At 61.8% G+C, this 57,671-nt stretch carries 49 protein-coding genes, 2 tRNA genes and 1 pseudogene (2 of these 52 cut by a window edge); 37 read left to right on the top strand and 15 right to left on the bottom strand.

The genetic code is table 11. The features are described from left to right. Positions 1-273, top strand: the final stretch of a protein-coding gene (locus JMN22_RS06655; RefSeq protein WP_170866829.1) for a trimeric intracellular cation channel family protein. It extends 342 nt beyond the left edge of the window; the window shows 273 of its 615 coding nt (coding positions 343-615); its start codon lies off the left edge, out of view; the stop codon is at positions 271-273. On the opposite strand, the gene queG is transcribed toward JMN22_RS06655, so the two are convergent. Then, positions 255-1,334 (bottom strand): tRNA epoxyqueuosine(34) reductase QueG, encoded by a 1,080-nt coding sequence (gene queG / locus JMN22_RS06660; protein ID WP_198797219.1) that lies wholly within the window; start codon positions 1,332-1,334, stop codon positions 255-257. The genes JMN22_RS06655 and queG overlap by 19 nt on opposite strands. A gap of 63 nt (positions 1,335-1,397) precedes the next feature. Between queG and JMN22_RS06665 the strand changes: the two genes are divergently transcribed. The 13 genes and pseudogenes from JMN22_RS06665 to JMN22_RS26800 all read left to right on the top strand — a co-directional run bounded on the left by JMN22_RS06665 (position 1,398) and on the right by JMN22_RS26800 (position 16,405). After that, positions 1,398-2,897, top strand: coding sequence for an NAD(P)H-hydrate dehydratase (locus tag JMN22_RS06665; RefSeq protein WP_198797218.1), 1,500 nt, complete (start codon positions 1,398-1,400; stop codon positions 2,895-2,897). Further along, the gene (gene tsaE, locus JMN22_RS06670; RefSeq protein WP_198797217.1) at positions 2,885-3,352 is read left to right on the top strand and encodes a tRNA (adenosine(37)-N6)-threonylcarbamoyltransferase complex ATPase subunit type 1 TsaE; all 468 of its coding nucleotides are present in this window, start codon (positions 2,885-2,887) and stop codon (positions 3,350-3,352) included. The genes JMN22_RS06665 and tsaE overlap by 13 nt, the downstream gene beginning before the upstream one ends. Before the next feature lie 4 nt (positions 3,353-3,356). Then, positions 3,357-4,787, top strand: a complete 1,431-nt coding sequence (locus tag JMN22_RS06675) for an N-acetylmuramoyl-L-alanine amidase (protein WP_030140165.1) — start codon at positions 3,357-3,359, stop codon at positions 4,785-4,787. After that, positions 4,784-6,697, top strand: a complete 1,914-nt coding sequence (gene mutL / locus JMN22_RS06680; protein ID WP_198797216.1) for a DNA mismatch repair endonuclease MutL — start codon at positions 4,784-4,786, stop codon at positions 6,695-6,697. Before JMN22_RS06675 ends, mutL begins: the two co-directional genes overlap by 4 nt. Continuing rightward, positions 6,697-7,668, top strand: a complete 972-nt coding sequence (gene miaA, locus JMN22_RS06685; protein ID WP_198797215.1) for a tRNA (adenosine(37)-N6)-dimethylallyltransferase MiaA — start codon at positions 6,697-6,699, stop codon at positions 7,666-7,668. Before mutL ends, miaA begins: the two co-directional genes overlap by 1 nt. 91 nt (positions 7,669-7,759) lie before the next feature. Further along, on the top strand, positions 7,760-8,020 hold the full coding sequence (gene hfq, locus JMN22_RS06690; RefSeq protein ID WP_003186419.1) for an RNA chaperone Hfq: 261 nt from the start codon (positions 7,760-7,762) through the stop codon (positions 8,018-8,020). A gap of 12 nt (positions 8,021-8,032) precedes the next feature. Beyond that, positions 8,033-9,334 carry a ribosome rescue GTPase HflX gene (gene hflX, locus JMN22_RS06695; protein ID WP_030140162.1) on the top strand — a complete coding sequence of 434 codons (1,302 nt, stop codon included), beginning with the start codon at positions 8,033-8,035 and terminating at the stop codon, positions 9,332-9,334. An 85-nt stretch (positions 9,335-9,419) separates the two neighbouring features. Beyond that, entirely contained in the window at positions 9,420-10,592 is a 1,173-nt protein-coding gene (gene hflK / locus JMN22_RS06700) for an FtsH protease activity modulator HflK (RefSeq protein ID WP_030140161.1), read from the top strand. Next, positions 10,592-11,461, top strand: coding sequence for a protease modulator HflC (hflC, locus tag JMN22_RS06705; RefSeq protein ID WP_030140160.1), 870 nt, complete (start codon positions 10,592-10,594; stop codon positions 11,459-11,461). The genes hflK and hflC overlap by 1 nt, the downstream gene beginning before the upstream one ends. Positions 11,462-11,784: 323 nt before the next feature. Then, a complete protein-coding gene (locus JMN22_RS06710; protein ID WP_198797214.1) occupies positions 11,785-12,972 on the top strand; it encodes an ATP phosphoribosyltransferase regulatory subunit in 1,188 nt (395 codons plus the stop codon). A gap of 55 nt (positions 12,973-13,027) precedes the next feature. Then, positions 13,028-14,320, top strand: a complete 1,293-nt coding sequence (locus JMN22_RS06715; RefSeq protein WP_030140158.1) for an adenylosuccinate synthase — start codon at positions 13,028-13,030, stop codon at positions 14,318-14,320. Positions 14,321-15,445: 1,125 nt separating this feature from the next. Continuing rightward, a pseudogene (locus JMN22_RS26795) lies at positions 15,446-15,499 on the top strand (hypothetical protein); the annotation flags it as partial. 201 nt (positions 15,500-15,700) lie between these two features. Next, positions 15,701-16,405, top strand: a complete 705-nt coding sequence (locus JMN22_RS26800) for a methyl-accepting chemotaxis protein (RefSeq protein WP_411829961.1) — start codon at positions 15,701-15,703, stop codon at positions 16,403-16,405. A 49-nt stretch (positions 16,406-16,454) separates the two neighbouring features. On the opposite strand, the gene JMN22_RS06725 is transcribed toward JMN22_RS26800, so the two are convergent. The 4 genes from JMN22_RS06725 to JMN22_RS06740 all read right to left on the bottom strand — a co-directional run bounded on the left by JMN22_RS06725 (position 16,455) and on the right by JMN22_RS06740 (position 19,621). Further along, on the bottom strand, positions 16,455-18,020 hold the full coding sequence (locus JMN22_RS06725; protein ID WP_030140156.1) for an ABC transporter permease: 1,566 nt from the start codon (positions 18,018-18,020) through the stop codon (positions 16,455-16,457). Next, the gene (locus JMN22_RS06730; RefSeq protein ID WP_198797212.1) at positions 18,020-19,030 is read right to left on the bottom strand and encodes an extracellular solute-binding protein; all 1,011 of its coding nucleotides are present in this window, start codon (positions 19,028-19,030) and stop codon (positions 18,020-18,022) included. Before JMN22_RS06730 ends, JMN22_RS06725 begins: the two co-directional genes overlap by 1 nt. A 241-nt stretch (positions 19,031-19,271) precedes the next feature. Continuing rightward, a tRNA-Leu gene (locus tag JMN22_RS06735) sits at positions 19,272-19,358 on the bottom strand. A 176-nt stretch (positions 19,359-19,534) separates the two neighbouring features. Continuing rightward, positions 19,535-19,621: transfer RNA gene (locus JMN22_RS06740), tRNA-Leu, on the bottom strand. Between the two features lie 226 nt (positions 19,622-19,847). Between JMN22_RS06740 and rnr the strand changes: the two genes are divergently transcribed. The 14 genes from rnr (at position 19,848) to JMN22_RS06810 (ending at position 38,898) form a co-directional block, all read left to right on the top strand. Next, positions 19,848-22,466: a ribonuclease R gene (gene rnr, locus JMN22_RS06745; protein WP_198797211.1), complete on the top strand. Its 2,619-nt coding sequence runs from the start codon at positions 19,848-19,850 to the stop codon at positions 22,464-22,466. Further along, positions 22,463-23,224 carry a 23S rRNA (guanosine(2251)-2'-O)-methyltransferase RlmB gene (gene rlmB, locus JMN22_RS06750; RefSeq protein ID WP_030140153.1) on the top strand — a complete coding sequence of 254 codons (762 nt, stop codon included), beginning with the start codon at positions 22,463-22,465 and terminating at the stop codon, positions 23,222-23,224. The genes rnr and rlmB overlap by 4 nt, the downstream gene beginning before the upstream one ends. A gap of 304 nt (positions 23,225-23,528) precedes the next feature. Beyond that, positions 23,529-23,957: a 30S ribosomal protein S6 gene (rpsF, locus tag JMN22_RS06755; protein WP_003186395.1), complete on the top strand. Its 429-nt coding sequence runs from the start codon at positions 23,529-23,531 to the stop codon at positions 23,955-23,957. 28 nt (positions 23,958-23,985) lie between these two features. Then, positions 23,986-24,216, top strand: a complete 231-nt coding sequence (gene rpsR, locus JMN22_RS06760) for a 30S ribosomal protein S18 (RefSeq protein WP_002551829.1) — start codon at positions 23,986-23,988, stop codon at positions 24,214-24,216. A gap of 36 nt (positions 24,217-24,252) precedes the next feature. Beyond that, positions 24,253-25,146, top strand: coding sequence for a hypothetical protein (locus JMN22_RS06765; protein WP_198797210.1), 894 nt, complete (start codon positions 24,253-24,255; stop codon positions 25,144-25,146). 18 nt (positions 25,147-25,164) lie between these two features. Then, a complete protein-coding gene (gene rplI / locus JMN22_RS06770) occupies positions 25,165-25,611 on the top strand; it encodes a 50S ribosomal protein L9 (RefSeq protein WP_003186385.1) in 447 nt (148 codons plus the stop codon). Between the two features lie 117 nt (positions 25,612-25,728). After that, positions 25,729-27,126, top strand: a complete 1,398-nt coding sequence (gene dnaB, locus JMN22_RS06775) for a replicative DNA helicase (RefSeq protein ID WP_027911801.1) — start codon at positions 25,729-25,731, stop codon at positions 27,124-27,126. A 249-nt stretch (positions 27,127-27,375) separates the two neighbouring features. Then, on the top strand, positions 27,376-29,688 hold the full coding sequence (locus JMN22_RS06780) for a YgiQ family radical SAM protein (protein WP_030140151.1): 2,313 nt from the start codon (positions 27,376-27,378) through the stop codon (positions 29,686-29,688). Positions 29,689-29,989: 301 nt separating this feature from the next. Then, positions 29,990-30,916: a hypothetical protein gene (locus JMN22_RS06785; protein WP_030140150.1), complete on the top strand. Its 927-nt coding sequence runs from the start codon at positions 29,990-29,992 to the stop codon at positions 30,914-30,916. Then, positions 30,913-31,374, top strand: coding sequence for a hypothetical protein (locus tag JMN22_RS06790; protein WP_030140149.1), 462 nt, complete (start codon positions 30,913-30,915; stop codon positions 31,372-31,374). The genes JMN22_RS06785 and JMN22_RS06790 overlap by 4 nt, the downstream gene beginning before the upstream one ends. 176 nt (positions 31,375-31,550) lie before the next feature. Beyond that, complete coding sequence (locus JMN22_RS06795; protein ID WP_198797209.1) at positions 31,551-34,844, top strand: transglutaminase family protein; 3,294 nt, start codon at positions 31,551-31,553, stop codon at positions 34,842-34,844. Between the two features lie 224 nt (positions 34,845-35,068). Then, the gene (locus JMN22_RS06800) at positions 35,069-37,555 is read left to right on the top strand and encodes a circularly permuted type 2 ATP-grasp protein (protein WP_030140147.1); all 2,487 of its coding nucleotides are present in this window, start codon (positions 35,069-35,071) and stop codon (positions 37,553-37,555) included. Beyond that, a complete protein-coding gene (locus JMN22_RS06805; RefSeq protein ID WP_030140146.1) occupies positions 37,555-38,448 on the top strand; it encodes a transglutaminase family protein in 894 nt (297 codons plus the stop codon). Before JMN22_RS06800 ends, JMN22_RS06805 begins: the two co-directional genes overlap by 1 nt. Before the next feature lie 72 nt (positions 38,449-38,520). Then, entirely contained in the window at positions 38,521-38,898 is a 378-nt protein-coding gene (locus JMN22_RS06810) for an NUDIX hydrolase (protein WP_030140145.1), read from the top strand. Between the two features lie 84 nt (positions 38,899-38,982). Here JMN22_RS06810 and JMN22_RS06815 read toward each other — a convergent pair whose 3' ends face one another. Both JMN22_RS06815 and JMN22_RS06820 read right to left on the bottom strand, forming a co-directional pair. Then, positions 38,983-39,168, bottom strand: coding sequence for a hypothetical protein (locus tag JMN22_RS06815; RefSeq protein ID WP_198797208.1), 186 nt, complete (start codon positions 39,166-39,168; stop codon positions 38,983-38,985). Positions 39,169-39,237: 69 nt separating this feature from the next. Further along, positions 39,238-39,825 (bottom strand): TIGR00730 family Rossman fold protein, encoded by a 588-nt coding sequence (locus JMN22_RS06820; RefSeq protein WP_198797207.1) that lies wholly within the window; start codon positions 39,823-39,825, stop codon positions 39,238-39,240. 341 nt (positions 39,826-40,166) lie between these two features. Here JMN22_RS06820 and azu point away from each other — a divergent pair, with 341 nt between their 5' ends. Further along, positions 40,167-40,613: an azurin gene (azu, locus tag JMN22_RS06825; RefSeq protein WP_030140142.1), complete on the top strand. Its 447-nt coding sequence runs from the start codon at positions 40,167-40,169 to the stop codon at positions 40,611-40,613. 184 nt (positions 40,614-40,797) lie between these two features. Here the strand turns inward: azu and nadE are convergent, their stop codons facing one another. The 3 genes from nadE to JMN22_RS06840 form a co-directional block, all read right to left on the bottom strand. Then, the gene (gene nadE / locus JMN22_RS06830; RefSeq protein ID WP_030140141.1) at positions 40,798-41,625 is read right to left on the bottom strand and encodes an ammonia-dependent NAD(+) synthetase; all 828 of its coding nucleotides are present in this window, start codon (positions 41,623-41,625) and stop codon (positions 40,798-40,800) included. Positions 41,626-41,629: 4 nt separating this feature from the next. Beyond that, positions 41,630-42,856, bottom strand: coding sequence for a nicotinate phosphoribosyltransferase (gene pncB / locus JMN22_RS06835; protein WP_030140140.1), 1,227 nt, complete (start codon positions 42,854-42,856; stop codon positions 41,630-41,632). A 115-nt stretch (positions 42,857-42,971) separates the two neighbouring features. Beyond that, positions 42,972-43,880 carry a LysR family transcriptional regulator gene (locus JMN22_RS06840; RefSeq protein ID WP_198797206.1) on the bottom strand — a complete coding sequence of 303 codons (909 nt, stop codon included), beginning with the start codon at positions 43,878-43,880 and terminating at the stop codon, positions 42,972-42,974. A gap of 180 nt (positions 43,881-44,060) precedes the next feature. Between JMN22_RS06840 and amaB the strand changes: the two genes are divergently transcribed. From amaB to JMN22_RS06880, 8 genes are all read left to right on the top strand, one after another. After that, on the top strand, positions 44,061-45,551 hold the full coding sequence (amaB, locus tag JMN22_RS06845) for an L-piperidine-6-carboxylate dehydrogenase (protein ID WP_030140138.1): 1,491 nt from the start codon (positions 44,061-44,063) through the stop codon (positions 45,549-45,551). Between the two features lie 156 nt (positions 45,552-45,707). Beyond that, positions 45,708-46,991, top strand: a complete 1,284-nt coding sequence (gene amaA / locus JMN22_RS06850; protein WP_030140137.1) for an L-pipecolate oxidase — start codon at positions 45,708-45,710, stop codon at positions 46,989-46,991. A gap of 370 nt (positions 46,992-47,361) precedes the next feature. Beyond that, entirely contained in the window at positions 47,362-48,498 is a 1,137-nt protein-coding gene (locus JMN22_RS06855) for an ABC transporter substrate-binding protein (protein WP_198797205.1), read from the top strand. 163 nt (positions 48,499-48,661) lie between these two features. Further along, positions 48,662-49,576, top strand: a complete 915-nt coding sequence (locus JMN22_RS06860; protein ID WP_042732182.1) for an ABC transporter permease subunit — start codon at positions 48,662-48,664, stop codon at positions 49,574-49,576. Positions 49,577-49,578: 2 nt separating this feature from the next. Further along, the gene (gene livM / locus JMN22_RS06865) at positions 49,579-50,859 is read left to right on the top strand and encodes a high-affinity branched-chain amino acid ABC transporter permease LivM (protein WP_030140134.1); all 1,281 of its coding nucleotides are present in this window, start codon (positions 49,579-49,581) and stop codon (positions 50,857-50,859) included. Further along, positions 50,856-51,728: an ABC transporter ATP-binding protein gene (locus tag JMN22_RS06870; RefSeq protein WP_030140133.1), complete on the top strand. Its 873-nt coding sequence runs from the start codon at positions 50,856-50,858 to the stop codon at positions 51,726-51,728. Before livM ends, JMN22_RS06870 begins: the two co-directional genes overlap by 4 nt. Then, complete coding sequence (locus tag JMN22_RS06875; protein ID WP_030140132.1) at positions 51,725-52,441, top strand: ABC transporter ATP-binding protein; 717 nt, start codon at positions 51,725-51,727, stop codon at positions 52,439-52,441. Before JMN22_RS06870 ends, JMN22_RS06875 begins: the two co-directional genes overlap by 4 nt. An 851-nt stretch (positions 52,442-53,292) precedes the next feature. Then, positions 53,293-54,057 carry an SDR family oxidoreductase gene (locus tag JMN22_RS06880; RefSeq protein WP_030140131.1) on the top strand — a complete coding sequence of 255 codons (765 nt, stop codon included), beginning with the start codon at positions 53,293-53,295 and terminating at the stop codon, positions 54,055-54,057. Between the two features lie 137 nt (positions 54,058-54,194). Here JMN22_RS06880 and JMN22_RS06885 read toward each other — a convergent pair whose 3' ends face one another. The 5 genes from JMN22_RS06885 to ureE form a co-directional block, all read right to left on the bottom strand. Next, entirely contained in the window at positions 54,195-55,328 is a 1,134-nt protein-coding gene (locus JMN22_RS06885; protein ID WP_198797204.1) for an AGE family epimerase/isomerase, read from the bottom strand. Positions 55,329-55,509: 181 nt separating this feature from the next. Beyond that, complete coding sequence (locus JMN22_RS06890) at positions 55,510-56,082, bottom strand: HupE/UreJ family protein (protein ID WP_198797203.1); 573 nt, start codon at positions 56,080-56,082, stop codon at positions 55,510-55,512. 32 nt (positions 56,083-56,114) lie between these two features. Then, on the bottom strand, positions 56,115-56,729 hold the full coding sequence (gene ureG, locus JMN22_RS06895; RefSeq protein WP_003197309.1) for an urease accessory protein UreG: 615 nt from the start codon (positions 56,727-56,729) through the stop codon (positions 56,115-56,117). Positions 56,730-56,738: 9 nt separating this feature from the next. Then, positions 56,739-57,413 (bottom strand): urease accessory protein UreF, encoded by a 675-nt coding sequence (locus JMN22_RS06900; RefSeq protein ID WP_030140128.1) that lies wholly within the window; start codon positions 57,411-57,413, stop codon positions 56,739-56,741. Beyond that, on the bottom strand, positions 57,410-57,671 hold the 3' portion of the coding sequence (gene ureE, locus JMN22_RS06905) for an urease accessory protein UreE (RefSeq protein ID WP_198797202.1). Its footprint extends 239 nt past the window's final position; only the last 262 of its 501 coding nucleotides appear in the window; its start codon lies off the right edge, out of view; its stop codon occupies positions 57,410-57,412. Before ureE ends, JMN22_RS06900 begins: the two co-directional genes overlap by 4 nt.

Here is a 57,671-nt window from a genome sequence, read left to right on the forward strand (position 1 = left end):
ATGTTGGTGGCCTCGGTCAGTGGAGTGATTACCGGTGTGTTTGGCGGCATCCTGCGGGATATCTTCTGCAACGACATTCCCTTGATCTTCCGCCGCGAACTCTACGCCAGCGTCTCGTTCGCCGCGGCGTGGTGTTATCTATTGTGTGTCTTCCTGCAACTGCCGAACGAACAGGCGATCCTCATCACCTTGTTCGGCGGTTTCCTGCTGCGGCTCCTGGCAATCCGCTTCCACTGGGAAATGCCAAAGTTCGTCTACAACGACGAAGTCTGACGCTCGGCGTGCTGGCGCAACGCCCATTCCACATGCTCGCGCACCAGTTCCGATGGATAGTCGCGCCGCGCCTCCAGTGCTTGCAGCACGGGAATCGTTGACGGCGCATTGCCCAGGCCCACCGCGAGGTTGCGCAACCAGCGTTCGTAACCGGCGCGACGCAAGGGCGAGCCTTCGGTGCTGCTGAGGAATTTTTCCTCGTCCCACAGGAACAACTCGGCGAGTCCGGCATTGTCCAGGTTATGGCGCGGCTTGAAGTCGCTCTCACCGGACGGCCGGGCGAAGCGGTTCCAGGGGCAGACGATCTGGCAGTCATCGCAGCCGAACACCCGGTTGCCGATCAACGGCCGCAGCTCTTCCGGGATGGCATTCTTCAATTCGATGGTGAGGTAGGAAATGCACCGCCGGGCGTCCAATACGTAAGGGCCGACGAAAGCATTGGTAGGGCAGATGTCCAGGCAGGCGGTGCATTTTCCGCAATGCTCGGTGCCGTGGGGCGGATCCACCGGCAGCGGCAGGTCGACAAACAGCTCGCTCAAGAAAAAATAACTGCCGGCCTTGCGGTTCAACACCAGGGTGTTTTTGCCGATCCAGCCCAGGCCGGCCTGCTCGGCAATGGCTTTTTCCAGTACCGGCGCACTGTCGACGAAGGCGCGGTAGCCGAAAGGGCCGATGACCGCCTGGATTTTTTCCGCCAGTTGTTGCACGCGTTTACGGATCAATTTGTGGTAATCGCGGCCCAACGCATAACGCGAGACGTAGGCTTTTTCCGGTTCGGCGAGCAGTTGGGCCATTTGTGTGTCGCCCGGCAGGTAATCCATGCGCAGGGACACCACGCGCAATGTGCCGGGCACCAGTTCCTCAGGGTGCGACCGCTTGCTGCCGTGGGCGCCCATGTAATCCATTTCGCCGTGGTAGCCGGCCTCGAGCCAGCGTTGCAGATGTTGCTCGTGCTCGGCGAGGTCCAGGCCGCTGATGCCGACCTGCTGGAAACCCAGTTCGCGGCCCCAGTCCTTGATGGATTGGGCGAGGGTGGCAAGGTCTGTGGGAATGGCAGGCATGAGGCGAGAGAAACCGGAGCTGAGATGCGTATAATTCTGCCAGACATCGGAGCCCGAAGACGCATGCCGCACACTAAAGATGATTTTCCCGACGCGCTGTACAGCGCCGCGCAGGTCCGGGCCCTCGATGCACAACTGATCGCGGCAGGTACCAGCGGCTTTGAATTGATGCAGCGTGCCGCTCGCGCCACCTGGCGAGCGATCGTCCGGCGCTGGCCCGAAGCGACCGAACTGACCGTGTTGGCCGGCCACGGCAACAATGCCGGTGATGGTTATCTGGTGGCCGCCTTGGCCCGCCGCGCCGGCTGGTCGGTGCGGGTGCTGGCGGTGGGCGAGCCCCGGCGCTTGCTGGGAGACGCCGCCAATGCCCATGCCGAGGCGGTGGCGGTCGGTGTGCCGGTGGAGCCCTGGGCGGACGATTCCGAATTGCGTGGTGTGTTGCTCGACGCGTTGCTTGGCACCGGGACGACTGGCGAAGTGCGCGAACCGTATGTCCGCGCGATCGATACGATCAATGTCAGCGGTTTGCCGGTGGCGGCGGTGGATATCCCCTCTGGCTTGTGTGCCGACACCGGTCGCGTGCTGGGAACTGCGGTAGCGGCTGACCTGACCGTGACGTTCATTGGCCTCAAGCTTGGCCTGTTCACCGGGGATGCAGCGGATCGAGTGGGTGAGTGGGTGTTCAACGACCTGCACGCGGACCCTGACCTCGTCGAGTCGGCGCCTGCCAGTGCTCGATTGCTCTTGCCGCATAATCTGCCGCGGCTGGCGCCTCGAGTCCCCACATCCCACAAAGGCAAGTTCGGTCATGTGCTGTTGATTGGCGGCGACCGAGGTTTCGGCGGCGCGATCCAGATGAGCGCTGAAAGCGCCCTGCGCTGTGGCGCGGGCATGGTTTCGATGGCAACGCGCAGCGAGCACGTCGCCTCGGCGCTGGTGCGTCTGCCGGAAGTGATGGTGCAAGGCACCCATTCGGCGAACCAATTGATGGGCTTGCTCAAGCAGGCCAGCGTGTTGGTGGTCGGCCCGGGCCTGGGTCAGGCCGCTTGGGGGCGTAGCCTGTTGTCGGCGGCGGCCAATGTGTCGCTGCCCCAGGTGTGGGATGCCGACGCGCTGAACTTGCTGAGCGGCGGCGCGGTCAGCCTGCCCGAGCAATGCGTCATCACCCCGCATCCGGGCGAAGCCGCGCGGTTGCTGGGAATATCCACCGCCCAAGTGCAGGCCGATCGCCCGGCGGCGGCCCATGCATTGAGCAAAAAATACGCAGCCACCGTGATCCTCAAGGGCGCCGGCAGCCTCATCGCCAGCCCGGACGGCCGCCTGGCGGTCTGCGGCGAGGGCCATCCGGCCATGGCCACTGCCGGCCTGGGGGATGTGCTCGCCGGGGTGGTCGGCGCCTTGCTGGCCCAGGGAATGGAAGGATTCGAGGCCGCCTGCCTGGCGGTCTGGCTGCATGCCAATGCCGGCGTCCAGGTCGGTCGCGCGGGCCGAGGATTGGCGGCGACCGATCTGATCCCGGCCATTCGTCAGTTGTTGGAGGAGCAATCACCGTGTCTGAAGTAATCCTGTACGTGGCGGACGAACAAGCCATGACACAATTTGGCGCCCGCATCGCGCAGATCACCGCAGGCCATGGCCTGATCTTCCTCGAAGGCGACCTGGGCGCGGGGAAGACCACCCTGTCCCGCGGTGTCATTCGCGGCCTCGGACACGTCGGTTCGGTCAAGAGTCCTACGTTCACCTTGGTCGAGCCCTACGAGATTGGCGACGTCCGGGCCTTCCATTTCGACCTGTACCGACTGGTGGATCCCGAAGAGCTGGAGTTCCTCGGCATCCGCGACTATTTCGAGGACGACGCCTTGTGCCTGATCGAATGGCCCCAGAAGGGTGCAGGCTTTTTGCCAAAGCCCGACCTGACCATTACCATTGGCGCGCAGAACGGCGGGCGTTCATTGAAACTGACCCCGCAAGGCTCGCGTGGCGAGTCGTGGTGTGCCGCCTTGGCTTTGGAAAACTAATTAGATGATGGGGTTTGGTATGCGCTTTCGCGCGGTGGTTGCTGTCGTAGGACTGTTGCTTACGGCACTGGCCGTCGATGCTGTGGCTGAGACAAAGGTCAACAGCGTTCGCCTGTGGCGGGCGCCGGACAATACCCGGCTGGTGTTCGACCTGACAGGCCCGGTTCAGCACAGCGTATTCACCCTGAGCGCCCCGGATCGCCTGGTGATCGACATCAACGGTGCGTCCCTGGGCGCACCGCTGAACGTGCCCACCGCCAACACGCCGATTACCGCGATGCGCTCGGCCCAGCGTACGCCGACCGACCTGCGGGTGGTCATCGACCTGAAAAAAGCCGTGACGCCCAAAAGCTTCACCCTGGCCCCGAACGCCCAGTACGGCAACCGGCTGGTGGTCGATCTGTTCGACAACCCGGCCGACGCCGCACCGCCGCCACCGCCGCCGACCAATGTCGCCACGGTGCCTGCGGTTCCGGTGACGCCGACCGAACCTGCGATCAAGCTGCCACCGGCTCCGGCCGGCAAGCGCGACATCATTGTCGTGATCGACGCCGGCCACGGTGGCGAAGACCCGGGCGCCTCGGGCTCGCGTGGGCAGCGCGAAAAAGACGTGGTGCTGTCCATCGCCCGTGAGTTGCAGCGCCAGGTCAACGGCATGAAAGGCTTCCGCGCCGAATTGACCCGCACGGGGGACTATTTCATCCCGTTGCGCGGCCGTACCGAAATCGCCCGCAAGAAAGGCGCCGACCTGTTCGTTTCCATTCACGCCGACGCCGCGCCTTCCGCCGCCGCGTTCGGCGCCTCGGTGTTTGCCCTGTCCGACCGTGGCGCGACTTCCGAGACTGCCCGTTGGCTGGCCGACAGCGAAAACCGTTCCGACCTGATCGGCGGTGCCGGCAACGTCAGCCTCGACGACAAGGACCGGATGCTCGCCGGTGTCCTGCTCGACCTGTCGATGACGGCCTCGTTGACGTCCAGCCTGAACGTCGGCCAGAAAGTACTGAGCAACATCGGCCGCGTCACACCGTTGCACAAGCAACGCGTGGAGCAGGCCGGGTTCATGGTACTGAAGTCGCCGGACATCCCATCGATCCTGGTGGAAACCGGGTTCATCTCCAACGCCAACGAAGCCTCGAAGCTGTCCTCTTCGAGCCACCAACAGGCCTTGGCCCGCTCCATCAGCAGCGGCGTGCGGCAGTTCTTCCAGCAGAATCCACCGCCGGGCACCTACATTGCCTGGCTGCGCGATTCCGGCAAGATCGCCCAGGGGCCGCGGGACCACCGGGTCAGTCCGGGCGAAACCCTGGCGATGATCGCCGTGCGCTACCAGGTGTCGCCCGCCACCTTGCGCAGCGCCAACAATCTCAAGAGCGATGAGCTCAAGATTGGCCAGACCCTGACCATTCCGGGCAATGAAGTGGCGGTCAAGCAATGAGCGACGAAGCGAACGGCAGCAACGCCCGTATCGAGCTGCTCAGCCCCCGGCTGGCAAACCAGATCGCCGCCGGCGAGGTGGTCGAACGTCCGGCGTCGGTGATCAAGGAGTTGCTGGAAAACAGCCTCGACTCCGGGGCCAAGCGCATCGACGTGGATGTCGAGCAGGGCGGGGTCAAGCTGTTGCGGGTGCGCGACGACGGTCGCGGCATTCCGGCTGACGACCTGCCCTTGGCCCTGGCGCGTCACGCCACCAGCAAGATCCGTGACTTGGAAGACCTCGAACGGGTCATGAGCCTGGGGTTTCGTGGCGAGGCGCTGGCGTCGATCAGCTCGGTGTCGCGCCTGACACTCACGTCCCGCACCCGCGACGCCGACCAGGCCTGGCAGGTCGAGACCGAAGGCCGCGACATGGCCTCGCACGTACAGCCCGCCGCCCATCCGGTGGGCACTTCGGTGGAAGTGCGCGACCTGTTCTTCAACACTCCGGCCCGGCGTAAATTTCTCAAGGCCGAGAAAACCGAATTCGATCACCTGCAAGAAGTCATCAAACGCCTGGCCCTGGCGCGTTTTGATGTGGCCTTCCATCTGCGCCACAACGGCAAGACCATCCTCAGCCTGCACGAAGCCCGCGACGATGCGGCCCGCGCCCGGCGCGTGGGGGCGGTGTGCGGCGCGGGGTTCCTGGAGCAGGCGTTGCCCATCGAGGTGGAGCGCAATGGCCTGCACCTGTGGGGTTGGGTCGGTTTGCCGACGTTCTCCCGCAGCCAGGCGGACTTGCAGTATTTCTACGTGAATGGCCGGGCGGTGCGCGACAAACTGGTGGCCCACGCGGTGCGCCAGGCTTATCGCGATGTGCTGTTCAACGGTCGGCACCCGACTTTCGTGCTGTTTTTCGAGGTCGATCCTTCGGTGGTGGACGTCAACGTGCACCCGACCAAGCATGAAGTACGTTTCCGTGATGGGCGCATGGTCCACGATTTCCTCTATGGCACCTTGCACCGAGCCTTGGGCGATGTGCGCCCCGAAGACCAGTTGGCGGCCCCGGCGGCGGTGGCCGGCATGGTCCGGCCAACCGGGCTGGAGGCTGGCGAATTCGGTCCCCAGGGTGAAATGCGCCTGGCCGCCCATGCACTGCTGGAGCAACCTCAGCCCCAACCGAGCTTCAATACGGCCGGAAGCGGCGCCGGCAGCGGTTATCAATATCAATACGCCCCCCGTCCCCAGTCGAATGTGCCGGCGGCCGAGGCCCAGGCGGCGTATCGCGAATTCTTCAAGCCTTTGCCTGAAATCGCGGCGACGGCGTTGCCCGACGGCCAGGGCGATATCCCGCCGCTGGGTTATGCCCTGGCGCAGCTCAAGGGCATCTACATCCTTTCCGAGAACGCCCAAGGCCTGGTCCTGGTGGACATGCACGCCGCCCACGAGCGGATCATGTACGAGCGATTGAAGATCGCCATGGCCAGCGAAGGATTGAGCGGCCAGCCGCTGCTCGTCCCCGAATCCCTGGCCGTCAGCCAGCGTGAAGCCGATTGCGCCGAAGAACACGTGAGCTGGTTCCAGCGCCTGGGCTTTGAATTGCAGCGCTTGGGCCCGGAAACCCTGGCGATCCGGCAGATCCCGGCCTTGTTGAAGCAGGCCGAGGCCAATCGCCTGGTCAGCGACGTGCTGGCGGACCTGATGGAGTACGGCACCAGCGACCGGATCCAGGCGCACTTGAATGAATTGCTCGGCACCATGGCCTGCCACGGCGCGATCCGCGCGAATCGGCGCTTGGCCTTGCCGGAAATGAACGGCCTGCTGCGGGATATGGAAAACACCGAGCGCAGCGGTCAATGCAACCATGGCCGGCCGACCTGGACCCAATTGGGCCTGGACGACCTGGACAAACTGTTCCTGCGCGGTCGTTGATGAACCCGTTGCCACCCGCGATTTTCCTGATGGGCCCGACCGCCGCCGGCAAGACCGACCTGGCCATCGAGTTGACCAAGGTCCTGCCTTGCGAGTTGATCAGCGTCGATTCGGCGCTGGTCTACCGGGGCATGGACATCGGCACCGCCAAACCATCGAAAGAACTGCTGGCTGAGTTCCCTCATCGGCTGATCGATATCCTCGACCCGGCCGAAGCCTATTCGGCGGCTGATTTTCGGCGTGACGCGCTCCAGGCCATGGCCGAGATCACCGCGCGGGGCAAGATTCCGCTGCTGGTGGGCGGCACGATGCTGTATTACAAGGCACTGGTCGATGGATTGGCGGACATGCCGGCGGCCGATCCCGAGGTGCGCGCGCAGATCGAAGAAGAGGCCGCGCGCCTTGGCTGGCAAGCGCTTCACGAGCAATTGGCGGCCATCGACCCCGAGTCCGCAGCGCGCATTCACCCCAACGACCCGCAACGACTCAGCCGGGCCCTGGAGGTTTATCGGGTCAGCGGCCAGAGCATGACCGCCCTGCGCCAGCGACAATCTGCGCAAAGTACTGAAGCAGCCGCTTCGGGACTGCAACAATTGCCCTATACTGTCGCGAATCTGGCCATCGCTCCGGCGAACCGGCAAGTGCTGCATCGGCGAATTGAACAAAGATTCACATTAATGTTGGAACAGGGGTTCATAGACGAGGTCGTAGCCCTGCGTGAGCGAAGTGACCTGCATGCCGGGTTGCCGTCTATACGTGCGGTGGGTTATCGACAAGTCTGGGACTACCTGGACGGCAAGCTGACGTCAGCCGAGATGCGCGAGCGGGGGATTATCGCCACGCGTCAATTGGCGAAGCGCCAGTTCACCTGGCTGCGCAGCTGGACTGACCTGCATTGGCTCGACAGTCTTGATTGCGACAATCTGCCACGCGCCTTGAAATACCTCGGGACCATCTCCATATTGAGCTGAGTCCTTGCAATTGCCGTCTATCCTTGGGGGTGTGACGGCCCAAGCCATCTGATTCCGAATTTTATAATTGATCCTTAAAGGAGTGCGGCACATGTCAAAAGGGCATTCGCTACAAGACCCTTACTTGAACACTTTACGTAAAGAGAAAGTTGGGGTGTCCATCTATCTGGTCAACGGGATCAAACTGCAAGGCACGATCGAGTCTTTCGACCAATTCGTCATCCTGCTGAAAAATACCGTCAGCCAAATGGTCTACAAGCACGCTATCTCGACAGTGGTGCCGGTTCGTCCGATTCGTCTGCCTAGCGCAACCGAATCCGAAGGCGGTGACGCTGAACCGGGTAACGCCTGATAGGAGCCTCCTTTGTTCTTTGAGCGCCACAGTGGTGGTGAGCGGACTATTCTCGTTCACTTGGAAGGACAGGACCCTGAGGCGCGCGAAGATCCGCAGGAGTTTCAGGAATTGGCAATTTCGGCCGGCGCCGAGACCGTCGCGTTTTTCAACGTGCCGCGTCATCGGCCAACCGCCAAATTCCTGATCGGCAGCGGCAAGGTCGAGGAGTTGCGCGACCTGGTCAAGGCCGAGCATATCGATCTGGTGATCTTCAACCACATCCTTACGCCCAGCCAGGAACGTAACCTCGAGCGCGTCTTCGAGTGTCGCGTGATCGACCGCACCGGGCTGATTCTCGATATCTTCGCCCAACGTGCCCGTACCCATGAAGGCAAGCTACAGGTCGAATTGGCCCAGCTTGAACACATGAGCACGCGGCTGGTTCGCGGCTGGACTCACCTTGAGCGGCAGAAGGGCGGTATCGGCCTGCGCGGCCCGGGTGAAACCCAGCTGGAAACCGACCGGCGTCTGCTGCGGGTTCGCCTGCGCCAGATCAAGGGGCGCTTGGAGAAGGTCCGCAGCCAGCGCGAGCAGTCGCGACGCGGCCGCAAGCGCGCCGACATCCCGACGGTTTCACTGGTGGGTTATACCAACGCCGGCAAATCGACCCTGTTCAACAACGTCACCCAATCCGACGTGTACGCCGCCGACCAATTGTTCGCCACCCTCGACCCGACCCTGCGCCGGCTCGAGCTGAACGACCTCGGGCCGATCGTGCTGGCCGATACCGTGGGTTTCATCCGGCATTTGCCACACAAGCTGGTCGAGGCTTTCCGAGCTACGCTCGAAGAGTCGAGCAACTCCGACCTGCTGTTGCATGTGATCGATGCCGCCGAACCGGATCGGATGCTGCAGATCGAGCAGGTCATGGTGGTGCTGGGCGAGATCGGGGCCCAGGACTTGCCGATCCTCGAGGTATACAACAAACTCGATTTGCTCGAAGGGGTCGAGCCGCAGATCCAGCGCGATGCCGATGGCAAGCCGCAACGGGTCTGGCTCTCGGCCCGCGATGGCAGCGGCCTGGACCTGCTCAAGCAGGCCGTGGCGGAGCTGCTGGGCGATGATCTGTTTGTCGGCACCCTGAAGCTGCCGCAGCGTTTTGCCCGGCTGCGTGCGCAGTTTTTCGAGCTGGGTGCGGTACAGAAAGAAGAACACGACGAAGAAGGCGCTTGCCTGCTGGCCGTTCGCCTGCCACGGTCGGAACTGAACCGACTGGTCAGTCGTGAAGGGCTGCAACCGATGGAATTCATCGAGCAACACACTTTGCAATAAAAGCCTGAGAAAGCTGTGTCAGGCATTCTGTAGCATTGGCCGGCGCGCCGTGGGTGCGTCTTTGCTTTATCAGATGGAGAGCGCTATGGCTTGGAATGAGCCGGGTGGCAACTCGAATAACCAGGATCCCTGGGGCGGCAAGCGTCGTAACAACGGCGACCGCAAGGGACCACCGGATCTCGACGAGGCCTTCCGCAAGCTGCAGGAAAGCCTGAACGGTTTGTTCGGTGGTGGTAAGAAACGCGGTGACGATGGCGGCAGCCGTCCGGGCAAGGGCGGCGGTTTCGGCCTGCTCGGCATCGGTCTTGTCGTGCTCGCGGCTGTCTGGCTGTACAGTGCGGTTTATGTCGTGGACGAGCAGGAGCAGGCCGTTGTGCTGCGCTTCGGCAAATACTACGAAACCGTCGGCCCGGGCCTGAACATCTATTTCCCGCCGATCGACCAGAAGTACATGGAGAACGTCACGCGTGAGCGTGCCTACACCAAGCAGGGCCAGATGCTGACCGAAGACGAGAACATCGTCGAAGTGCCGCTGACCGTGCAGTACAAGATCACCAACCTGCAGGACTTCGTGTTGAACGTCGACCAGCCGGAAATCAGCCTGCAACACGCGACTGAAAGTGCCTTGCGCCATGTGGTGGGCTCCACTGCCATGGACCAGGTGCTGACCGAAGGCCGTGAGCTGATGGCCAGCGAAATCAAGGAACGCCTGCAGCGCTTCCTCGATACCTATCGCACCGGTATCACCGTCACCCAGGTCAACGTCCAGAGCGCAGCGGCACCGCGCGAAGTACAGGAAGCCTTCGACGACGTGATCCGCGCCCGTGAAGACGAACAGCGTTCGCGCAACCAGGCCGAAACCTATGCCAACGGCGTCGTGCCGGAAGCCCGTGGCCAGGCCCAGCGCATCATCGAGGATGCCAACGGTTATCGCGACGAAGTGGTTTCCCGTGCGAAGGGTGAGGCTGATCGCTTCACCAAGCTGGTGGCCGAGTATCGCAAGGCCCCTGAAGTGACCCGTCAGCGTCTGTACCTGGACACCATGCAGGAAGTCTTCAGCAACACCAGCAAGGTCCTCGTGACCGGCAACAAGAACGGCCAGAGCAATCTGCTGTACCTGCCGCTGGACAAGATGGTCGAGGGCAGCCGCAATACCGGTACGCCACCCACCAGCGCGGCAGCCGCGAGCAATGAAGCCAATGCCCGTGCGGCGGCGGATCTGCAGCAACAGCAAGCACGTACCAGGGAGAGTCGCTGATGAGCAATAAATCGCTGATCGCCCTTATTGTCGGTGTCGTCGTGGCGATCGCTGCCTGGAACTGCTTCTACATCGTGGCTCAGACCGAGCGTGCGGTGTTGCTGCAATTCGGTCGCGTGGTCCAGGCTGATGTCCAGCCAGGGCTGCATGTGAAGGTGCCGTACGTCAACAAGGTGCGCAAGTTCGACGGCCGCCTGATGACCCTCGATGCACCGACGCAACGCTTCCTGACGCTGGAAAAGAAAGCCGTGATGGTCGATGCCTACGCCAAGTGGCGCGTGAAGGATGCCGAGCGCTTCTACACCGCGACTTCCGGCCTCAAGCAGATCGCCGACGAACGCCTGTCCCGTCGCCTGGAGTCGGGCCTGCGTGACCAGTTCGGTAAGCGTACCTTGCATGAAGTGGTGTCCGGCGAGCGTGATGCGCTCATGGCCGACATCACCCGTTCGCTGAACGCAATGGCGGAAAAGGAGCTGGGTATCGAAGTGGTCGATGTCCGGGTCAAGGCCATCGACCTGCCGAAGGAAGTGAACCGCAGCGTGTTCGAACGCATGAGCACCGAGCGTGAGCGTGAAGCTCGTGAGCACCGCGCCAAGGGTAACGAGCTGGCCGAAGGCATCCGTGCCGACGCCGACCGTCAACGCCGCGTGCTGCTGGCCGAAGCCTACCGTGAATCGGAAGAGGTCCGCGGTGATGGTGATGCCCAGGCCGCTGCGATCTACGCCAAGGCGTACGGCCAGGATCAGGAGTTCTACGGGTTCTACCGTAGCCTGCGCGCCTACCGTGAAAGCTTTGCGAACAAATCCGACGTCATGGTCCTGGACCCAAGCAGCGACTTTTTCCACTACCTGGAAAAGGCCAAGCCTTGATACGACGTTGACCTGAAGCACTCCGCCCGGCGGCTAAAACGTCGGGCGGGGTGATCCTTTGGGAAAACGTGTGTATGATGCGGCAGCCGGGAAATTCCCGGCTTTTTTGCGTCTGCGCGTTCGATTGTGGTTTATGCGGTGCAGGCGTCGGGTTGAACGACCCGACAGGTTTTTCGAGGAAAGTGCTTGGCGAGGCCGATCCAGGGCCATTCGTCACGTCGCCCTTGCGCGTTGTTTGCGGTTTTTCGCATGACGCGGGCATTTTCTGCTTCACTCAAGGCCAGCCCGAAAGCTGGCCGCCCGGACCATAGGGGAATGGCGTAATGGCAACGGTAGACCGCTGGCTGCTGCCAGATGGCATCGAAGAAGTACTGCCACCGGAAGCCGCGCGTATCGAAGTAGCGCGTCGGCAGGTGTTGGATCTGTTCCAGAGCTGGGGTTACGAGTTCGTCGTGACCCCGCATATCGAGTACCTGGAATCCCTGCTGACCGGTGCGGGCCAGGACCTGGATCTGCGCACCTTCAAGGTCATCGACCCGCAATCGGGGCGGCAGATGGGCTTTCGGGCTGACATCACGCCTCAAGTGGCGCGCATCGACGCCCACACCCTGCGTCGCGAAGGCCCGAGCCGCCTGTGCTACGCCGGCAGCGTCCTGCATGCCCAGCCGCGCGCCTTGTCATCCTCGCGCAGCCCGATTCAGCTGGGTGCCGAACTGTACGGCGATGCCAGCCCAAGCAGCGACGTTGAAGTCATCAGCCTGATGCTGGCCATGCTGCAACTGGCTGATGTGCCGGATGTCCACATGGACCTTGGCCATGTCGGTATCTACCGTGGCCTCGCCCGTGCGGCCGGTTTGTCCGGTGAAGTGGAGCAACGGTTGTTCGACGCCTTGCAGCGCAAGGCCATCGATGAAGTCATCAGCCTGACCGAAGGCCTGCCGAGCGATCTGTCTGGCATGTTGCGGGCGTTGGTGGATCTCTGTGGTGGCCGTGAAGTGCTGGACGCTGCCCGCGAGCGCCTGGCCGGCGCGCCGGCCCCGGTGTTGGCGGCGCTGGACGATCTGTTGGCGATTGCCGAGCGCCTGTCGGTGCGTTTCCCGGAATTGCCGCTGTATTTCGACCTGGGCGAGCTGCGCGGTTATCACTACCACACCGGCGTGGTGTTCGCGGTGTTCGTCCCGGGTGTTGGCCAGTCCATCGCCCAGGGCGGTCGCTACGACGACATCGGCGCTGACTTCGGTCGCGCTCGTCCGGCGACCGGTTTTTCCACCGATTTGAAAACCCTGGTGACCCTGGGGCGTGCTGAAGTCGAGCTACCGTCTGGCGGTATCTGGATGCCTGACAGTACGGATGCGGCACTCTGGCAGGCGGTCTGCCAGTTGCGCAGTGAGGGTCAGCGTGTCGTCCAGGCCTTGCCTGGACAACCTTTGGCCGCCGCCCGTGAAGCGGACTGCGACCGGCAATTGATTCAGCAGAACGGGCTTTGGCAAGTATTGCCGCTGGCTTCTTGAGTTTTCCTGCCGGCCTGGAGCCGGCACCAAGTTTGCGCGAATGAGGACAAGTGTTATGGGTAAGAATGTCGTAGTCCTGGGCACCCAATGGGGTGATGAGGGCAAAGGCAAGATCGTCGATCTGCTGACCGAACATGCTGCCGCCGTAGTGCGCTACCAAGGTGGCCACAACGCCGGTCACACCCTGGTGATCGACGGTGAAAAAACCGTCCTGCACCTGATTCCATCTGGCGTGCTGCGCGAAGGCGTGCAATGCCTGATCGGCAACGGTGTGGTGGTGGCGCCCGACGCCCTGCTGCGGGAAATCATCAAGCTGGAAGAGAAAGGCGTACCGGTGCGCGAGCGCCTGCGTATCAGCCCGTCCTGCCCGCTGATCCTGTCCTATCACGTGGCGCTGGACCAGGCCCGTGAAAAGGCCCGTGGCGAGCTGAAGATCGGCACCACCGGTCGCGGCATCGGCCCGGCCTACGAAGACAAGGTGGCTCGTCGCGGCCTGCGTATCGGTGACCTGTTCCACCGTGAGCGTTTCGCCGCCAAGCTGGGCGAGTTGCTGGACTACCACAACTTTGTCCTGGTCAATTACTACAAAGAGCCGGCCATCGACTTCCAGAAGACCCTGGATGAGTGCATGGAATACGCCGAGCTGCTCAAGCCGATGATGCTCGACGTCACTGCCGAGCTGCACGAGCTGCGCCGCGCCGGCAAGGACATCATGTTCGAAGGCGCCCAGGGTTCGCTGCTGGACATCGACCACGGCACCTACCCGTACGTCACCAGCTCCAACACCACTGCGGGCGGTATCGCCACCGGTTCGGGCTTTGGCCCGATGTACCTGGACTACATCCTGGGTATCACCAAGGCCTACACCACCCGCGTCGGCTCGGGTCCGTTCCCGACTGAGCTGTTCGACGACGTCGGTGCCTTCCTCGCCAAGCGCGGCCACGAGTTCGGTGCTACCACCGGTCGTGCTCGTCGTTGCGGCTGGTTCGATGCCGTGATCCTGCGTCGCGCCATCGACGTCAACAGCATCTCGGGCCTGTGCCTGACCAAGCTGGACGTGCTGGACGGCCTGGAAACCATCAATATCTGCGTGGGCTACAAGAACCAGGACGGCGCCGTCATCGACGCACCGACCGACGCCGACAGCTACATCGGCCTGGAGCCGGTGTACGAGCAGATGCCAGGCTGGACCGAGTCGACCGTGGGCGCCAAGACCCTGGAAGAGCTGCCGTTGGCCGCGCGCAACTACATCAAGCGCGTCGAAGAGCTGGTCGGTGCGCCGATCGACATTATTTCGACGGGTCCGGACCGCAACGAAACCATCGTCCTGCGTCATCCGTTTGGCTGATAAGTCGTTGATGTAAAAAACAAAGGGCTCCTTAGGGAGCCCTTTGTCGTTTCTGTCTGGCCGACGGCACGACACTTGCTATGCCTCACCATTAAGGCACCGCTTTCACGAGTGCCATCAAATTAATGGCGTTTGGTAGAGGGATTTCAAGTGTCGGCCGTTCTCTCACTGTTACAAAGCCGTTTGTTGCGGCCTGTGTTCGTTACGCTCGGTATCGCCCTTTTGGTGCAAGTACTGGTTGCGGTTGCGCTGACCCGAAGCACGGTCACGGCGTTGGAGTCCGATCTGGGCGCGCGCCTGGGCGCCGACAGCCAGAAGCTGGCCGGTGAATTGGAGCAGGCTGGGCGCGAAGTCACGTCGAGCCTGGACAGTTTGTCCGCCAGCACCCGCCAGCGATTGACCGCCGGTTTGTCCTCGCGTCTGAAGGAAGAGCAGGCCCAACTGCGGGCGACCCTGGAAAAAGACTTGCGTGATTCCGCCAATGATATGGCGCAGCTTCTGGCCTCGGTCGCGCCTCGCGCCATGTGGGACAGTGACGTGCCGACCTTGTCCGAATTCGCCCGTCGGGCCCAGCGTAATCCCAATGTGCTGTTTGTCATCTACGACGACGCCGCTGGGGAACACCTGACCCGTTATCTGAACCGGGAAAATCCGATCAACAAGGCCCTGTTGGAAAAGGGCAAGGGCGAACGGGCACTGGACAAAGTGCTGGACGCGGCGAAGAACGATCCATCGGTTTTTTACCTCGAAGCCTCGATCAACCCCAATGGGGTGGAAATCGGCAAGGTGCTGATGGGCGTTTCCACCGCTTCAGTGGAGACCGACCTGAAGGCGCTTGACCAGCGTTTCTCCGCATTGATCGCCAGCAGCGATCAACTGGTGGGCGACAGCCTCAAGGGCGCGGCTGCCGACAGTGCCGCCGCGATGCGCGGCCGGCTGGACTCGGCGCAGGCCACCGCCACCGAAATGCAGACCAATACCGCTGCGACCGTGCAGGAGGCTGCGGGGACGTTGCGCTGGCGCATCGGCCTGGGCCTGGCGCTGGTGGGGTTGGGCGTGTTGGTGTTGCTGGCCGTGGTGCTGGGGCGTCGGGTGGTCAATCGCTTGAAGCTGTTGATCGCTGCGATGAACGACCTGGCGGCGGGCGAGGGCGATTTGACCAAGCGCGTGCAGATCAACAGCAAGGACGAAATCGGCGACATGGCCTCGGCGGTCAATCGCTTTGTGGATAAGTTGCAACCCATCGTGCGCGAGGCGGGGGACGTGGCCCAGCGTACTGGTCAGGAAATTGGCGCGATGACCTTGCGCAACTCCGGTGCCGACGCGGCGGCCGGGATGCAGCGCGATGAAGTGGCCGAGAGCCTGCGAGCGCTGTCGCAGATGGCCGATGAGGCGCAGTCGGAAAGCCAGGCGATGCAGGCGGCCTTGCAGCAGGTCGTGGAGATCCGTCAGGCCACTGATGAAACCACTCGAACGTCGGCCAAGGTCGGCAGTTTGATCGAGGCGCTGGCCGGGCAGGTGGACACGGGGGCGAAGGTCATCGAGCGGCTGGCCCAGCAGAGCGAGCAGATCGAAGTGGTGCTGACGGTGATCCACGGCATCGCCGAGCAAACCAACCTGTTGGCCTTGAACGCGGCCATCGAGGCAGCGCGTGCCGGGGAGACCGGGCGCGGGTTTGCGGTGGTGGCGGATGAGGTGAGGGCGCTGGCGAGCAAGACCCAGAGTTCAACCGGCGACATTCAGGCCCATATCGTGGCACTGCAACAAGGCGCGCGTGAAGCGGTGGCAGCGATTGGCCAGGCCGGGCGCCAGGCCAGTGAGGGGCTGTCGGTATTGCGTGACAGTGCGCGGCTGCAGCAGTCGGTGCAGGCGTCGGTCGAGCAGGTGCATGCGGCCATCGGTCTGGCGACCCAGGCAGCGGCGCATCAGGCCCAGGGTGCGCAAGCGGTGCGTGGTCGGGTCGAGACCATTCATGCCCAAGCCGAGAAAGCTGCCCAGGCGGTGGTTGAGACGACGGCCAGTGGCAAGGTGTTGGATAATCTGGCGGCGCAGTTGAAGGCTAGCCTGGGGCAGTTCAGGGCCTGATTCGAGATTCAATGGCTGTCTCTTCGCGAGCCTGCTCGCGAAAGCTCTCTCAGCGGCTCAGATACATTCGCGTCGTCAGTAAATACACCGGCAACCCCGACACCACTATCAACAGCGCCGCATACGGCGCTGCCGCCGCGAATTCCACATTCGACGTATGTGCCCACACCGCTGTCGCCAACGTATTGAGCCCGGTCGGGCTCAGCAACAGCGTGGCGGTCAATTCCTTCATCGCATCCAGGAACACCAACGCGAACGCCGCGCCCAGCGCCGGGAAGATGATCGGCAGGGTCACGCGGCAAAACGCGCTGAACGACGACGCTCCCAGCGTGCGCGCCGCTTCTTCCAGCTGCGGCGCGGCCTTGTTCAGCGCGGTACGCACCGGGGCCTGGGCCAGTGGCAGGAACAGCAGCGCATAGGCAATCAACAGCAGGCCTGAAGTCTGGTACAGCGCCGGCACGTAGTGCAGGGCGAAATACACCAGGCTCAGGGCGATCACCAATCCGGGCAGCGCATGCAGCAGGTAAGGCAGGCGTTCGGCCCATATCGCCAGCCGCCCCTTGTGGCGCACTACCAGCAGGCCGACCGGCACGGCCAGCACAAGGCAGAGCGCGGCGCCGCCCAGCGAAAGTGCCAGGGACGACAATAACGCTTCGCCAATTTCGCTCGCAGGAAACGCGGCGGACGTGCCCACTGCCAGCCAATACGCCAACATCCCCAGCGGAATTCCGCTGCCGATGACCGCAAGGGCCAGGCAATACAGTTGCCCAAGAAGCGTCCATGGGCCGAGCCGTACCTGTCCGGCCTGGCGCGCCGCGCCTTGGCCGGTGCGCACATGGCGGCCCTTGCCGCGTACTCGCAGTTCCAGCCACAACAGCGCCATGCACAGCACCAGCAACACCGCTGACAGCATGGCGGCATTGGCGTTGCTGAATTCCAGTTCGAACTGTTGATAGATGGCTGTGGTAAACGTCTGCAGGCCGATGATCGACAGCGCGCCGAACTCCACCAGCATGTGCAGGGCAATCAGCAGGGAGCCGGCCAGCAGCGAAGGCCAGAGCAAGGGCAGGGTGACGCGAAAAAACACGCCCCAGCGGTTGTGGCCCAGGGTGCGGGCGGACTCTTCAAGGGACGGGTCGAGGTTGCGCAGCGTTGCCGCCACGGGAAGAAAGATCAACGGATATTTGGACAGTGTCATCACCAGGATTGCCCCGCCCAGCCCTTCGAACTGAGCGCTCAGGGAAACCCAGGTGAAGCTGCTGATAAACGCCGGCACCGCGAACGGCAGGCACAGGATAACGCCCCAGACGCGCCGCCCCGGCAGGTTGCTGCGCTCCAGCAGCCAGGCCAGGGACAGACCGATGATGCCGCAGGCCAACGTGACGCCGGTCATCAGCATCAGCGTGTTGCGCAGCAAGCCGAATACATAAGGCCGCCACAGCAAATGCAATGCCTCTGCCCAGCCGGCCTGCCATGCCTTTGTAACCACGTAGGCCAATGGCAGCAGGCTCAGCAGGACGAGCAGCAGCACTGGCAGCAGCAACCCGATCGAAGGGCGCTTGCGCCGGGGAGCGTAAGCCCCGGCTGCGGGAGAGGCACTTGGCGACGGCGTCATCAGTTCAGGCCGACTTCACGTTCCAGTTCCAAGGCTTCTTCGGCATTGCCGAGGTCGGCCGGGGTGACTTTCGGTGGCTCCAGCTCATTGAACGGCTTGAGGCCGCGGTCCGAGGTCATGCCCTTGTGCAGCGGGTATTCGGCCGACGTCTGGGTAATCACCCGCTGGCCTTCTTCGCTGGCCATGTAGGCCAGCAACTGTTGGGCTTCCTTGGGGTGTTTGCTGGATTTCAGTGCGGCGGCGCTGGAGACGGTGACCAGGCCACCGGCATCGCCGCCGGTGAAGTAATGCAGTCTGGAATCGAGCTGTCCCTTTTCCCGCTGCAGGGCGAACCAGTAGTAATTGTTCACCAGGACCGTCGCCACTTCGCCGTTCTCCACGGCTTTGAGGGCGACCATGTTGTTGCTGTAGACCTTGCCGAAGGCGCGTAGCCCGGTGAGCCATTCTTCGGCGGCTTCCTTGCCGTGCAATTTGATGATCGCTACCGCTTGCTCCTGGAACGCGCCGCTGGTCGGTACGAAGCCGACCTTGCCTTGCCATTGTGGCTGGGCGAAATCGAGGACGGTTTTCGGCAGGTCCTTTTCATCGACCAGCTTGGGGTTGTAGGCGACCACGCGAACGCGAGCGGTCACACCCATCCAGGTGCCGTTGTTGGCGACATAGTCTTTGGGAAGCACATTGAGGGTCGCATCATCGATCTTCGCCAGCAGGCCTTGTTCGCCGAGCTTGTTCAGCGGCGGCGACTCTTCGGTGTAGATCACATCGGCGGGGGAGCGGTCGCCTTCTTCGACGACTTGGCTGGCGAGCTGGTTGCTGCTGCCCTTGCGCACGTTGACGTGAATGCCGGTCTTGGCCTCGAAGGCCTTGGCGAGTTCGTCGCCGACTTCTTTGTGTTGGCCGTTATAGAGTGTCAGTTCCACTTTGTCGGCGGCTTGGGTGAGGGGCGTTGCGAGGGTCAGGCCGAGCAGGGTGAAGGTCAGGGCGCGGCGCAGGGTGGATCGAAACATCATTCGCGGGGTTCCTCACTGTCGTGTAGCAAAAACTTGTAACAATGATAAACGATATTGTTTCTCATGTGCGTCTTGACGATAAGTGGGGAGTTGGGCTTGTCTGGCAGATGGCCGGGGAGGGCTTCGCCCTCCAGCGGGAGCAAGCTCCCTCGCCACGGAGGGAGTATTAAACCCGGAAACGCAAAAACCCGCTTTCGCGGGTTTTTGTGAGGTTCAAGGCGTATAACCTTGAAGCTTGAATTGGTGCCCAGAAGAAGACTCGAACTTCCACGACCTTGCGGTCACCAGCACCTGAAGCTGGCGTGTCTACCAATTTCACCATCTGGGCAGCATCTTCAGCGTTGCCGCTGTTGATGGGGCGCACTATACGGAGCGCGCTTTGATCTGTAAACCCCTGTTTTTGTTTTAGTAATTGCTGAAACGCATTTGCAGGGGGCAGAAATGCAAAAACCCGCTTTCGCGGGTTTTTGTGAGGTTCAAGGCGTATAACCTTGAAGCTTGAATTGGTGCCCAGAAGAAGACTCGAACTTCCACGACCTTGCGGTCACCAGCACCTGAAGCTGGCGTGTCTACCAATTTCACCATCTGGGCAATATCGGCAACGTGTCTACGTCGTCGATGGCGCGCACTATACGGAGCGTGTTTTTAACTGTAAACCCCCGGGCGCAAAAAAAACGCTAAATTTCACGAGCGGTGCAATCAGGGGCTTCAAAGGCGTGTCGAAAGACTTTAGAAAAGGCATCTGATGCTTGAAATTTCCCGTTTCATTACGCCTATGCCAAACTAACCCGCATATAGACAAGGTGAAAACTCTCTAATGGCCGATTGGCAGTCCCTCGATCCCGAGGCCGCTCGTGAAGCGGAAAAATATGAAAACCCTATTCCTAGCCGCGAACTGATCCTGGCGCATCTCGCCGATCGGGGTTCGCCTGCTAGCCGTGAGCAGTTGGTCGAAGAGTTCGGCCTGACCACCGAGGACCAGCTCGAAGCCCTGCGCCGCCGCCTGCGTGCCATGGAGCGCGATGCTCAACTGATCTACACCCGGCGTGGCACCTATGCCCCGGTCGACAAGCTCGACCTGATCCTGGGCCGCATCGCCGGCCACCGCGACGGCTTCGGTTTCCTGATTCCAGACGATGGCAGCGACGACCTGTTCATGAGCCCAGCGCAGATGCGCCTGGTGTTCGATGGCGACCGTGCGCTGGCCCGGGTTTCCGGCCTGGACCGCCGCGGACGTCGTGAAGGCGTGATCGTCGAAGTGGTTTCCCGTGCCCATGAAACCATCGTGGGGCGCTATTTCGAGGAAGGTGGCATCGGTTTCGTCGTTGCCGACAACCCGAAGATCCAGCAAGAAGTGCTGGTCACGCCAGGCCGTAATGCCAACGCGCAGATCGGTCAGTTCGTCGAGGTGAAGATCACCCACTGGCCAACCCCGCGCTTCCAGCCGCAAGGCGATGTGGTGGAAGTGGTCGGCAACTACATGGCGCCGGGCATGGAAATCGACGTTGCCCTGCGCACCTACGACATTCCTCACGTCTGGCCTGAAGCGGTCTTGAAAGAAGCCGCCAAGCTCAAGCCGGAAGTCGAAGAGAAAGACAAAGAGAAGCGCATCGACCTGCGCCACCTGCCGTTCGTCACCATCGACGGTGAAGACGCCCGTGACTTCGACGATGCCGTCTACTGCGAAGCCCGGCCCGGCAAGTTGCGCCTGTTCTCGGGCGGCTGGAAGTTGTACGTGGCGATTGCCGACGTTTCCAGTTATGTGAAGCTCGGTTCGGCGCTGGATGCCGAAGCCCAGGTTCGCGGCAACTCGGTGTACTTCCCCGAGCGCGTCGTGCCGATGTTGCCTGAGCAACTGTCCAACGGCCTGTGCTCGCTCAATCCCCATGTCGACCGCCTGGCCATGGTCTGCGAGATGACCATCTCCAAGGCCGGCGAGATGACTGACTACTGCTTCTATGAAGCCGTGATTCATTCCCACGCCCGCCTGACCTACAACAAGGTCAGCGCGATGCTGGAAACGCCGAAGCTGGCCGAGTCGCGCAAGCTGCGTGGCGAGTACACCGACGTCGTGCCGCACCTCAAGCAGCTCTACTCGCTGTACAAGGTTCTGCTGGCGGCGCGCCACGTGCGCGGCGCGATCGACTTCGAAACCCAGGAAACCCGGATCATCTTCGGTACCGAGCGCAAGATCGCTGAAATCCGGCCGACCGTGCGCAACGACGCGCACAAGCTGATCGAGGAGTGCATGCTGGCGGCCAACGTTGCCACGGCGGAATTCCTCAAGAAGCATGAAATCCCTGCGTTGTACCGGGTTCACGACGGTCCGCCGCCAGAGCGCCTGGAAAAACTGCGGGCGTTCCTCGGTGAGCTGGGCTTGTCCCTTCACAAAGGCAAGGAAGGTCCATCGCCGAAGGATTACCAGGCTCTGCTGGCGAGTATCAAGGATCGTCCGGATTTCCACCTGATCCAGACCGTGATGCTGCGCTCGTTGAGCCAGGCGGTGTACAGCGCCGATAACCAGGGTCACTTCGGCCTGAATTACGAGGCCTACACCCACTTTACGTCGCCGATCCGTCGCTACCCCGACCTGCTCACGCACCGGGCCATCCGCAGCGTGATCCACTCGAAGATGAACACCCCGCACGTCAAGCGTGCCGGTGCGATGACCATTCCGAAGGCGCGTATCTATCCGTACGACGAGGCCGCCCTGGAGCAGCTCGGCGAGCAATGCTCGATGAGTGAGCGACGTGCCGACGAAGCGACTCGTGACGTGGTGAACTGGCTCAAGTGCGAATACATGAAGGATCGCGTCGGTGAGTCGTTCCCTGGCGTGATTACCGCCGTGACTGGTTTTGGCCTGTTCGTCGAGCTGACTGACATCTACGTCGAAGGCCTGGTGCATGTCACCGCGCTGCCGGGCGATTACTACCACTTCGATCCTGTGCATCACCGCCTGGCGGGCGAGCGCACCGGGCGCAGCTTCCGCCTTGGCGATACCGTCGAAGTGCGGGTGATGCGTGTCGACCTCGACGAGCGCAAGATCGACTTCGAGATGGCGGAAAAAACCATCAGCGCGCCGATCGGTCGCAAGAAGCGTGGTGCCGAAACCGCAGCGCCTGCCAGCAAGTCCGAGGAGCCTGCTTCGTCGTCCCGGTCGGGGCGTCGTGGTCCGGCCAAGGAAAAAGCTGTCGAAGCCTATCGGCCAAGCGATGCTGCGGCGAAGAACGCTGAGTTGCGCAAAAGCCGTGAAATGAAACAGGCGTTGCTGGCCGAAGCCAAGAATGGTGGTAAAGCTGCATCCGGGAGCAAGGCCGGACGGTCGGCCCCGGACAAGGCGGCCAGCAAGCCTAGCAAACACCGTAAGGGCCCGCCGAAAGCGGGCTCGGCCCCAGCCAAGAGCGGCGGGGCGCGTAAACCCAAGGCCAAGTCATGAGTCAGTTGGAAAAAATCTACGGCGTGCACGCCGTGGAAGCGTTGCTGCGTCATCACCCCAAGCGGGTCAAGCAGATCTGGCTGGCGGAAGGGCGTAGCGATCCGCGCGTCCAGACCCTGGTTGAGCTGGCTGGCGAAAACCGCGTTGCGGTCGGCCAGGCCGAGCGGCGCGAAATGGATGCCTGGGTCGAAGGCGTGCACCAGGGTGTCGTGGCCGAGGTCAGTCCGAGCCAGGTCTGGGGCGAAGCGATGCTCGACGAGCTCCTGGATCGCACTGAAGGCGCTCCCCTGCTGCTGGTGCTGGACGGCGTGACCGATCCTCATAACCTTGGCGCCTGCCTGCGTTCGGCGGATGCCGCCGGTGCGCTGGCGGTGATCGTGCCCAAGGACAAGTCGGCAACCTTGACGCCCGTGGTGCGCAAAGTTGCCTGCGGCGCGGCGGAAGTCATTCCGTTGGTGGCGGTGACCAACCTGGCGCGCACCCTGGAGAAACTCCAGCAGCGCGGCTTGTGGGTTGTCGGCACGGCGGGCGAGGCCGAGGTCAGCATTTATGACCAGGACCTGACCGGTCCGACCATCCTGATCATGGGCGCCGAAGGCAAGGGCATGCGCCGCCTGACCCGCGAGCATTGCGATTACCTGGTCAAGCTGCCGATGGCCGGCAGTGTCAGCAGCCTCAACGTCTCGGTCGCCACCGGCGTCTGCCTGTTCGAGGCCCTGCGCCAGCGTGGCGCCAAGGCTGCCGCCAAGAAGCCTTAATCCAGGCGCGGTCAAAATGTGGGAGCGAGCTTGCTCGCGATGACGGTGTATCAGTGACGCAAATGTCGACTGACACGCCTCTATCGCGAGCAAGCTCGCTCCCACAGTGTTTTGTGTAGGGTCAGGAACGGCGCTGTTCAAATAATCACCAATTGCCTTGCGCCGCCCTCGGCCCTTCTCTACAATTGCGCCCCTTGCTGTGATGGCAGGCACTTATGTGTCTAGCGTCCTCAAGTCCATAAGTGTCATTCACTCCTTGTCTGACCGTTTTTGAGCGGCAGGCTACAACCCGTAAGGAGCATTCATGCGTCATTACGAAATCATCTTTTTGGTCCACCCGGATCAAAGCGAGCAAGTCGGCGGCATGGTTGAGCGTTACACCAAGCTGATCGAAGAAGACGGCGGCAAAATCCACCGTCTGGAAGATTGGGGCCGTCGTCAACTGGCCTACGCAATCAACAATGTTCACAAGGCTCACTACGTGATGCTGAACGTTGAGTGCACTGGCAAGGCCCTGGCCGAGCTGGAAGACAACTTCCGCTACAACGATGCAGTGATCCGTAACCTGGTCATCCGTCGCGAAGAAGCCGTCACCGGCCAATCCGAGATGCTCAAGGCTGAAGAAAACCGCAGTGAGCGCCGTGAGCGTCGCGACCGTCCTGAGCACTCTGACAGCGCCGATGGCGATGACAGCGATAGCGACAGCGACAACAGCGATAACGCTGACGAGTAATCCACGGACCTTTTAAGGAGCCAATCACATGGCACGTTTCTTCCGTCGTCGTAAATTCTGCCGCTTCACCGCTGAAGACGTGAAAGAGATCGATTACAAAGATCTCAACACTCTGAAAGCCTACGTATCCGAGACCGGCAAAATCGTTCCAAGCCGTATCACCGGTACCAAAGCTCGTTATCAGCGTCAGCTGGCCACCGCTATCAAGCGCGCCCGCTTCCTGGCCCTGCTGGCCTACACCGACAGCCACGGCCGCTGAGACCGGGCAGTCGACAAGTAGTAAGGGATTGAATGCATGCGCGCCTTAGCTGACTTCATCATGCGGGGACGTGTGCAGGCCACTCTGGTAGTGGCTGGATGTGCGGCATTGCCGTTGTTGTATTGGTTGGGTGCTGCCGCGGTGGGTCTTGTACTCCTGCGGCGCGGATTGAGGGACGCCTTGGGCGTTCTTGCTCTGGGACTGCTGCCGGCCTTGCTCTGGTGGTTGTATGCCGCTGACCCGCGTGCCGTCATGGTGCTGCTGGGGACTTCGGTGCTGGCGTTGGTGTTGCGCGCCAGCGAATCCTGGAACCGCGTGCTGCTGGTCAGCATAGCGACAGGCGTGGTGTTTTCAGTGGTGCTCGGGGTGGCTTTCGAACCCCAGATCGAGATGCTGTCGCAGGCTTTGATAAAAATCCTGCCCGAGGCGCTCGGTGATCTCTACCAACAGATGTCGGTAGAAGAGCAGGCGCGTTTCGCGTCCCTGATCGCCCCCGTCCTGACCGGACTGATTGCGGCCTTGTTGCAGATCGTCAGTGTGCTGAGCCTGGTTATCGGGCGCTACTGGCAGGCGTTGTTGTACAACCCGGGTGGTTTTGGTCGCGAATTTCGCGCCATCCGCTTTCCGCTTGGGCTGGCGATGTTGCTGTTGGCGGGCATGCTTCTGGGGCCGAACTTCGGTCCGCAGATGGCGATGCTCACGCCGTTGTGCAGCGTACCGCTGGTCTTTGCCGCGCTGGCCCTGATTCACGGGCTGGTGGCGCAAAAGCGGCTGGCCAGGTTCTGGCTGGTGGGGTTGTACGTCACGTTGTTGCTGTTCATGCAGCTGATCTATCCGTTGCTGGTGGTCCTGGCCATCGTCGACAGCCTGATTGATTTTCGCGGTCGTATGGCGCCGAAAGACGCCGACAGCGCGAACGGTGAAGGTTAAAAGTTAGAGGATTTTCACATGCAACTGATCCTTCTGGAAAAAATCGCCAACCTGGGCAACCTGGGCGACAAAGTAAACGTTAAGGCCGGCTACGGTCGTAACTACCTGCTGCCTTTCGGCAAAGCCACCGCTGCGACCGCTGCCAACCTGGCTGCGTTCGAAGAGCGTCGCGCTGAGCTGGAAAAAGCCGCCGCAGACCGTAAGGCATCGGCTGAAAGCCGTGCTGCCCAACTGGCCGAGCTGGAAGTGACCATCACTGCCACCGCTGGCGACGAAGGCAAGCTGTTCGGTTCGATCGGTACCCACGACATCGCTGACGCGCTGACCGCCTCCGGCGTTGAAGTAGCGAAAAGCGAAGTTCGTCTGCCGAACGGCACCATCCGCAACGTAGGCGAATTCGACGTAGCCGTGCACCTGCACGCCGAAGTCGAAGCCACCGTACGCGTTGTCGTGGTAGCAGCCTAAGCAACACCTGTCGGTTGGCACCCCCGGGTGCTTGCCGGTAACATCGGGCACGATCCTGTCTACAGGTCGTGCCCTTTGTCTTTCTGCAATTCCTGATTTTCATAACCAGACGTGGCCATGAACGAAATCACCGCCCCCGAGCAATACGATCTGCAAACCGCTGCCCTGAAGGTGCCTCCGCATTCCATCGAGGCCGAACAGGCCGTGCTCGGTGGCCTGATGCTGGACAACAACGCCTGGGAACGCGTGCTCGATCAAGTCTCCGACGGCGATTTCTACCGGCATGACCATCGTCTGATTTTCCGTGCGATCGCCCGTCTGGCCGATCAGAACATGCCGATCGACGTCGTGACCCTGGCCGAGCAATTGGACAAGGAAGGGCAGACGTCCCAGGTCGGCGGCCTTGGTTATCTGGGCGAACTGGCGAAAAACACACCGTCGGTCGCCAACATCAAGGCCTATGCGCAAATCGTGCGCGAGCGGGCGACCTTGCGCCAGTTGATCGGCATCAGCACCGAGATCGCCGACAGCGCGTTCAACCCGGAAGGGCGAACCGCCGCCGAGATCCTCGACGAAGCCGAGCGGCAGATTTTCCAGATCGCCGAGGCGCGGCCGAAAACCGGCGGCCCGGTGAGCGTCAATGACCTGTTGACCAAGGCCATCGACCGCATCGATACCTTGTTCAATACCGACAACGCCATCACCGGCCTGTCCACCGGCTACACCGACCTCGACGAGAAGACCAGCGGCCTGCAACCGTCCGACCTGATCATCGTCGCCGGCCGTCCCTCCATGGGTAAGACCACCTTTGCGATGAACCTGGTGGAAAACGCCGTGCTGCGCAGCGACAAGGCGGTGCTGGTGTACTCCCTCGAGATGCCAGGCGAATCGCTGATCATGCGTATGCTCTCGTCCCTGGGGCGTATCGACCAGACCAAGGTCCGTTCCGGCCAACTGGAAGATGACGACTGGCCGCGCCTCACGTCGGCGGTCAACCTGCTTAACGACCGCAAGCTGTTCATTGACGATACGGCGGGTATCAGCCCGTCGGAAATGCGCGCCCGGACCCGTCGCCTGGTGCGCGAGCACGGTGACATCGCACTGATCATGATCGACTACCTGCAGTTGATGCAGATCCCCGGTTCCAGCGGTGACAACCGGACCAACGAGATTTCCGAGATCTCCCGTTCCCTCAAGGCCCTGGCCAAGGAATTCAACTGCCCGGTCGTGGCCCTGTCGCAGCTGAACCGTTCCCTGGAACAGCGCCCCAACAAGCGCCCGGTGAACTCCGACTTGCGGGAATCCGGAGCGATCGAGCAGGACGCCGACGTGATCATGTTCGTGTATCGCGACGAGGTGTATCACCCCGAGACGGAGCACAAGGGCATTGCCGAAATCATCATCGGCAAGCAGCGGAACGGCCCGATCGGCTTCATCCGCCTGGCGTTTATCGGTAAATACACGCGCTTCGAGAACCTGGCGCCGGGTAGCTACAATTTTGATGACGACGAATAACCTGTTCAGCATCTCTTGAGGCAACCCCTTTCCAGGAGGTTGTATTTTCCCTGTGGGAGCGAGCTTGCTCGCGATAGCGGTGTAACTGTCAGAACATGTGTTGAATGTGCAGACCTCTTCGCGAGCAAGCTCGCTCCCACATTGGGTTTGCGGTGCGCCACCAATTTCCGACCATAGCCGTCGGAATTGGTTATTTTTTGTGCTATATTCCGCGCCCGCGATTTTTCATCCTTTATACCGGTCATCGACATGCAAGCAGCCAAGCCGTTATTTGACTATCCCAAGTACTGGGCCGAATGTTTCGGCCCGGCGCCGTTCCTGCCGATGAGCAGGGAGGAGATGGATCAGCTCGGCTGGGATTCGTGCGACATCATCATCGTGACCGGTGATGCCTACGTCGATCACCCGTCGTTCGGTATGGCGATCATTGGCCGTCTGCTGGAAGCCCAAGGCTTCCGTGTCGGGATCATTGCCCAGCCGAACTGGCAGTCCAAAGACGATTTCATGAAGCTCGGCGAGCCCAACCTGTTTTTCGGCGTCGCGGCCGGCAACATGGACTCGATGATCAACCGCTACACCGCCGACAAGAAAATCCGCTCCGATGACGCCTACACCCCCGGTGGCCTGGCGGGCAAGCGGCCGGACCGCGCGAGCCTGGTCTACAGCCAACGCTGCAAGGAAGCCTACAAGCACGTGCCGATCGTGCTCGGCGGCATCGAAGCGTCCCTGCGCCGCATCGCCCACTACGATTACTGGCAGGACCGGGTGCGCAACTCGATCCTGATCGACGCCTGCGCCGATATCCTGCTCTACGGCAACGCCGAGCGAGCGATTGTCGAAGTCGCCCAGCGCCTGTCCTATGGCCACAAGATCGAAGACATCACCGACGTGCGCGGCACCGCGTTCATCCGTCGTGACACACCGCAAGGCTGGTACGAAGTCGATTCCACGCGTATCGACCGTCCGGGCAAGATCGACAAGATCATCAACCCGTACGTGAATACCCAGGACACGCAAGCCTGCGCCATCGAGCAGGAAAAAGGGTCGACTTTCTCAAGTGCAGAAGACCCGAGCGAAGCCAAGGTCGTGCAGATCCTGGCAAGCCCGAAGATGACCCGCGACAAGACCGTGATCCGCCTGCCGTCGGTGGAAAAGGTCCGTGGCGATGCGGTGCTCTATGCCCACGCCAACCGCGTGCTGCACCTGGAGACCAACCCGGGTAACGCCCGTGCGCTGGTGCAGAAGCACGGCGAAGTCGATGTCTGGTTCAACCCGCCGCCCATTCCGATGACCACTGAAGAAATGGACTACGTGTTTGGCATGCCTTACGCACGTGTTCCTCATCCGGCCTACGGCAAGGAGAAGATCCCGGCCTACGAGATGATTCGTTTCTCGGTGAACATCATGCGCGGCTGCTTCGGTGGCTGCACGTTCTGCTCGATCACCGAGCACGAAGGCCGGATCATCCAGAACCGTTCCGAAGAGTCCATCATTCGCGAGATCGAAGAGATCCGCGACAAGGTCCCTGGCTTCACCGGGGTGATTTCCGACCTTGGCGGGCCGACCGCGAACATGTACCGCATCGCCTGCAAGAGCCCGGAAATCGAATCCGCGTGCCGCAAGCCATCCTGCGTGTTCCCTGGCATCTGCCCGAACCTGAACACCGACCATTCGTCGCTGATCCAGCTGTACCGCAGCGCCCGGGCCTTGCCTGGGGTGAAGAAGATCCTGATCGCCTCCGGCCTGCGTTACGACCTGGCGGTCGAGTCGCCGGAATACGTCAAGGAACTGGTGACCCACCACGTCGGTGGTTACCTGAAGATCGCCCCGGAGCACACCGAGGAAGGTCCGCTCAACCAGATGATGAAGCCGGGCATCGGCAGCTATGACAAGTTCAAGCGCATGTTCGAGAAGTACACCAAGGAAGCCGGGAAAGAGCAGTACCTGATTCCATACTTCATCGCGGCTCACCCGGGTACCACAGACGAAGACATGATGAACCTGGCGCTGTGGCTCAAGGGCAACGGCTTCCGGGCCGACCAGGTGCAGGCGTTCTATCCGTCGCCGATGGCCACGGCCACCGCCATGTACCACTCGGGCAAGAACCCGCTGCGCAAGGTCACCTACAAGAGCGACGCGGTGACCATCGTCAAGAGTGAAGAACAGCGCCGCCTGCACAAGGCGTTCCTGCGTTATCACGACCCGAAAGGCTGGCCGATGCTGCGCGAAGCACTGACCCGCATGGGTCGCGCTGACCTGATCGGGCCGGGCAAGCACCAGTTGATTCCGTTGCACCAGCCGGCCACCGACAGCTACCAGAGCGCCCGTCGCAAGAACTCGACGCCGGCTGGCAGCCATAAAGTGGCCAAGGAAACTACCAAGATCCTGACCCAGCACACCGGCCTGCCCCCACGTGCCAGCGACGGCGGCAATGCCTGGGACAAGCGCGAGCAAGCCAAGGCCGCCGCGTTCGCCCGCAACCAGAAGGCCGCCAAGGAGCGCAAGGACGCGGCCAAGGGCAAGGGACCGAAGCCGGCGCGCAAGCCTGTCGTACCGCGCTGATCACCCCGCCACCTCGCAAAACGCCAGCCTTAGTGCTGGCGTTTTGCTTTCTAGCGGGCGTGCTGGCTGTTTGTTATCGTGGCGACCGCCAACGGCGTGACGGCGGATGCATCGCTTTTGTGGCGAGGGAGCTTGCTCCCGCTGGGCTGCGAAGCGGCCCCAAACAATCCCATGCAATGTTCCCAGGCAGACCGTGCCGGCCGGTTTACGACGGCTTCGCCGCCGAGCGGGAGCAAGCTCCCTCGCCACGGGTGTTCAGTGTGGATAAAGCCCCACTTTCCGATTCTCAAGGACGATTCATATGAGCAGCGCTTCAACGGGCATTGGCATGGACCTGAGCTTTTCCCAGTTCATGGCCCGCAAACGCATCGAAAGCCAAGTCAACTTGCCGCGTCTGTTCGCAGCCATCGATGCCGACCCCAACATCGCCGGTGCGGGCGTGGTGTACATCGATTCCGAGTACAACGTGGTGACGCTGCGCGAATTCAAGCCGATTTGCAGCATCGCGCCCAAGCGAATCATTTTGCGCGAGGCCAAGAAATACATCGCCCCGCAGCAATTCATCGATCAGGTAAAAAGCAGTCCGCGTGAGTCAAAACTCGGGACTGAGTCGATGAATGCCGGTTTGTCCTGCGTCGCCGCTGTCATCGGTTGGGTGGTGGTATTCAGCGGAAGCGTCGCTGTGCCCTTTACGGCTGGAGCCAGTGCCTTTGTCGTTGCCCTGGGCGCCGCTGCGGCGACGGCCAGCACTGCGCAATGCGTCATAGGCGGGATGCGGGTGGCGAATGAGTTAACCAATCCTACTGGCAACGATGAAATGAACGACGCCGATTGGTACAACATCGTAAGCCCCATTCTCGACGGTGTTTCCCTTGTGGGCGTCGGTGGCTCGGCTCTCACGACTGTTCGGCTGCTGAAGGCCAGCAAGGCAGCCGGCACCGGGAAGAGCTGGTATCAGTTGCTCAAGGGCCTGAGTCGTCAGGAGCGCAGCAAACTGACCAAGGAATTGTTGACCCTGAAAGATCCGAGTCTTACCGCGAAGCTGCTCAAACTGCAGCAACGAGCGGGCGCGTTGCCCAAGCGTTACTCCTCCGCTGAAATCAGGCACGCCACGCTGACTCAAATAAAGGATTCTCTCGGCGGCGCTTTGGGGATCATTGGCAGCTATACCGGCGATGGCGCCGTGAAGACTGTTGCCGTCGGGTTGTATGAGGAGTTCACGGAATGATCGGCGGCGGATCACTGAAGCAGTTCCTCGCCCGTTATTTTCCGGTGTTCATGGGGACGATCTTTCTGGGCTGCTTTTCCGGATCTGCGCTGCTGGTTTTGTCCGGAAGCACTTATTGGCGTGCCTTGGAGCCTTCCGTCAGGAGCAACTATGTTGGGCTCGGCACGTTGGCTCTGGTGAGTGTCCTGGTCCTGGGCAATCTCATGATCGCACGCGGACGCGCCTGGGCGATCTGGTGGGTGGCGGGTTATTTCCTCGCCTGTCTGGCGGCGGTGTTGCCGACGTTTGCTTATGGGCCGCATCAAGGTGTGTACGTGTTTGCGGTGCTGTTGCCGCTACTGGGACTCCTGCTGCTCAACAGCAAACGCCACCGGGAAATGCGCAGCAAACTCATCGAAATCCGCCACCAACGCGAACGCATCCTCCAGTCCGCCAAGGCCTCGCGCCCGCGCCGCTGAGTCGATTCGCTACCGCCCCGCGCCGCATTTATGTGCGGCCTTTGCAGATCAGTACAGGCATCGCGCGGTTTTAGTGCTCTACTGCCCTGAGTAGACGTTGAAAGTGTCCGGCCTGCCTGCATGGCATAAGTCTTGCGCCGCTTTCGATAACGCCCAGGCTCCGCAGGAGGCACGCCGTGTCGATTCATGTCGCTTTGCACCATGTCACACACTATCGCTACGAGCGCGCTGTCGAACTCGGTCCGCAGATCGTTCGCCTGCGCCCGGCGGCCCACAGCCGCACGCGTATTCTTTCCTATGCCCTGAAAGTCTCGCCCGATCAGCATTTCATCAATTGGCAACAGGATCCCCAGGGCAATTACCTGGCGCGGCTGGTGTTCCCGGAAAAAACCAATGAGCTGCGGGTCGAGGTCGATCTGGTCGCCGAGATGGCGGTGTTCAATCCGTTCGATTTTTTCCTCGAGCCCTACGCCGAGAAAATCCCGTTCACCTACGCGGCTGACGAAAAACACGAGCTGATGCCCTACCTGGAAAAGCTTCCGCTGACGCCGAAGTTCAAGGCTTACCTGGACGGCATCGACCGCACGCCGCTGCCGGCGGTGGATTTTCTGGTGGCGCTCAACCAGCGCCTGAGCGAAGACATCAACTACCTGATCCGCATGGAACCCGGCGTGCAGACGCCAGAACATACGTTGGAGCACGCGTCCGGTTCATGCCGTGACTCGGCCTGGTTGCTGGTGCAGCTGTTGCGTCACTTGGGCCTGGCGGCGCGGTTTGTCTCGGGTTACTTGATCCAGTTGACCGCTGATGTGAAAAGCCTCGACGGCCCGTCTGGTACGGAAGTGGACTTTACTGACCTGCATGCCTGGTGCGAGGTCTACCTGCCCGGCGCCGGTTGGATCGGCCTCGATGCCACGTCCGGGTTGTTCGCGGGCGAAGGGCATATTCCCTTGGCGTGTAGTCCTGATCCGTCCTCGGCGGCGCCGATCAGTGGCTTGGTGGAGCCGTGCGAGTGTCAGTTCAGCCACGAAATGTCCGTCGAGCGGATTTGGGAAGCGCCGCGGGTCACCAAGCCCTACACCGAAGAACAATGGCTGGCGATCCAGGCGTTGGGCCGGCAGATCGATGCCGACCTGCAGGACGGTGACGTGCGCCTGACCATGGGCGGTGAACCGACTTTCGTGTCCATCGACGACCCGGACGGCGCCGAGTGGAACACCGCTGCCCTCGGGCCGGACAAGCGCCGCCTTTCCGCCGAGCTGTTCCAGCGCATGCGCGAGCATTACGCGCCGCAAGGGCTGGTGCATTTCGGCCAGGGCAAGTGGTACCCCGGCGAGCAATTGCCGCGTTGGTCGCTCAACTGCTATTGGCGGCGCGACGGAGTGCCGATCTGGCATGACAGCGCATTGATTGCCGACGAGCAGAAAGACTGCGGCGCCGATGGCGAGTTGGCGGGTCGTTTTCTGGCAAGTGTCGCTGAACGCTTGAAGATTCCTACGCGGTTTGTGTTTCCCGCCTACGAAGACAATTTCCATTATCTCTGGCGCGAAGGCACGTTGCCTTCGAACGTGACGGCCGAGGATTCCCGGTTGGAAGACCCGTTGGAGCGTGCGCGGTTGCGCAAGGTCTTCAGCCAGGGGCTGGGTAAAGTGATCGGCCAGGTCCTGCCGCTGGCCCGAACCGCCAAGGGCGACCAATGGCAAAGCGGGCGCTGGTACTTGCGCGACGATCATTGCCGGCTGGTACCGGGGGATTCGCCCTTGGGCTACCGCTTGCCACTGGCGTCCCAGCCGTGGGTGACGGCGGCCGAATATCCGTTCATCCATCCCACCGACCCGAACCAGGATTTGCCCGAATTACCCGACACCGAGCAGTTGAGCCATCACGGCGAGCCGGCGCTGGAACAGGAGCGCGTGCCGAAGATCGACGAATCGGCCGATTGGCTGACCCGCACCGCCTTCTGCGCAGAGGCCAGGGAAGGGCGGCTGTACCTGTTCATGCCGCCGCTGGAGCGGGCCGAGGATTACCTGGAACTGGTCAGCGCCATCGAAGCGACCGCGCATGAGCTGGATTGCCCTGTCCTGTTGGAGGGCTACGAGCCGCCGAGCGACCCGCGCCTGAGCAACTTCCGCATCACGCCGGACCCGGGTGTCATCGAGGTCAACGTGCAGCCTTCGGCGAGCTGGGATGAGTTGGTCGAGCGCACCGAGTTTCTTTACGAGCAAGCACGACTGAACCGACTGACCACCGAGAAATTCCTGATCGATGGCCGGCACACCGGTACCGGTGGCGGTAACCATTTCGTACTGGGTGGCGCGACACCGGCTGACTCACCGTTCCTGCGACGTCCGGACTTGCTGCGCAGCCTGATCAGCTACTGGCATAACCACCCGTCGTTGTCCTACCTGTTTTCAGGGTTGTTCATCGGCCCGACGTCCCAGGCTCCGCGGGTGGACGAGGCGCGCAATGACGCGTTGTACGAACTGGAAATCGCCTTCGCGCAAATGCCCCAGCCCGGCGAGGAATGCCCGCCGTGGTTGGTCGATCGGCTGCTGCGCAACCTGTTGATCGACGTGACCGGCAATACCCATCGCGCCGAGTTCTGCATCGACAAGCTCTATTCGCCGGACGGCGCCACCGGGCGTCTCGGCTTGCTGGAGTTGCGCGCTTTCGAAATGCCGCCCCACGCCCGCATGAGCCTGACCCAGCAATTGCTGTTGCGGGCGCTGGTGGCGCGGTTCTGGCGTGAGCCCTATGCGCCGGCCAAACTGGCGCGCTGGGGCACCGAGCTGCATGATCGTTTCCTGCTGCCGCACTTCATCGAGCAGGATTTCGCCGAGGTCATCGAGGAGCTCAATGGCGCCGGTTATCCATTGCGTGCCGACTGGTTCGCCGCGCACCTGGAGTTCCGCTTCCCCAAAGTGGGCGATTACGCCGTCAACGGTATCGAGCTGCAGCTGCGCCAGGCGCTGGAGCCTTGGCATGTGTTGGGCGAAGAGGGCTCGGCGGGCGGCACGGTGCGTTATGTGGACTCATCCCTGGAGCGCTTGCAGATCAAGCTCACGGGGTTGGCACCACAACGTTATCTGTTGACCTGCAATGGCGTGCCGGTGCCGTTGCAGCCAACCGGTCGCGTAGGCGAGTTCGTCGCCGGGGTACGTTTCCGCGCCTGGCAACCGTTCAACTGCTTGCAGCCGACCATCCCGGTCCACGCGCCGCTGGTCTTCGATGTGCTCGATACTTGGATGCAACGTTCCCTGGGCGGCTGCCAATACCATGTGGCGCATCCCGGCGGGCGCAACTATGACAGCCTGCCGGTGAACGCCAACGAAGCGGAGAGTCGGCGGATGGCGCGCTTCTTCCGTATCGGACACACGCCGGGGAAACTTCCGATCCCCGATCTGGCAACGGATGACGAGTTCCCCTTCACGCTCGATCTGCGGCGCTTTCACGGGACCTCAAAAAGCTAGCTGGACCTTGTGGCGAGGGAGCTTGCTCCCGCTCGGTTGCGCAGCGACCGTAAGATCTCGGGGCTGCTGCGCCCGAGACGTCGGACCGCCCCAGCGGGAGCAAGCTCCCTCGCCACAAGGATTGCAGCGTGCAAACCCAGGCTGGATCCAACACAAACACACCTATCCGGGCGTCATACGCTTGCGCTAGTCTCACCTATCATTGCCGTCCTGCCGAGCTTTCCATGCCTGACCTGCTTGACCGTTACCCGCTGACGACGGGCACCTATCACGAATTGCTGGACGACAGCGGTGCGGTGCGTGCGCACTGGCGGCGGCTGTTCGACCAATTGCAGCGCAGTACGCCGGCACAACTGCTCCAGCGCCAGGCATTGCTGGCCCGGCAGATCCAGGAAAACGGCGTCACCTACAACGTCTATGCGGACCCGAAGGGCGCCGATCGGCCCTGGGAACTGGATCTGCTGCCCCACGTCATCGATGCCCAGGAATGGAAGCTGCTGTCGGCCGGCATCGCCCAGCGCGCGCGTCTGCTCAATGCGGTACTGGCCGACCTGTACGGGCCGCAGCGGCTGATCAGCGAAGGGCTGCTGCCGGCGGAGCTGGTATTCGGCCACAACAATTTCCTCTGGCCTTGCCAAGGCATCACGCCGCCGGATGGCGACTTTCTGCACCTGTATGCCGTGGACCTGGCGCGCACGCCCGATGGTCGCTGGTGGGTGACTGCGGATCGGACCCAAGCGCCTTCCGGGGCCGGTTATGCCTTGGAAAACCGGACGATCGTGTCCCGGGCGTTTCCCGATCTTTATCGCGACCTGAAGGTGCAGCACCTGTCCGGTTTCTTCCGGACCTTGCAAGAGACGCTGGCACGGCAGGCACCCAGTGACGGCGAGCCGCCGCTGGTGGTGCTGCTGACGCCCGGGCGTTTCAACGAGAGCTATTTCGAGCATCTGTACCTGGCGCGCCAGCTCGGCTACCCATTGGTGGAGGGCGGTGACCTGACCGTCCGGGACGCCACGGTCTACCTCAAGACCCTCAGCGGGTTGCGTCGGGTCCACGCGATCATGCGCCGGCTCGACGATGACTTCTGCGACCCGCTGGAGTTGCGCACCGATTCGGCCCTGGGCGTGCCCGGGTTGTTGGAAGCGGTGCGCCAGGGCCGGGTGCTGGTGGCCAATGCCCTGGGCAGCGGTGTGCTGGAATCGCCAGGGCTCTTGGGGTTCTTGCCGAAGATCAACCAGTATCTGTTCGGCGAAGAACTGATGCTGCCTTCCATCGCCACCTGGTGGTGCGGTGAACCGCCAGTGCTGGCCCAGGCCTTGGAGAAATTACCCCAGCTGTTGATCAAGCCGGCATTTCCCTCCCAGAGTTTCACCCCCGTGTTCGGTCGAGACCTGGACGAGACACAGCGTGCCCAACTGGCGGCACGCATGCAGGCGCGGCCTTATGCCTACGTCGCCCAAGAGCTGGCGCAACTGTCCCAGGCGCCGGTATGGCAGGCCGAGGATGGCCTGATCCAGCCCCGGGCCATCGGCATGCGCGTGTACGCCGTGTCCGGGAAAAACGATTATCGCGTGCTGCGCGGTGGCCTGACCCGCGTGGCTGCCGAGGCCGATGCCGAGGTGGTGTCGATGCAGCGCGGCGGTGCCAGCAAGGACACATGGGTGCTCGGCGAGCAAGCGCCCGGCGGCGAGCAATGGAAGGCCCAGCGCACCGTCGGCGTTCATGATCTGGTGCGCCGCGATCCGTACCTGCCGTCGCGAGTCGTCGAGAACCTGTTCTGGTTCGGTCGTTATTGCGAGCGCTGCGACGACAGCGCTCGCCTCCTGCGGATCATGCTGGCGCGGTATGTCGACGGTGATGACCCACAGGCGCTGCAATCGGCGGTCTCCCTGGGCGAAAGCCTGATGCTGTTGCCCGAAGAGGGCGAGCTGCCCGAACGCCTGATGGCGGCCATGCTCGGCGATGACTGGTCTTTCAGCCTGCGTTCCAACCTGCAGCGCTTGCAGTGGGCGGCTTCGCAGGTTCGCGGCAAGCTGTCGCGGGAAAACTGGCAGGCGCTGGTGGAGCTGCAGCGCGAAGCCGTGGAACTGGAAACCAGTGAACCGGATTTCGGTGAGTTGCTGGATTTCCTCAATCGCTTGGTGATGTCCCTGGCGGCGTTATCCGGGTTCGCCCTGGACGACATGACCCGCGACGAGGGCTGGCGCTTCCTGATGATCGGCCGGCGCCTGGAGCGCCTGCAGTTTCTCAGCGCCAGCCTGGCGGCGTTCTTGCGGGGCGAAGCGGTGTTCGATCAGGCCGGGCTGGAGTGGCTGCTGGAGTTGGGCAACAGCAGCATCACCTACCGCTCGCGCTACCTGGCGGTGGCGCAGTTGATCCCGGTGCTCGACCTGTTGTTGCTGGACGAACAGAACCCCCATGCGGTGCTCTTCCAATTGAAACTGGTGGCGCGCACCCTCAAGCGCTTGAACGATGATTTTGGCGCGCCCAGGGATACCGCGTTGCCGGAGTTGGTGACGCGCCTGTCGCGCTTCGACCTGCGCTGCCTGGAAAACCCGCTGTTCGGCGAAGCCAGCCTGCGCGCGGCACTCGACGGGCTGGCCGAGCTGTTGCAGGAAGTGGCCGATGTCAGCGGCCAGGTTTCCGATCGCCTGGCCTTGCGCCATTTTGCCCACGTCGATGACGTCAGCCAACGCACGGTGTCCGTCTGATGAATGCTCGTTACCAGATCCTCCACGACACCCATTACCACTACGACAGCCCAGTGTCCCTGGCGCAGCAACTGGCCCATCTGTGGCCACGGGCCTGTGATTGGCAGCGTTGCACCGAACAGCAGTTGCTGATCAGTCCGGAGCCGACGACCCGTCGGGATGAGCAGGACGTGTTCGGCAATCCTTTGACCCGCCTGGCCTTCGAGCGGCCTCACGATGAACTGCTGGTCAATGCCCGCCTGAGCGTCGAGGTGCTGGCGCGCCCTGAACTGGATTTCAATCTGTCGCCGGCCTGGGATTCGACCCGTGACGCGTTGACCTATAGCGGCCGACCGCTGACGGCGCGGTTACTGGACGCCTGTCGCTACCGTTTCGAATCGCCCTATGTGCACCTCAAGCGCAGCTTCGTGGAATTCTCGGAAAGCTGTTTTCCGGCGGGACGACCGCTGATGGTCGGGGTCCAGGCATTGATGGAGAAGATTTTCGAAGAGTTCACCTTCGACGCCGAGGCCACCCAGGTCGCGACGCCGTTGGTGGAAGTGCTGGAGCGACGCCGCGGCGTCTGCCAGGACTTCGCCCACCTGATGCTGGCTTGTGTGCGATCCCGCGGATTGGCGGCGCGTTACGTCAGCGGCTATCTGCTGACCCAGCCACCGCCCGGCCAGGCCCGCCTGATAGGCGCCGATGCTTCGCACGCCTGGGTGTCGGTGTTCTGCCCGGTGTTGGGCTGGGTGGACTTCGACCCGACCAACAATGTGCAGCCGGCCCTGGAACACATCACCCTGGCCTGGGGCCGGGATTTTTCCGATGTGTCACCGTTGCGCGGGGTAATCCTGGGGGGCGGTACCCATGATCCCGAAGTGCGGGTGACCGTGATGCCGTTGGAGTCATAAGGGGATCCATTGTGGGAGCGAGCAAGCCCGCTCCCACAGGTTATGTGTCACATGGATGAATGAGGTTTACCCATGTTCCCGGTATCGATCAAAGGTGTGCTGCAATCCCCAGAAGGCCTGGTTGTGCTGATGCTCAACGAGCGGGACGAATGGGAACTGCCCGGCGGGCGGATCGAACTGGGTGAAACGGCGCCGCAATGCCTGGCCCGGGAGATTGCCGAGGAACTGGCGGTCGAGGTCAGCGTGGGAGAGCCACTGGATTCGTATCTGTTCGAGGTGATCCCAGGCAAGCACGTTTTTATCTCCACCTACCGCTGCCAATTGCTGGGCGGTTTCGTGCCGGTGATCAGTCACGAGCACAAGGAGATCGGGATGTTCGAACCGGGGCGATTGCCGGCCAATTTGCCTGAAGGCTATCGGTTGTCGATCGTCAAGGCGTTGGGGATATAGCAGGTTTGCAAGGGCCGGCAGCGAGGCTGCCAGCCCTGGACACAAACCGTTGGACCGGATCGATCATCGGTCCAAGTGGGGATTTCAGGCGTCGGGTGCCTGATCTTTCGGTGCATCGACATCAGCTTCTGCCGCCACGTCGCCTTCGGCATCCGGGTTCAGTGCTGCTTCTTCTGCGCTGGCTTTCTTGCGCTGGAGCTTTTCCTCTTTCTTCTGCTCCTTGGCCAAGTCTCTCTGACGTTTGGCGAAGGAATAATTGGGTTTGGCCATGGGCGATCCTCTGGGGTCGAAGGTGAGGTTTGAGCGGCGCGTATTCTGCCCTGTATCGGGGTCGAGACGTTAGTTGGGTTTTTGTTCGGCCCACTTCGGCTGGATCGATGGCTGCCATTCGTCCAGTGCGTCGAGCAGGTTTTGCGGTGAGTCGCTCACTTGCAGCATGTCACGATGGGGCGCACGGACGAAACCCTCGCCGACGATATGATCCAGAAAGCCGGTGAGCTTGCTGTAGAAGCCGTTCACTTCCAACAGACCCAGCGGTTTGCCGTGGTAGCCGAGCTGGCCCCAGGTCCAGACTTCGAACAGTTCTTCCAAGGTGCCGAGGCCGCCTGGCAAGGCGATGAAGGCGTCGCTGAGTTCGGCCATGCGGGCCTTGCGCGCGTGCATGCCGTCCACCACTTCCAGGCGCGTCAGGCCACTGTGGCCGATTTCCTTGTCCTTCAGGCTCTGCGGGATGATGCCAATCACTTCGCCGCCCGCCGCGAGGGCCGCATCGGCGACGATACCCATCAGGCCCACCGCGCCACCGCCATAGACCAGGGTCAGCTTTCGTTCCGCCAACACCCGCCCCAGGGCCTGGGCGGCTTCGCGATAAGCTGGGTGGCTGCCGGTGCTGGCGCCGCAAAATACACAAACAGAGGCGATGGACATGCTTTACTCCATGGTCGGTAACCGGTCCAGAGTAAAGCCTGCCCGCTAATGCGCAAGGAAATCAAACCTCGCGGCGGGGTTTTTCATAGGTGCCGCTGGCGCCGCAGGCGTAGGCGGCAAGCAAGCTGCACAACAGGCTGTTGAAGTTCATGACGATCGCTCCAGTAGGTGATGGGGTTGATCATAGGGGCGCGTCATACTTATGGCTGGTTGATTCTGTCCATCAGGCTGATAGGCTTAAGTTGTATACAATCTTTGACACAGGTCATAGGAACTTGTCGGAAAATCAGGCAGTCTTCCCCTTTGACGGAATTTTGTTAACCATGCCTTGGAGATTCATGATGTTCGCCAAACTTGTAGCAGTATCCCTGTTGACGCTGGCTAGCAGCCAACTGATGGCAGCGGAGTGCACGACCACCATCGATTCGACCGACCAGATGTCCTTCAGCACCAAGGCCATCGAGATCGACAAGAGCTGCAAGACCTTCACCGTTGAGCTGACTCACTCCGGCAGCTTGCCGAAGAATGTCATGGGCCATAACTGGGTGCTGAGCAAAGAGGCTGACATGCAGCCGATTGCCACCGATGGCCTGGGCGCTGGTATCGACAAGAACTACCTCAAGGAAGGCGATGCCCGCATCATTGCCCACACCAAGATTATCGGTGCCGGCGAGAAAGATTCGGTGACCTTCGACGTGTCGAAACTCAGCGCTTCCGAGAAGTACGGTTTCTTCTGCTCGTTCCCAGGCCATATCTCGATGATGAAAGGCACGGTTACCCTGAAGTAATCAATTTTCAGGCACAAAAAAAGCGCCCCCATGCAGGGCGCTTTTTTCATACCAGGCAAAAAATCGACCCCTGTGGGAGCGAGCCTGCTCGCGAAAGCGGTGTGTCAGTCAGCAATGATGTCGCTGATGCGACGCCTTCGCGAGCGGGCTCGCTCCCACAGGGATTGTCACACCGTCGCGGTGATTACGGCGCGTACGGCATCACGCGCTTGTGCTCGGTCTTGCGATAGGTGTCGCAAATAATCTTCGCGGCTTCTTCGCGGATCGGTTGGCCGTGCAGGAACGCGTCGATCTCGCCGTAGGTCACGCCATGGGCAGCTTCGTCCGGCTTGCCCGGCGACAAGTCTTCGAGGTCGGCGGTGGGGACTTTTTCCACCAATGATTCTGGCGCGCCAAAGTCACGGGCAATGGCCCGAACCTGGTTTTTCACCAGCCCGCTCAGCGGGGCCAGGTCGCAGGCGCCGTCACCGAACTTGGTGAAGAAACCCATGACCGCTTCAGCCGCATGGTCGGTGCCGATCACCAGGCCTTGCTCGGCGCCGGCGATGGTGTATTGCGCGACCATGCGCATCCGCGCCTTGGTATTGCCCAGCACGAAATCCCGCGAGCCGGGCCCCTTGCCTTCGAATGCGAGGACTTCCTTGGCCAGCGCCTTGACCGCCGGGCCGATGTTTACCGTGTGGCGCTCATCCGGCTCGATGAAATCGACACAAGCCTGGGCTTCGTGCTCGTCGAACTGCGTTTCATACGGCAGGCGCACGGCGATGAACTTGTACGCCGCGTTGCCGGTTTTCTCCCGCAGCTCACGCACGGCACGTTGGGCCAACAGGCCTGCGGTCAACGAATCAACGCCGCCGCTGATACCCAGCACCAGGCTCTTGAGCCCTGAATTGACGAGGCAATCCTGGATGAAGCTCACCCGGCGAGCGACTTCGGCCTTGAGGGCGGCGTCATCGGCGAACGGTGGCTGGACGTTGAGCTGTTCAGCTATCTCACGCTGTACGGCTTGCATGAATTCACTCCTTGCTTGATGTGCCAGTAAGGGCGGCAGGTACTTGGAAAACATGTCGCATATAGGCGACGAAATTCGGGTCCTTGCAGTGGGTCTTGCCGGGCTCGTCTGAAATCTTGGCCACGGGTTGCCCGTCACAGCTGATCATTTTAAGCACGATGCTCATGGGCTCCACGCCTGGAATGTCGCAGGTCAGGTTGGTCCCGATACCGAAGCTCACATTAATGCGACCACGCAACGCCCGAAAAATCTCCAGGCATTTGGGCAATGTCAGGCTGTCGGAGAACACCAGGGTCTTGCTCATCGGGTCGATGCCCAACTGGTGATAGTGGGCGATGGCTTTTTCCGCCCAGATCACCGGGTCGCCCGAGTCATGGCGCAAGCCGTCGAACAGCTTGGCGAAGAACAGATCGAAGTCCTTGAGGAAGGCGTCCATGGTGATGCAATCGGTCAGTGCGATGCCCAGCAGGCCTCGGTATTCGCGGACCCAGCAGTCGAGCGCGGCGATCTGGCTGTCGATCAGCCGAGGGCCCAGTTGCTGATGGGCCATGATCCACTCGTGGGCCATGGTACCCAGGGGTTTCATGTCCAGCTCCCGGGACAGATGCACGTTGCTGGTGCCGACGAAGCGTCCGGGGAAGTCGTGCTTGAGCACGTTCACCACTTCTTCCTGGGTTCGGTAGGAGAACCGACGGCGGGTACCGAAGTCGGCCACTTGTAGCTCGGATAGTTCATCGGCGCTGGCGTTGGCGCTCAGCCAGTCGAACTTGCGATAAAGCTGTTCCCGCGCCTGCTCCAGCACGATTTCACGGTAGCGATAGCGGTTGCGCACCTCGCTGACGATGGACAGCAATGGCACTTCGAACAGGATCACATGCAACCACGGCCCGCGCAGACGGATGAACAACTCACCGTTTTCGATGCCGGTGTGCACGTAGCGCAGGTTGAAACGAAACAGGCCCAGGAAACGCAGGAAATCCGGTTTCATGAAGCTGATGCGCTCCAGGAAGCTCAACTGGTCTGCACTCAGGCTCAGCTCGGCCAGGCGCTCGATCTGGAAGCGGATCTCCGCCAGGTACGGACGCAGGTCCTCGCTATTACGGCAACGAAACTCCCATTCCACTTCGACGTTAGGGTAGTTATGCAGCACCGCCTGCATCATCGTCAGTTTGTAGAAGTCGGTGTCGAGCAGGTTCTGCACGATGCGATCGGCAAACACGCTCTCGCTCATAACGGCAATCTCCAGACAAGTAGCTGCGGCGGCAGCGGCACGGCAGTTCATGGTGAAAGGGCTAGTGGCGCATAACCCTCATAGGTATTGCCAGTGTTTTTTTGTGGCGAGGCGTCTATTGCGATGCATCAGCATTTTCGATCTGCTCAAGCATCCATTCCACAAAAAGCCGCACCTTGGGCACCTCCGCCGAATGTTCCGGATACGCCAGGTAATAGGCGTTGGTGCTGGGCATCGCATGTTGCCAGGGGATGACCAGTTTTCCGTCGGCCAGTTCTTCCTCCACCAGGAACCTCGGCAGCAACGCAACGCCGCAGCCGACCTGGGCGGCGCGGATGCACATGTAAAAGGTTTCGAAGCGCGGCCCATGGTAGCTGTGTTCGGTGTGGTAGCCCTGGTCATCGAACCAGTCGTGCCAGGCCTGGGGTCGCGAGGCGTTTTGCAACAGGACCAGGTCGGCCAGTTGCGTAGGATCGGTGAAAGGCTGCTCCGGCAGGCTGCCCGGTGCGCAGACGGGCACCAGTTCTTCGCCGAACAGCTTCAAGGACTCAGTCCCGGGCCGTGAGGCCTGGCCGAAATAGAACGCCAGGTCGCTGCGCCCCTGCTGCAAGTCGTCGGCCTCCTGCTCGCTGCAGAGATCCAAGTGAATGCTCGGATGACGCAGGCGCCAACCCTTGAGGCGAGGGACCAGCCAGCGGGCTCCAAATGTCGGCGGCGTGGAGACTCGTAGTACTTCGGTGTCGCCTCCGTAGGATCGCAAGTAATGAGTCGACATCTCCACTTGGGTGAGGATTTTTCGTACTTCGCCCAAATACAGATCCCCAGCAGGCGTCAGCTGCAAGCGTCGACGCACGCGCCGGAACAGGAGGTGCTGCAGTAGCTCTTCCAGCTGCGCGACCTGTTTGCTGACGGCGCTCTGGGTCAAGTTCAGCTCTTCGGCGGCGCGGGTGAAGCTCAGGTGGCGGGTCACTGCTTCGAAGCACTGCAATGCTGTAATCGACGGCAAATAACGTTTATTGAGCATGACGGGGCCTTGGTTCTGGTCGCTCTGCTTGTCCCGTGATCAGGTCAGCATGAATAAACGGAATGATATCTCGCTTAAAGGTCGTTTGTTGGCAAGTCTCGGGCCAGCTACAACTACAGGTCTGATCAGCCGTGTTCATCCGGCTGCCAACCCATTGTCTTTCGCTTGAGGAATTTCCCCATGATTGCTGCATTGCTTGATCGTCTCGGCGTCGCCCCGGCCCTGTACCAGAACGGCACACAGCCTGTGCATTCGCCCATCGATGGCAGTCGCATCGGTGCGGTGAGCTGGGAAGGCGCTGCTGAAGTCGAGCAGCAGGTCAGTCGGGCCGAGCATGCGTTCGACCTGTGGCGCAAGGTGCCGGCGCCCCGTCGTGGCGAGTTGGTGCGCCAGTTCGGCGACCTGCTGCGTGAATACAAGGCCGACCTCGGCGAGCTGGTGTCGTGGGAAGCGGGCAAGATCACCCAGGAAGGCCTGGGCGAAGTGCAGGAGATGATCGACATCTGCGATTTCGCCGTCGGCCTGTCGCGCCAGTTATACGGCCTGACCATCGCGTCCGAACGTCCTGGGCATCACATGCGTGAAACCTGGCACCCGTTGGGCGTGGTCGGTGTGATCAGCGCCTTCAACTTCCCTGTGGCGGTCTGGGCCTGGAACACCACGCTGGCCCTGGTCTGCGGCAACTCGGTGATCTGGAAGCCTTCGGAAAAGACGCCGCTGACCGCCCTGGCGTGCCAGGCGCTGTTCGAGCGCGTGCTGAACAATTTCAGTGATGCGCCGCCGTACCTGAGCCAAGTGATCATCGGCGGCCGCGATGCCGGCGAAGCCTTGGTCGACGACCCGCGCGTGGCGTTGATCAGCGCCACCGGCAGTACTCGCATGGGGCGCGAAGTGGCGCCGAAAGTCGCGGCGCGTTTCGCCCGCAGCATCCTCGAGCTGGGCGGTAACAACGCCATGATCCTGGCCCCGAGCGCTGACCTGGACATGGCCGTGCGCGCCATCCTGTTCAGCGCCGTCGGCACTGCCGGGCAGCGTTGCACCACTTTGCGCCGGCTGATCGCCCATGAGTCGGTGAAGGAAGAAATCGTCACCCGCCTCAAGGCCGCCTATTCCAAGGTGCGCATCGGTCATCCACTGGAAGGCAACCTGGTGGGGCCGCTGATCGACAAGCAAAGTTTCGAGAACATGCAGGACGCGCTGGAGCAGGCGCTGAGCGAGGGCGGGCGGGTGTTCGGTGGCAAGCGCCAGCTCGAAGCCCAGTTCCCGAATGCCTATTACGTCTCGCCCGCCATCGTCGAGATGCCGGAGCAGAGCGACGTGGTGCGCCACGAAACCTTCGCGCCGATCCTTTATGTGGTCGGCTACAAGGATTTCGCCGAAGCGCTGCACCTGAACAACTCCGTGCCCCAAGGCCTGTCGTCATGCATCTTCACCACCGACGTGCGTGAAGCCGAGCAGTTTATGTCGGCGGTGGGCAGCGACTGCGGCATCGCCAACGTCAACATCGGCCCGAGCGGCGCGGAAATCGGCGGCGCCTTCGGTGGCGAAAAGGAAACCGGCGGCGGTCGCGAATCCGGCTCCGATGCATGGCGCGGCTACATGCGCCGCCAGACCAACACCGTGAACTACTCGCTGGAATTGCCGTTGGCGCAGGGGATTACGTTCGACTGAGAACCAGTCAACGAAGTGTGTCCCTGTGGGAGCGAGCTTGCTCGCGATAGCGGTGTGCCAGTCGCTTCTGATGTGACTGATCTGCCACCATCGCGAGCAAGCTCGCTCCCACAATGAGATATGTGCAGTGGTTGGGTTTCATTTCGGAGTCTGGCAATGCCGTTACGCGAAGAGTGTCTGTGGGAAAAACTGACGCCACAAAGGCCTGAAAACGCTGCGCTCACCGGCGAGGTCACGGTGGATGTCTGCATCATCGGCGCCGGCTTCACCGGGCTGTCGGCGGCGGTGCATTTGCTGGAGCAGGGCAAGCGTGTCGCGGTGGTGGAGGCGCATCGGGCCGGGCACGGTGGGTCGGGGCGCAACGTCGGGCTGGTGAACGCCGGGATGTGGATCCCGCCGGACGACATTGAAGCCGGGTTCGGCGAGGCGGTGGGCAGCCAACTCAACCGTATGCTGGGCGCCGCGCCGGCGTTGGTTTTCAGCCTCGTCGACAAGTACGACATCGATTGCCAACTGCGCCGCGAAGGCACCTTGCACATGGCCCATAACGCCCGGGGCGAGGCGGACCTGCGCAGCCGCGAGGAACAGTGGAAACGCCGTGGCGCCCCGGTTGAATTGCTCACGGGTCAAGCCTGTGCCGATGCCACCGGCACCGACAAGATCGCCGCCGCGCTGCTTGACCGACGGGCCGGCACGCTCAATCCGATGGCCTATGCCAGTGGATTGGCCAAGGCTGCCAAGGATCATGGCGCCCAGATGTTCGATCACTCGCCTGTCACGCGGCTGGAACGCCAAGGCCAACGCTGGTCGGTGCAGACCGCCGAGGGTTCGGTGCTGGCCGAGCAAGTCGTGGTCGCCTCCAACGCCTACACCGAGGGCGACTGGACCGAACTGCGGCGTAACTTCTTCCCCGGCTATTACTACCAGGTTGCCTCGGTGCCGCTGGACGACGAGGCCGCCCGCCGCATCCTGCCGGGCGGGCAGGGCTCCTGGGACACCCGCCAGGTGTTGAGCAGCATTCGCCGGGACAAGGACGGTCGTTTGCTGCTGGGCAGCCTGGGCAACGGCAATCGCAAGCCCACCTGGTTCCTCAAGGCTTGGGCCGATCGGGTGCAGCAGCACTATTTCCCTTATCTCAAGTCGGTGGAGTGGGAATGCACCTGGACCGGTTGCATTGCCTTTACCCCCGATCACCTGATGCGCCTGTTCGAGCCGGCGCCCGGCCTAGTGGCCGTTACTGGCTACAACGGCCGGGGAGTGACCACCGGCACCGTGGTCGGCAAGGCCTTTGCCGATTACCTGTGCCATGGCGACGCCAAGGCCTTGCCGATTCCCTTCGCGCCCATGCAGCCTTTGGTCGGGGTTGGCTTGCGCAGTTGCCTCTATGAGGCCGGCTTTTCGCTGTATCACGCGGGCCAGTGCTTGCGGATCGTCATCTGATTGTTGAAAAGTGTTACGGTCTGCGGCGTTTTCCCGCCCAGCGTCTAGCCTGTTATGGTGCGGGTTGTAGCAGCCCTGCACCGACAGTGTGCAGTTCGGTGACGCCGGTTGTTACACAGTGGTTGCACGCCGTTTCGCGCAGCGGTTGCAATGATGGCTCATGGAGGGTTTCACCTACTTGTAAATAAGGTTGCACCTCGTGCGGTTTAGACGGTTGCACGCCCTGTGAAAAAGGGCCCGAAACAGTCGAAATAACAATAAAGCAGCGACTTTTTTCAGAATAAAAAACCGATGGCACGGCCCTTGCTCTGAGCTTTTCAGTGAAGTGAAGTCGCAGTGCCAACTAAAAAAAACCTTGGAGCACCACCTCATGTCCCAGACGTTTTACAAGAAAGGTTTCCTGGCCCTCGCAGTGGCAACTGCGCTGGGTGTTTCTGCGTTTGCTCAAGCTGATGTGAAATTGGGTGTGGCGGGGCCGATGACCGGTGCCAACGCTGCGTTTGGCGAGCAGTACATGAAAGGTGCGCAGGCAGCGGCCGATGTCATCAACAAAGCGGGCGGCATCAACGGTGAGAAGATTGTACTGGTTGCCGGTGACGACGCCTGCGAACCCAAGCAGGCCGTGGCCGTGGCCAACCGCCTGGTTGACCAGGACAAGGTAATCGGTGTGGTTGGGCACTTCTGCTCGTCCAACACCATCCCGGCCTCCGAGGTCTATGACGAAGCCGGCATCATTGCCATGACCCCCGGTTCGACCAACCCGGCCGTGACCGAGCGTGGCCTGAGCGCGATGTTCCGCATGTGCGGTCGTGACGACCAGCAAGGCATCGTGGCTGGCGACTACATCGTCGACGTGCTCAAGGGCAAGAAAGTCGTCGTGCTGCACGACAAGGACACCTACGGCCAAGGCCTGGCGGATGCCACCAAGGCGCAACTGGCCAAGCGCGGCGTGAACCCGGTGCTGTACGAAGGCCTGACTCGTGGCGAGAAAGACTTCAGCGCAGTGGTCACCAAGATCCGTTCGGCTGGTGCCGACGTGGTCTACTTCGGCGGCCTGCATCCGGAAGCCGGCCCGCTGGTTCGCCAGTTGCGCGAGCAAGGCCTCAAGGACGTGAAGTTCATGTCCGATGACGGCATCGTCACCGACGAACTGGTCACCACCGCTGGCGGCGCGCAATACGTCGATGGCGTGTACATGACCTTCGGCGCCGACCCACGCCTGCTGCCGGACAGCAAGGCTGTGGTGGACGCGTTCCGTGCCCAGGGCGTCGAGCCTGAAGGCTACACCCTGTACGCCTACGCGTCGGTCCAGGCCCTGGCCGCCGGCTTCAACGGCGCCAAGTCCAACAAGGGCGAAGACGCTGCCAAGTGGCTGAAAGCCAACCCGGTGAAAACCGTCATGGGCGAAAAAACCTGGGATGCCAAGGGCGACCTGAAAGTCTCCGACTACGTGGTCTACCAGTGGGACAAGGAAGGCAAATACCACCAGTTGGAAAAACAGAAGTAAGGGCTGAAGCGACCGTCCAAGCCCCTCTGGAGGCCGGGCATTTCCCGGTTTCCCAGGGGCGCGTGCCGGTCGCGCCTGACATTGCTCCGACGTAAATCTGTATTTTCCTTAGAAGAACCGCGCGCCCTTGGGTGTGCAGGTTCTCACTGCGTGAGATTGCGTTATGGATGGTATTTTCCTGCAGCAACTGATCAATGGCCTGACCCTCGGGTCGGTCTATGGTCTGATCGCCATCGGCTACACAATGGTCTACGGCATCATCGGCATGATCAACTTCGCCCACGGCGAGGTTTACATGATTTCCGCTTACCTCGCGGCAATCAGTCTGGCTCTGCTGGCTTACTTCGGTATTGAATCCTTTCCGCTAATGATCCTCGGCACCCTCGTGTTCACGGTCGTGGTCACCGGGGTATACGGCTGGGTCATCGAACGCGTCGCCTACAAACCCCTGCGCAACTCAACCCGCCTGGCACCGCTGATCAGCGCCATCGGCATCTCGCTGATCCTGCAGAACTACGCACAGATCAGCCAGGGCGCCCGCCAGCAGGGTGTACCAACGCTGCTTGAAGGCGCCATGCGCGTCGACATCGGCAGCGGTTTCGTACAGCTCACCTACACCAAGATCTTCATCCTGGTCGCCGCATTCGCCGGCATGGCGCTGCTGACCTACATCATCAAGTACACCAAGCTCGGCCGCATGTGCCGCGCCACCCAGCAAGACCGCAAGATGGCCTCGATCCTCGGGATCAACACCGACCGGGTGATTTCCTACGTGTTCATCATCGGTGCAGCCATGGCGGCCCTCGCCGGTGTGCTGATCACCATGAACTACGGCACGTTCGACTTCTATGCCGGTTTCATCATTGGCATCAAGGCGTTCACCGCGGCGGTACTCGGCGGCATCGGCTCCCTGCCTGGGGCGATGCTCGGCGGGATCATCCTCGGGATCTCCGAGTCGCTGTTCTCCGGTCTGATCAACTCCGACTACAAAGACGTGTTCAGTTTCTCGCTGCTGGTGCTGATTCTGATTTTCCGTCCCCAAGGCCTGTTGGGTCGCCCACTCGTGGCGAAGGTGTAAGTATGTCTGCTGCCAATAAACCGCTTGATATCAAAAAGAGTGTCATCGACGCGATCCTGGCCGGCTTGATCTCGCTGATCGTGTTCGGGCCGATCGTCGGCGTCGTGCTCGACGGCTACAGTTTCAACCTGCAACCGGCCCGCGTGGGCTGGCTGGTGGCGATCGTGATGGTCGGGCGCTTTGCCCTGAGCCTGTTCCTGCAGACCCCCAAGGGACTGAAGATTCTCCAGGGGTTCGAGAGCACCGGATCCGGCGTGCATGTGCTGCCACCGGACTACAAGTCGCGGCTGCGCTGGATCATCCCGGCGCTCATCGTGATTGCCATCGTGTTTCCGTTCTTCGCCAACAAGTACGTGCTCACGGTGGTCATCCTCGGACTGATCTACGTGCTGCTCGGCCTGGGCTTGAACATCGTGGTCGGCCTGGCCGGGCTGCTCGACCTGGGTTATGTGGCGTTCTATGCCATCGGTGCCTATGGTCTTGCGCTGGGCTACCAATACCTGGGCCTGGGTTTCTGGACCGTATTGCCATTGGCGGCCATCGCAGCGGCGATGGCCGGGTGCATATTGGGCTTCCCGGTGTTGCGAATGCACGGTGACTACCTGGCCATCGTGACCCTGGGCTTCGGCGAGATCATCCGGCTGGTGCTGAACAACTGGCTGTCGTTCACCGGCGGGCCGAATGGCATGCCGGTGCCTTCGCCAACATTCATGGGCCTGGAATTCGGCAGGCGCGCGAAGGACGGCGGGGTGCCGTTCCATGAGTTCTTCGGCCTCGACTACAACCCCAACATCAAATTCCTGTTCATCTACATTGTGCTGTTCATCACCGTGCTGCTGGTGCTCTATATCAAGCATCGCCTTACTCGCATGCCGGTCGGTCGCGCCTGGGAAGCCTTGCGCGAAGATGAGATCGCCTGCCGCTCCATGGGCCTGAACCATGTGCTGGTCAAGCTCTCGGCCTTTACCATCGGCGCGTCCACGGCTGGCCTGGCCGGGGTGTTCTTCGCCAGTTACCAGGGCTTCGTCAACCCGTCTTCGTTCACCTTCTTCGAGTCGGCGTTGATCTTGGCGATCGTGGTGCTGGGCGGCATGGGCTCGACGGTCGGCGTGGTGATTGCCGCGTTTGTGCTCACCGTGGCACCGGAGCTTTTGCGCAGCTTCTCTGAATACCGGGTGCTGCTGTTCGGCGTGTTGATGGTGTTGATGATGATCTGGCGCCCACGCGGCTTGATCCGTATCAGCCGTACCGGTGTGACGCCGCGCAAGGGGGTAGCGCCATGAGCGAAGTCGTACTCAAAGTTGAAAACCTGATGATGCAGTTCGGTGGCATCAAGGCCCTCAGCGATGTCAGCCTGCAGGTCAAGCGCAACTCGATCTTCGCCCTGATCGGCCCCAACGGCGCGGGCAAGACCACGGTGTTCAACTGCCTGACCGGTTTCTACAAGGCCTCGGGCGGCAAGATCGAGCTCAACGTGCGTGGCGAACAGACCAACGTGATCAAGCTGCTGGGCGAAGCGTTTCGCCCGACCGACTTCGTCTCGCCGAGGTCCTTTGCCAGCCGGCTGTACTACAAAATGTTCGGTGGCACCCACCTGGTGAATCGCGCCGGTTTGGCGCGCACCTTCCAGAACATTCGCCTGTTCAAGGAAATGTCGGTGCTGGAGAACTTGCTGGTGGCCCAGCACATGTGGGTCAACCGCAGCCTGGTGGCGGGCATCCTCAATACCAAGGGCTACCGGAAGGCGGAAAGCGATGCCCTCGACCATGCCTTCTATTGGTTGGAGGTGGTGGACCTGGTGGATTGCGCCAACCGCTTGGCCGGGGAGCTTTCCTACGGTCAGCAACGCCGTCTGGAAATCGCCCGGGCGATGTGCACCCGTCCGCAGATCATCTGCCTCGACGAACCAGCGGCTGGCCTCAACCCTCAGGAAACCGAAGCGCTGAGCGCGATGATCCGGCTGCTGCGCGACGAGCATGATCTGACCGTGGTGCTGATCGAACACGACATGGGCATGGTAATGAGCATTTCCGACCACATCGTGGTGCTGGACCACGGCAACGTGATCGCCGAGGGCGGTCCCGAGGCGATTCGCAACGATCCGAAGGTGATCGCGGCTTACCTGGGTGCCGATGAAGAGGAACTGGTATGAGTGGACCTATCCTCGAACTCAAGGAGCTGGACGTGTTCTACGGGCCGATCCAGGCCCTGAAGAAAGTCTCGATGCACATTGGCGAAGGCGAGACCGTAAGCCTGATCGGCTCCAACGGCGCCGGCAAATCCACGCTGTTGATGTCGATCTTCGGCCAGCCGCGGGCGGCGGGCGGGCAGATCATCTACCAGGGCGTGGACATTACCCACAAATCGTCGCACTACATTGCCTCCAACGGCATCGCGCAATCGCCGGAAGGGCGGCGGGTATTCCCGGACATGACGGTCGAGGAAAACCTGCTGATGGGCACCATTCCCATCGGTGACAAATACGCCAACGAAGACATGCAGCGCATGTTCGAATTGTTCCCACGCCTCAAGGAACGACGCAACCAGCGGGCCATGACCATGTCCGGCGGCGAGCAGCAGATGCTCGCCATTGCCCGGGCGTTGATGAGCCGGCCGAAGTTGCTGCTGCTCGATGAGCCAAGCCTGGGGCTGGCGCCGATCGTGGTAAAGCAGATCTTCGCGACCCTGCGTGAACTGGCGTCCACCGGGATGACTATCTTCCTGGTGGAGCAGAACGCCAACCATGCGCTCAAGTTGTCGGATCGGGCCTATGTGATGGTCAACGGCGAAATCCGCCTGACCGGCACCGGCAAGGAACTGCTGGCCAACGAAGAGGTGCGCAACGCGTATCTGGGCGGGCATTAGGACGGTTGAAGCAATAAAAAAACCGGCGAGTGAATCGCCGGTTTTTTTATCCCTCCCAAACACCACCAACCCTCTGTGGGAGCGAGCTTGCCCGCGATAGCGGCGGTTCAGTCAACGTCAATGTCGGCTGACCTACCGCCATCGCGAGCAAGCTCGCTCCCACAGGGAATTTATACAGTTCTCAGAATTGTGGACAACAATCCCAGCCCCCTGCGAAACCGCGACATAAAGTCGCCGCAAATAGTTGTTTTGTCACGGTTTTGACTTGTCCCCGTTTGCTGTGGAGCTGGCTGTGAATAACGTGGGAGTAGCTGGCTGGAGGCCTTTGAATACGTGGCTTTCAAGGCTGTGATCGTTTTTTGATCAGGTGTTTTTGGTCAAGCGAGAGTAGCTGTTGTCAACAGTTTTATGAGCAGGGAAATGGGATTGAAAGTCTGCGGGCAGGGCTGTGGATAAGTCTGTGATTAAACTCTGGAAAGACCTCGCTGAGTGCCGTCTTTACTGGCTTGGAGCCATCTAGCATTGAGCGCAGGCTTATAGCAGATAACTCGTGCCGCACAACCTTACTTGCCAGGTCAAGCGAAAAAACTTTCCGAAACCGCCGCAAAGCCTTATGCACAGCGGCTTCCAGCATTTGCAGTTGCCCCCGATTACTGTGGACGTGCCTGTGGATAACGTGCGGGCAATCCGCTGCGGCCCTTGCTGGACAAGGCCTGGCCCTGGTTGATCGTTTTTTGAACAGCAAGGCGCTAAAGCGATTGATCAAGCCTTGCCCCTGGCGGGCCAGGCCGGGCATGCTGTGGGCCGATTTCCATTCAATGGCTGTTTGAAGCCCAAGCAAGGAGAACACGATGTCTGACACCCTGTTTATCACTGGCGCGACGTCCGGTTTTGGTGAGGCCTGTGCCCGTCGTTTTGCCGAGGCGGGTTGGAAGCTGGTGCTGACCGGCCGTCGTGAAGAGCGCCTCGATGCCCTCTGTGCCGAGCTGTCGAAGCAGACCGAAGTCCATGGCCTGGTATTGGATGTGCGGGATCGCAAGGCCATGGAAGAGGCCATCGCCAACCTGCCGCCATCCTTCGCCAAACTGCGCGGGCTGATCAACAATGCGGGCCTGGCCTTGGGCGTCGACCCGGCGCCCAAGTGCGACCTCGACGATTGGGACACCATGGTCGATACCAACGTCAAAGGCCTGATCTACAGCACGCGCCTGCTGCTGCCGCGCCTGATCGCCCATGGCCGTGGGGCCGGGATCGTCAACCTGGGCTCCATTGCCGGCAACTACCCGTATCCGGGCAGCCACGTGTACGGCGCGAGCAAGGCGTTCGTCAAGCAGTTCTCCCTCAACCTGCGCTGCGATTTGCAGGGCACGGGCGTGCGGGTGAGCAACATCGAGCCGGGCCTGTGCGAGAGTGAGTTTTCCCTGGTGCGCTTTGGCGGCGACCAGGAGCGCTACAACGCGACTTACGCGGGCGCGGAGCCGATCCAGCCACAGGACATCGCCGATACGATTTTCTGGGTACTCAACACGCCGGCGCACATCAACATCAACAGCCTGGAGCTGATGCCGGTGAGCCAGACCTGGGCCGGGTTCGCCATTGAGCGCAACAAGGCCTGACCGCTGACGTACCTGAGCTGGAAATCATGAGCTGTTGTGGCGAGGGAGCTTGCTCCCGCTCGGCTGCGAAGCAGTCGTAAGCTTTTTGGGACCGCCACGCGGCCCAGCGGGAGCAAGCTCCCTCGCCACGGAACGTGTTACGCCAGGTAGTCGGCCAGGCCGCGATAGCAGGTCAGAAGATGATAGGGGGTGGTCGAAGGCATGTCCCGGCGACTGACATTGCCATCGGCGTCGAGGCATTCATTCCAGCCACGGGGATGCAGGAAATGCTGCTGCAACGCTTGCAGCTGTCGCAGCAAGGCGCTGTCGCTCCCCGAACGCAACGTCAATGCCCGCAGGTATTCCGCCTGGGCCCAGATGCGTTGAGTGGCGTCACGTGGGGTTGTCTGCGGCGCCAGGCCCAGCATCGCACAGACGGCGCCGCAATCCGGATCGACACCTTGTTCTTCAGTAAGGCTGAAGCTGAACTCCAGCGCCGCGTGCAGTTTGCCGCCGCGCAACAAGGGCGATGACGCCAGCAGGAAATACCATTCGAACTGGTGGCCCGGCTCGAACCAGTTATCCACAGCCTTGAGCGGTTTTTCCATCATGACCTTCTGCCCGGGGTCCACGAACTGCCTGGACATGGCGTCACACAGGTTCAGCAAGGCTTGGCGGACATGGGCGTCGTCGCGCACCGAAAGGACCGCAAGGAAGCCTTCAGCCAAGTGCATCAGCGGATTCTGCAGGGGGCCGGATTGGCAGGTCGACCAGTCTCGTCCAAGGCTGGCTTCGTACAGGCCGTCGCCAGTGGCGAAACGTCGGGTGATCACTTCCAGCGCGGCGTTCAACGTCGATTCCACCAACGGCTCGCGAACCTTGCCCCAGTAGTGGGCGCAGGCGAACAGGATGAATGCGTGGGTGTAGAGGTCTTTGCCGGTGTCCAGCGGCGCACCTTGCGGGTCGATGCTGTAGAACCAGCCGCCATGCTCGGCATCGTGGAAATGTCGCTGCAGCGAGCGGAACAGTGCGCTTGCCCGTTCCTCGGCCCGTGGCACTTCGCCAATCAGGCTGGCGAACACATACAACTGCCGCGCACAGGCCATGGCGCGGTAGCGCTGGGGCGGTAGCGGCGCGCGTTCCGCATCGAGGGATTCATAGGGCAACGCCAGTTCGGCATTCCAGCCCGGGCCTTGCCACATTGGCACGATCACGTCGTGAAAATGCTGGCGCACCGTGGTGAACAAGGTGGTCAGTTCAGGCAAAGAGGCGGAGCGGGAAGCATCGGGCATTGGCGGACGTCGTCACAGCGGGGGCGAATGCGCGACATGGTAGCAGAGTGACCGACTCCAGAGAGCTGACGCCTGTAAGTCCGTCATCGCGAGCAAGCTCGCTCCCACAGGGTGGGGCGCACACCGATCAATGTGTGGGAGCGAGCTTGCTCGCGATGAGGGCCGGCTGGGCGCTAGAGAATCAACCCGCCAGCAACCAGACCCCAGTCGCCGCCGAAGCCGCCCCGGCCAACCGCACCAAGGGCGCCGCCGCGCGTGGCAGCAGCCGCACCAACGCAAAGCCGGCGCCATGCAGCGCCGCTGTCGCTGCGACAAACCCGATGGCGTAGGCCCAAGGACTCGACATGTCCGGCAATTCCAAGCCATGGGCCACGCCGTGGAACAGCGCAAACAGCGCCGTCGCGCCGACCGCCAGGCTCAACGGTGGGCGCACCACCAGCGCCACCGCCAGACCCAAGGCGAGAACGGAGCCGGCGATGCCGCTTTCCAGCGCTGGCAGGTCCAGGCCCTCGAAGCCCAGCAGGCCGCCAAGCAGCATCGTGCCGACGAAGGTGCACGGCAGCGCCCAGCGCGCGGCGCCTTGTTGTTGTGCAGCCCACAAGCCGACCGCGAGCATCGCCAGCAAATGGTCGAGCCCGCCGATAGGGTGGCCGAGGCCGGCAATCAGGCCATTGTCGCCATGACCGGGGTGGGCGAAGGCCAGGGCCGGGGTGAGCAGTAGCGCGAGCGCGCCGAAGAGGCGTTTGAATGTCATGAATGAGCTTCCTTGTTATCCGTTGGAAAAAATCAGGCTGCGGTCAGCAGGCCCTGGCGTTCGATGAAGGCAATGATGTCGTCCAGGCCCTGGCCGGTCTTCTGGTTGCTGAACACGAACGGCTTGCCGTTGCGCATCCGCCGGGTGTCGCTGTCCATCATCTCCAGGGACGCCCCCACCAGCGGTGCCAGGTCGATCTTGTTGATCACCAGCAGGTCGGACTTGCAGATGCCTGGCCCGCCCTTGCGTGGCAGCTTGTCGCCGGCCGAGACGTCGATCACATAGATCGTCAGGTCGGACAGCTCGGGGCTGAAGGTTGCCGACAGGTTGTCGCCACCGGATTCCACCAGGATCAGGTCCAGGCCGGGGAAGCGCCGGTTCAACTGGTCCACCGCTTCCAGGTTGATCGAAGCGTCTTCGCGAATCGCCGTGTGCGGGCAGCCGCCGGTTTCCACGCCGATGATCCGCTCCGGCGCCAAGGCTTCGTTGCGCACCAGGAAGTCGGCGTCTTCACGGGTATAGATGTCGTTGGTCACCACCGCCAGGTTGTAGCGTTCCCGCAGGGCCAGGCACAGGGCCAGGGTCAACGCGGTCTTGCCGGAGCCCACTGGGCCGCCAATACCTACGCGCAAGGGTTGTGTATTCATGTGTGTCTCCTAGGAACGGAACAGGCGGCTGTACTGGCGCTCATGGGCCATGCACGCCAGGGACAGGCCAAACGCGGCGCTGCCGTAATGGTCGGGGTCGATAGTTGAGGCGATGTGCTGGGCTTGTTGCAGCAGCGGCAGCAGTTCGCTGGTCAGGCGCTGGGCGGCTTGCTGGCCCAGGGGCAGGGTTTTCATCAGCACCGCCAGTTGGTTTTCCAGCCAGCTCCACAACCAGGCGGCAAGGGCGTCTTCTGGCGTGATATTCCAGGCGCGGGCCGCCAGTGCCCAGCCCAGGGCCAGGTGTGGTTCGCTGCGCTGCTCGAGAAAATCGCGTGCCGCACTGTCGAGTTCCGGCAGGCCCGCAAGCAATTGCTGCAACGAGTAGCCCATCTGCCGGCTTTCCTGGTACAGCTCGCGGGTTTCCCGGCTGGCACGGTGCTGTTCACAAAGTCCTAGCAGCGCGTCCCAATTGTTCGCCGCGGCTGCGGTGCAATGGGCCAGGAGCAAGGGCGCTTCAAACCGCGCGAGGTTCAGCAGCATCTGGTCACTTATCCAGCGGCGTGCGTCGTCGGGCGTCTTGATCAGGCCGTTATCCACCGCCATTTCCAGCCCTTGGGAATAGCTGTAGCCGCCAATTGGCAATTGTGGGCTGGCCAGGCGCAGCAGCGCCCAGGCCGGGTTCATGTGCGCACGCCAAATTGATGCAGGCGCGGCGCGTAGTTGAAGTCCTCGTCGCCGTGCCGGGAATGATGATGGCCGCCGCCATAGGCGCCGTGTTCCGGCTGGAACGGGGCCTCGATGGATTCAACGGTGGCGCCCAGTTGTTCGAGCATCGCCTTGAGCACGTAATCATCCAACAGGCGCAGCCAGCCATCGCCCACTTGCAGGGCGACATGGCGATTGCCCAAGTGGTAGGCCGCCCGGGTCAGTTCGAATGCGTTG

This window comes from Pseudomonas sp. HB05 (genome assembly GCF_016756915.1).
GTDB lineage: Bacteria > Pseudomonadota > Gammaproteobacteria > Pseudomonadales > Pseudomonadaceae > Aquipseudomonas > Aquipseudomonas alvandae.

What these genes read in the sequence shown, in the direction of transcription:
- queG (WP_198797219.1), bottom strand. Translation starts at nt 1,334, where the DNA reads ATGCCTGCCATTCCCACAGACCTTGCCACCCTCGCCCAATCCATCAAG.
- JMN22_RS06665 (WP_198797218.1), top strand. Translation starts at nt 1,398, where the DNA reads ATGCCGCACACTAAAGATGATTTTCCCGACGCGCTGTACAGCGCCGCG.
- JMN22_RS06675 (WP_030140165.1), top strand. Translation starts at nt 3,357, where the DNA reads ATGATGGGGTTTGGTATGCGCTTTCGCGCGGTGGTTGCTGTCGTAGGA.
- mutL (WP_198797216.1), top strand. Translation starts at nt 4,784, where the DNA reads ATGAGCGACGAAGCGAACGGCAGCAACGCCCGTATCGAGCTGCTCAGC.
- miaA (WP_198797215.1), top strand. Translation starts at nt 6,697, where the DNA reads ATGAACCCGTTGCCACCCGCGATTTTCCTGATGGGCCCGACCGCCGCC.
- hfq (WP_003186419.1), top strand. Translation starts at nt 7,760, where the DNA reads ATGTCAAAAGGGCATTCGCTACAAGACCCTTACTTGAACACTTTACGT.
- hflK (WP_030140161.1), top strand. Translation starts at nt 9,420, where the DNA reads ATGGCTTGGAATGAGCCGGGTGGCAACTCGAATAACCAGGATCCCTGG.
- hflC (WP_030140160.1), top strand. Translation starts at nt 10,592, where the DNA reads ATGAGCAATAAATCGCTGATCGCCCTTATTGTCGGTGTCGTCGTGGCG.
- JMN22_RS06710 (WP_198797214.1), top strand. Translation starts at nt 11,785, where the DNA reads ATGGCAACGGTAGACCGCTGGCTGCTGCCAGATGGCATCGAAGAAGTA.
- JMN22_RS06715 (WP_030140158.1), top strand. Translation starts at nt 13,028, where the DNA reads ATGGGTAAGAATGTCGTAGTCCTGGGCACCCAATGGGGTGATGAGGGC.
- JMN22_RS26800 (WP_411829961.1), top strand. Translation starts at nt 15,701, where the DNA reads ATGGCCGATGAGGCGCAGTCGGAAAGCCAGGCGATGCAGGCGGCCTTG.
- JMN22_RS06725 (WP_030140156.1), bottom strand. Translation starts at nt 18,020, where the DNA reads ATGACGCCGTCGCCAAGTGCCTCTCCCGCAGCCGGGGCTTACGCTCCC.
- JMN22_RS06730 (WP_198797212.1), bottom strand. Translation starts at nt 19,030, where the DNA reads ATGATGTTTCGATCCACCCTGCGCCGCGCCCTGACCTTCACCCTGCTC.
- rnr (WP_198797211.1), top strand. Translation starts at nt 19,848, where the DNA reads ATGGCCGATTGGCAGTCCCTCGATCCCGAGGCCGCTCGTGAAGCGGAA.
- rlmB (WP_030140153.1), top strand. Translation starts at nt 22,463, where the DNA reads ATGAGTCAGTTGGAAAAAATCTACGGCGTGCACGCCGTGGAAGCGTTG.
- rpsF (WP_003186395.1), top strand. Translation starts at nt 23,529, where the DNA reads ATGCGTCATTACGAAATCATCTTTTTGGTCCACCCGGATCAAAGCGAG.
- rpsR (WP_002551829.1), top strand. Translation starts at nt 23,986, where the DNA reads ATGGCACGTTTCTTCCGTCGTCGTAAATTCTGCCGCTTCACCGCTGAA.
- JMN22_RS06765 (WP_198797210.1), top strand. Translation starts at nt 24,253, where the DNA reads ATGCGCGCCTTAGCTGACTTCATCATGCGGGGACGTGTGCAGGCCACT.
- rplI (WP_003186385.1), top strand. Translation starts at nt 25,165, where the DNA reads ATGCAACTGATCCTTCTGGAAAAAATCGCCAACCTGGGCAACCTGGGC.
- dnaB (WP_027911801.1), top strand. Translation starts at nt 25,729, where the DNA reads ATGAACGAAATCACCGCCCCCGAGCAATACGATCTGCAAACCGCTGCC.
- JMN22_RS06780 (WP_030140151.1), top strand. Translation starts at nt 27,376, where the DNA reads ATGCAAGCAGCCAAGCCGTTATTTGACTATCCCAAGTACTGGGCCGAA.
- JMN22_RS06785 (WP_030140150.1), top strand. Translation starts at nt 29,990, where the DNA reads ATGAGCAGCGCTTCAACGGGCATTGGCATGGACCTGAGCTTTTCCCAG.
- JMN22_RS06790 (WP_030140149.1), top strand. Translation starts at nt 30,913, where the DNA reads ATGATCGGCGGCGGATCACTGAAGCAGTTCCTCGCCCGTTATTTTCCG.
- JMN22_RS06800 (WP_030140147.1), top strand. Translation starts at nt 35,069, where the DNA reads ATGCCTGACCTGCTTGACCGTTACCCGCTGACGACGGGCACCTATCAC.
- JMN22_RS06805 (WP_030140146.1), top strand. Translation starts at nt 37,555, where the DNA reads ATGAATGCTCGTTACCAGATCCTCCACGACACCCATTACCACTACGAC.
- JMN22_RS06810 (WP_030140145.1), top strand. Translation starts at nt 38,521, where the DNA reads ATGTTCCCGGTATCGATCAAAGGTGTGCTGCAATCCCCAGAAGGCCTG.
- JMN22_RS06815 (WP_198797208.1), bottom strand. Translation starts at nt 39,168, where the DNA reads ATGGCCAAACCCAATTATTCCTTCGCCAAACGTCAGAGAGACTTGGCC.
- JMN22_RS06820 (WP_198797207.1), bottom strand. Translation starts at nt 39,825, where the DNA reads ATGTCCATCGCCTCTGTTTGTGTATTTTGCGGCGCCAGCACCGGCAGC.
- azu (WP_030140142.1), top strand. Translation starts at nt 40,167, where the DNA reads ATGTTCGCCAAACTTGTAGCAGTATCCCTGTTGACGCTGGCTAGCAGC.
- nadE (WP_030140141.1), bottom strand. Translation starts at nt 41,625, where the DNA reads ATGCAAGCCGTACAGCGTGAGATAGCTGAACAGCTCAACGTCCAGCCA.
- pncB (WP_030140140.1), bottom strand. Translation starts at nt 42,856, where the DNA reads ATGAGCGAGAGCGTGTTTGCCGATCGCATCGTGCAGAACCTGCTCGAC.
- JMN22_RS06840 (WP_198797206.1), bottom strand. Translation starts at nt 43,880, where the DNA reads ATGCTCAATAAACGTTATTTGCCGTCGATTACAGCATTGCAGTGCTTC.
- amaB (WP_030140138.1), top strand. Translation starts at nt 44,061, where the DNA reads ATGATTGCTGCATTGCTTGATCGTCTCGGCGTCGCCCCGGCCCTGTAC.
- amaA (WP_030140137.1), top strand. Translation starts at nt 45,708, where the DNA reads ATGCCGTTACGCGAAGAGTGTCTGTGGGAAAAACTGACGCCACAAAGG.
- JMN22_RS06855 (WP_198797205.1), top strand. Translation starts at nt 47,362, where the DNA reads ATGTCCCAGACGTTTTACAAGAAAGGTTTCCTGGCCCTCGCAGTGGCA.
- JMN22_RS06860 (WP_042732182.1), top strand. Translation starts at nt 48,662, where the DNA reads ATGGATGGTATTTTCCTGCAGCAACTGATCAATGGCCTGACCCTCGGG.
- livM (WP_030140134.1), top strand. Translation starts at nt 49,579, where the DNA reads ATGTCTGCTGCCAATAAACCGCTTGATATCAAAAAGAGTGTCATCGAC.
- JMN22_RS06870 (WP_030140133.1), top strand. Translation starts at nt 50,856, where the DNA reads ATGAGCGAAGTCGTACTCAAAGTTGAAAACCTGATGATGCAGTTCGGT.
- JMN22_RS06875 (WP_030140132.1), top strand. Translation starts at nt 51,725, where the DNA reads ATGAGTGGACCTATCCTCGAACTCAAGGAGCTGGACGTGTTCTACGGG.
- JMN22_RS06880 (WP_030140131.1), top strand. Translation starts at nt 53,293, where the DNA reads ATGTCTGACACCCTGTTTATCACTGGCGCGACGTCCGGTTTTGGTGAG.
- JMN22_RS06885 (WP_198797204.1), bottom strand. Translation starts at nt 55,328, where the DNA reads ATGCCCGATGCTTCCCGCTCCGCCTCTTTGCCTGAACTGACCACCTTG.
- JMN22_RS06890 (WP_198797203.1), bottom strand. Translation starts at nt 56,082, where the DNA reads ATGACATTCAAACGCCTCTTCGGCGCGCTCGCGCTACTGCTCACCCCG.
- ureG (WP_003197309.1), bottom strand. Translation starts at nt 56,729, where the DNA reads ATGAATACACAACCCTTGCGCGTAGGTATTGGCGGCCCAGTGGGCTCC.
- JMN22_RS06900 (WP_030140128.1), bottom strand. Translation starts at nt 57,413, where the DNA reads ATGAACCCGGCCTGGGCGCTGCTGCGCCTGGCCAGCCCACAATTGCCA.